Genomic DNA, 57,671 nt, shown 5'->3' with positions numbered 1-57,671 from the left:
TTTCCAGGAGGTCGATCGCTTCGCCGCTCCAGCCGAAGCTGCCGAAGACACCAACGGGCTTGCTGCGGTCTCCCTCAGCCAGCAGGGTGCCGAGGGCCGACACGATTGGCGTGGGGGCATGACCTCCCAGTGTGGGCGAGCCGATCAGTAAGCCATCGGCCATTTGAATCGTGCGCACCAGCTCATCGGCTGGCGTGAATTCGCAGTTCAGGCTTGTGACGCGCACGCCTGTGCGGCTCACTCCCTGGGCGAGGGCATCGGCGATCGCTGCCGTGTTGCCGTAAGCGCTGGCAAACAGAAGGGCGACCGAGAGGGACGCCTGCTGCTGGCTTTCACCCCAGCGCCGGTAGTCGTTGAACAGGCTGCGCCAGCTGGTGTCGATCGCTGGCCCATGGCCGGGGGCCACGGTGCGGATGTCCAGTTCCTCCAGCCGTTCCACCAGGGCATCCACCTGGCTGGCCATCGGTGCCATCAGGCAGTCGTAGAAATGGCGGCGCTCCTCCTCGGTCTCACTGCGGTTCGACTCGGCCCAAGCCGATGTGCAGATGTGGGCGCTGAAGAGCTTGTCGCTCATCAGCAATCCGAGGGTCTCCTCGAACGCCAGCAGTCCACCTGGCCAACGAGGGGTGGGTGCTGGAAGCACCTGCAGCTGATGACCGTGACTCACCGGGAGCGTCTGCTCCTGACGAATCACGTGGATCTCCGGGAGATCGGGCAGTGGCGGCTGGGGGGTGTCATCGCCCGGGGCCGGTGGGCGGCGCAGGCTCCACAACTCCCGCAGCAGTTTTGCTCCTGCATTGGAGGCCACCAGTTCCAGGCCGGAATAAGCGCAAGCCAGATCCCTGAGCAGGGCCACGCGGTTGGGATTCACATGACCCACCACCACCACCAGCTTGGCCGCGGGGTCTGGAAGGGCCTGGTGAAGCACCGGCAAAAAAACAGACGCGTAGGCCGCTCCCGGTGGGTGCACCAAAACAGCGGCTTGCCTGACGCCGGACGGGTCAGGGCCGGCTGCGAAGAGGAAGCTGTTGGCCGTGCTTCCCCGTTCCAGGGCGTATTCCAGTTCGAATCGCGAGCGCTGGGGGCTCAGGCCGCGAAAACAGCACAGGCCCTCGGCAATTGGCAGTGTGATCATCTGCCGTTCCGTGCTGGTCGCTGCAGGAGACACGGACGTCGCCATCAGTAGTGATTCCCCACTTTGCGGTGATGCACCGCTGTGATGGCATCCGCGTCGGCCACATTGCCTTGCTCCACCTCGGCATAGATGATCCAGTGGTCGGGTCCTTCGAGCCGCTGCTCAACTCGGCAGCCCAGATAAGCCAGTGCATCACCGAGCACCGGGCCGCCCTGGGCCTCGTTCTCAAGAACATTCACCCCTGCAAACCGATCGGCCCCGGGCGGGAAGCGCTTGAGGAAATGGCGCATCAGCTGCTGGTGGTTGTCGTCGCGCAGGATGTTGAGAACAAAGCGGTCACCGACCTGCAGGAGCGCTTCGATCGCCCGGTCTTTGGCCACCGCCACGGTGATCCCCGGTGGCGTGAAGCTGGCCTGGCTCACCCAGCTGGCCACCATGGCGCTGCGCCGCAGGCTTTCCCCCTCGCCCTGACTGGCGGTCACCACATACAAACCGCCGCTGAGACGGCCCAGGGCCTTGTCCAGGTCACCGTCGAGGCTTTTCATGGCCGCGATGGTTTTCTCCCGGGTGAGCAGTTGTCCGAGATCGGTTCCTGCTTCTTCGCAGCGTTGGTAATCCGCACCTGAGGGAAGCTGGCGAATGCGCAGGGGGGCAAAGGCCGTTTTTTGGCCTTGAGCCCGCAGCTGATCGGCCACGGCATCGATGGGCTCGTCATTGCCGCCAAAGGCGTCGTACACCCCCACCAGCTGTTTGCTGTGCAGTGCCGCCAGCAGGGTGCCGATGCTGCTCTGCAGCTCCGCATCCGGTTCGGCTGGCCAGGTGGGAACGACCACCGCCTTGGCCTCACCCACCAGTGCCGACAGTTCCTGGGCATCGGTTGCGCGCAGGTCAACGAGCTGAACCTGGGCCTCGGCCTTGCCGATGCCATGGGCGATGGCCTGACTGAGGCGATCACTGAACCCGTATTGGCTCAGATAAAGCACGGCCGCGTAGCTGTCGCCCTTGCTGCGCTGGCTGCTCCATTCCCGGTAGTCATTGAGCCAATGGCTGAGGTGTTGGCGCAGAAGCGGTCCGTGACCCACCGCGATGGTGTTGATCGCCGGCAGCCCATCCATGCGTTTCATGGCTTGAAGCACGCTGCGGGCATTCGGACCCATCAGGCACTCGTAGTAGAAGCGAAAGTCGGGTGCGATGGCCCCGGGGTCGCTGTCGAACAGCTCCTCCGAGCAGTAGTGCAATCCGAAAGCGTCGCAGGTGTAAAGGATGCCGCTGCCGTGATCGAAGGAAAAGATCGTGTCGGGCCAATGCAGGTTGGGAGCGCTGAGAAATTCGAAGCGATGCTCCACTCCGCTCTCGGGGTTTGCTCCGAGATCCAGGCTGTCGCCACTTTTCACGGCGCGGGAGCGGAACGGACGGTGCACCTGATCCTTCAGAAACTGGAGGGCCACCTTTGAGCCCACAATTTCGATCTCGGGATTGAGATCGAGAAGATCAGCGATCAAGCCGGAGTGGTCGGGCTCCGTATGGCTCACGATCAGGTGATCGATGGCCTGCGGGTCGATCTGCTCCTGCAGCAGGGGAATCCAGCTGTCGCGGAATTTGGCGTGACTGGTGTCGATCAGCGCTGTTCGCTCGCCCCGCACCAAAAAGGCGTTGTAGGTGGTGCCGTTGCGGAGGCCGAACTCGATGTCGAAGCGGCTGCGATCCCAGTCAAGGGAACGGATGGCTGTGCTGTCGGATGCGATGGCCTGGCACTGAAGGCTCAAACGTCCGGCGACGGCCTGGGTGGAGGCGGCCATGGCTGCAATCTCGACGGTTCTCGACTGTAAGAACTCCGGGTTGGAAGATGGCACGCAGTGCGATTTGCTGTCATGACCTCCAGCGCCGCTGCCGCGATCTCCGGATTGCGGCGCAGCATCGGTCCCGGGATCCTGCTTGCGGGGGCCTGCATCGGCGGGTCCCACCTGATGTCGTCCACCACGGCAGGGGCCCGTTTCGGCTTCGCTCTTTTGGGCCTGATCCTGCTCACCAACCTGATCAAGTACCCCTTCCTCAGAGTGGGCAGTCGCTTCACTGCCGTGACCGGGCTGTCGCTGCTGGAGGGATTTCAGCAGCGCAACAGGACTTATCTGCCGGTGTATCTGCTGGTGAGTCTGTTCACCGGCACATTCACGATCGCTGCGGTGAGTTTTGTTGCTGGTCTGTTGCTCACCAATGTGCCGGTTCTGGCCCAGTTCGACCCTTTTGCCCTGGCGATTGCCGTGCTGGCGAGCTGTGGGTTGATTCTGTTCATGGGCAAGTACAGGGCTCTCGATCGGCTCTCCAAGTTGCTGGTGGCTCTGCTCACCCTGCTCACGGGAGTGGCGGCGTTGTCGCTGTTGCTGCGAGGGCCTGCAGGAGATGTGGCGTCCAGTTGGCTGGCGGCCGATCCCTCGCCCTGGCAGATGGCCGACCTCGGTTTTCTCATCCCTCTGATGGGCTGGATGCCAGGACCGGTGGAAATGTGCGTGTGGCCGTCGCTCTGGATGTTTTCCCGCGCTCGTGACAGCCAGCACACCGCTTCGCTGCAGGAAGCGGAAACGGATTTCAATCTCGGTTACGGCATCACGGTGCTCACGGCAGTGTTTTTCGTGATCCTGGGTGCTTACACCATGTATGGAAGCGGTGATGGCCTCTTCCAGGGCAGTGGCGTTGCGTTTGCTCAGAACCTCATCCGTCTGTACACCGAGGCGATGGGGTCCTGGGCCGCCTGGATCATCATTCCAGCGGCCTTCGCCGCCATGTTCAGCACCACGCTCACCTGCCTGGATGCCTACCCCCGCAGCATTTCAGCGATTCAGGGGCTCTTGCAGGGCGTGGATCGGGGCGATGCCGCTCCGGGCCCCCAGAGCCGACGGATTGGACTCTGGATTGGTCTGCATCTGCTGGCGGCCCTGGCGGCGCTGCTCTGGGCCTACAGCGGTGGCATCACGGTGAAGGACTTCGTGTTCGGTGCAATGACGGGCAGCTTCCTGGCGGCTCCGGTGTTCGCCTGGATGGCCATGGACACGATGAACTGCGAGCTGGTGGCCAGTGAGCATCGCGATGGCCCCTTGATGCGCGGCCTCAGTTGGTTTGGCCTGGTGTTTCTGATCGGTTTCAGCCTGCTGTTTCTCGGTTGGTCCCTCACGCGCTGAGCTCAAAAAAAACCCCCATCCATGGATGGGGGGTTGGATCTCTCGTTCTCCAGGCATTCACCTCAGGCCCCTGGCTCAGGGGTCCATCGTTCAGGCGTCGACGGCCACCGTCACACTGGTGTGGCTCTGGGCCTTCGCGGCGGTGATCTCCAGCACGCCATCCCGGTAACTGGCCTGAACAGCATCGCGGTTCAACCCCTGGCCGAAACGGAAGCTGCGGCTCCAGGTGCCGTAGCGGAACTCGCTCAGCCGGGCTGTTTCGTCGTTTGCGTTCTCATCTGCAATGTTCGTGCTGGCAGGACGGCGACGTTCGGCACTGACGCTGAGGGTGCGATCGGTGGCTTTGACGTCGATCGAGTCGCGGCTCACGCCAGGCAACTCCAAGCGCACGGTGTAGTGATCGGCCGTTTCGTGGATCTCTGCTGCTGGAACACGTTCAGCCTGCGACAGCTGCTGATCCAGTCGTTCAAAGAGATCGAATGGTGATTGACGAAGGGTGATCATGAGTAACTCCTCAGGAACGTGATGTGGTGGGTGTTTGCATCACCCGCAACGACAATCTGCGTGTTGTTGATCAATCTGATCAGGGTGAGAACCGTCCTTTTTTGTACGGTCTGAACCACTCAGTTCGGTTGTTACAACTTGGATGTCGTGTGAACCGAACAGTGGATGTGCTGATTACAGCCACCACCAACTGGAGAACGCTGCCGCCTGCCCGCAACGCCGTCCTTCCTCATCCCAGAGCGTCCAGATCCGGGCGTTGCGAATCATGAATTGCCGCCCGCAGCGATCCACGCGAATGCCGCTGTAGGTGTTGATCGCGTCGCGCGCGAGGGCCTGCCTGAGAGAGGCCGCCCGTTCCTTCCGTTCCGACTGCGCAGCGGTGAGACGCGATGGCATGCCGACCATCTCGTTCCAGGGCCGCTTCCAAAGCCTGAGGGCGGTGGCGTTGGCGTAAGTCAGGGCTGGGTCGCCTGCGTTGTTGTGGGCCAGCACGGCCATGCTGCTGTTGAACAGCTCCTGCGCAGTCAGGCGTCGGGATGTCCCTGGACGGTCGCTGGCCAGCAGAGGGCAGTCGAAGGCGCGCCGATGGGAGAGCAGAAGAATCGAAACCAGGCCCTGCATCTCCAGGGCCTGCCAGGGGGCGGTTTCAGGCACCTGCTGTCATGGCTTCCACCATGGCCTGTTGCGCAAGCGCTTGCCCCTGTTCCCTGAGATGGGAGAGGAAGCGCGGCCGCGCCTCAGGAAAGCGCGGTTCTTCGGCCAGGGGGAGATCCCCGGCCGCATCCAGGCCGGTGTCGCCCTCCATCGCCGGTGTGATCACCACAAGATCACCGTCCAGGCTCGCGTCGTAGCGCCACCAGAGCGTGGGATCGAGAACAGCCGGGTGGGGAGGCGGCGGTGTGTCGTCCGTTGCCGTGACGGCATCCGTGGTGGCGCCCTCGCTGTCTGGCTCAGCGCTGGTCGCCTTGGCTTCCAGGGCCTTCAAGCGATGGTCAGCCAGGTCTTCCAAAAGCTTGGCTCGCGTGCGTCCCCGCAACTGGAACAGCACGAATGGATCCTCGCTGAACCGCTCTCCCATCAGGAAGTACACCGCACTGATGTGCTTGCAGGGATTGGCTTTGTCGGGGCAACTGCACTCGCTGCGCACCTCCTGAAGCTTGAAGGGGAACAGCCGCCGGCCGCTGGCGGCGAAGGCACGTTCGATATCGGACGGCATGATGCCGGCCAGTAATTGGGCGGACCAGCGCGCCTTCTGTGTCAGAGCCTCCAGCACGTAGCCCCAGTCCTCATCGCTGAGCACGTCGAGCCAGAGCTTCACCTTGTAGGGGTCTTCGCCGGTGCCCTGCACCCTGGCGTGCACCCGTCGTCCCTCGAAGCGAATCGAGGTCACGTGCCCTTCGCGGGCATAGGCCCAGGCGCGCTCCAGGCGCTTTTTAAAGCGGTAGGAGTTGATCAACTCCATCCACTGCTCCACCCACCAAGGCTGCTGACCGAGGCCGTCGTCCCCGAGGGAGGTGTTGATGCCGGTTCCGTTGGGTGTGATCGTCATGGGTTGCGCGTCTCGTTGGTTTCCAGGCTCACCAGCTCCTTGAGTTGGCCCATGTCGAGGCCACCGAGCCACTCCTCGCCCGAACCCACGATGTCTTCCGCCAGTCTGGACTTCTCCCGGATCATCCGGTCGATCTTCTCTTCCACCGAACCACTGGTGATGAATTTGTGCACCATCACCCGGTTGGTCTGGCCGATGCGATAGGCACGGTCCGTGGCCTGGTTCTCGACTGCTGGATTCCACCAGCGGTCGATATGGAACACGTGGCTGGCCCGGGTGAGGTTCAGTCCCACTCCGCCGGCCTTCAGGGACAGCAAGAAGAGCTGGGGGCCACGTGGGTCCTCCTGGAAGCGATCCACCATGGCCTGACGTTCTCCCTTGCTGGTGCTGCCGCTCAGGAACGGCACCTCGCTGCGCCAGCGGCGTTGCAGGTAGCCCTGCAGCAGGTGCCCCCATTCCGCGAACTGGGTGAACAGCAGGGCTCGATCCCCCGCTTCAATCACTTCATCAAGGATTTCTTCGAGCCGCTGCAACTTCACCGATCGCTGCAGGAAGTCGTCGCTTGCCACCTCTTCCTTCAAGGCCAGAGCCGGGTGATTGCAGATCTGTTTGAGGCGCGTCAGCAGTCCCAGCACCTGGCCGTGGCGTTTGCCACGCGGCGCGCGGGCGATGGCATCGAGGGTGTCTTCCACGGTTTTCGCATACAGGGATTTCTGTTCCTTGCTCAGGCCCACCCATTCACTCAACTCCACTTTTTCGGGCAGGTCGGAGATGATCGCCTTGTCGGTTTTCAAACGCCGCAGGATGAACGGCCCCACCCGCGATTTGAGATCGCGCAACGACGACATATCGCCATAACGCTCGATCGGCATGCGGTAGCGCTGCCGGAAAAACTCCTCTTCCCCGAGCACGCTCGGATTGAGGAAATCCATCAGGGCCCAGAGCTCGCTCACCCTGTTCTCAACCGGCGTGCCGGTGAGAGCGATGCGAAATCTTGATCCCTTACGAGTTCTCGCCAGATCACGGGCGGCCTGGCTCTGCTTGGCCGAAGGGTTTTTGATCGCCTGGGCTTCATCGATCACGGTGCCCAGCCAGTCGAAACTCTCCAGAAGCTCGCTGTCCCTCTGCAGCAGCCCGTAGCTGGTGAGCACCAGGTCAACGTCTTTCAGGGCTTTTTTGAGAGCTGCTGGGGTGGAGGGGCGCTTGGGGCCGTAGTGCTCAAGAACCGTGAGCTCGGGGGTGAAGGCCGCGGCTTCCCGCTTCCAATTGGTGAGCACGGAGGTGGGCGCCACCAGCAGCACTGGCCGTTTCAGTTCCTTTTCCATCTTCAGGTGCTGGAGGAAGGCCAGCAGCTGGATTGTTTTGCCCAGGCCCATGTCGTCGGCGAGGCAGGCTCCCTGATCGAAGCGGTGCAGGAAGGCCAGCCAACCCAAACCGCGCTCCTGATAGGGCCGAAGCTGACCGCAGAAGCCCTCGGGTGCAGGCAGCGGATCCGGCGCTTTCTGCTGGTGGTATTGCTCCAAGACCCCTTGCAGGCGTGGGCCTGCGTCGAAGGCATGCACCGGCAGGCGCATCAAGGTGTCCCCTTCACTGGCGGTGAGGCGAAGGGCGTCGTCCAGGCTCAGATCTGGGTTGGCGGCACAGAAGCGTTCGGCGTTCTTGAGATCGTTGGGCCTGAGCTCGATCCAGGCTCCCTTGTGGCGCACGAGGGGACTGCGCTTGCCGGCCAGCCGCTCCAGCTCCCGCAGCGTCAGGGTGACGCCGCCGATCATGAGCTCCCAGCTCCAATCGAGATTTTCCCCGAGCGTGAACCCGCGCGAGCGTTCCGGTAGCTCAGCCTTAATCGCCAGGCCAAGACGGCTGGCCAGGCCTCCCGAGAGGCTGGGGGGGAGGTCCACACCCACGCCCACGTCCCGCAGTTGACGAGCGGCGGTGCGCACCAGCACGAAGGCTTCCGCCGGGGTGAGCTGCATGGCTTCCGGCGTGGCGCTCTCCAGGCCCCGTTCGATCGGGGCGAACACCGTGAGAGCGCGGCCCATGCCCTCGAGCAGCACCTCACCGGGATGCTCCACAGGAATTTCCCCGAGTTGCAGGCCTCCAGGCCCAGCCGCCCAAGCTGCTCCTGCTGGCACTTTCAGCGTTGGATCGGCTTCGGCCTGCAGGTAGAAGCGCAGATCCCAGAGCTCTTCACCCTCGTTGGGGGTGGCCAGTTCAAGGCAGGCCCTGGCGGCCGCCACGTTGCCCGCCACTCCCTCGCGCCAGTGATGGCTGGCGGTGGCCAGGCGTTCGGCATCTTCGTCGTTCAGATCGATTACCCCGGTGTCTGAACTCAGGGCGTTTTCCCAGGCGCAGAGCAGGGGGTCGAGCCCCTCGTCATCGGGATGGAAGCCCTTGCGCAGCTGGGCATCCACCAGGTCCTCCAGCAATGTCGCCACCCGCAAGCGGCCGCTGCGGGGACGACAGCAGGCCACGGGATTGGCAGCGCGCATGGCTTCGGGCCGCAGCCTGGTGATGCGATTGCTGCGTTTGCCTGTGGGCTCTCTCCAGGGCAAAGCACAGGTGGCCACCAGGGGCAGACGGGCGGCCAGGTCCTCGAGCCGGCGCCGATCGTCTTCCCGGTTGAGCAGTGGGACCCAGCGGGCGCGGTGGGGATACCCTTCCCCACGGCTCAATTCCACCTGGGGCAGCCAGCGCCCCCGAGCCACCAGGCTGAGGGCCCATCGCTGCATGTGGCTCCACCAGCGCAGTTCGTCGGCCAGATCAGGGTGATGGCCTGAGAGGGGAAGTTTGGCCAGCCATGCCGTGGCCGCCATCGGTTCGATCGCCAGCCCCTGCACCTGCCAAGGCCACCACTCGGTGGTTTTCGGAATCGGTTCGCCGGCTTGCAGCGGCAGCCCGCACCAGGGGGGCTGCTCCTCTATTTGGGGGGTGGCGGCAGCCGAGCCCCGGGGCCGTCGTGGTTTCACACTGCGGCTCGGCAGGGTGAGGCATGCGGTGGCGTCGATGATGCCGTCTGGGAGCAGATCGCGCTCCGTGAGCCAGGCGCGCAGATCCTCCGCACTCAGGGTGAAGGGATGAAGGGCCGGGGTGGCTCCGGGGCCGAGCGGCTCGGCCACACGCCAGGTGTCAGCCCACACCAGCAGGGCAGCCCGACCGGAGCTGCTGGGGGTGCGGATGGCGGGTAGCCAGGTGGCGTGCAGCAGGCTCATGGCCGCGACGCAGACAACATGCGTTGGGTTCCGTGGAGCAGGAGCGCACTGCCGATCAGTGGCAGCCACCCCACGAGGAGATCCACTCCCAATGATGCCAGGGCGCCGGAACCCCCCCAGGGAATCGCAAGGGGCATGCCGAGGCTGCGCACTCCGCAGATCGCGCCCACCAATCCCGCCTGCAGGTGGGAATCCTCTGGATCAACCCGTTCGAGATGAAAGGCGAGCAGCCCATAGAAGAGCCCGCAGCCCGTGGATCGCACCGCTTGCTCCACGCCGAAGGCAAGACTGATCAGCCCTGCGCTGAGTCCAGCCAGCAGGGCCCAGCACACTGAGCGCCAGCGCAGGTCTGCACGGCTCAGGGGCTTGCTGCTTTCCGCGCTGCTGTCGGCCAACGTGATCGGCGGCTGAAAGGCGATCATGGCTGCTGGACCCGCTTTTCGAGCCCGAACCCGCCATGGCTGTTGCACGATCGTCGCGAACCGATGCAGCGCGTCCCCGCACGGGTGCGGAGATCCGAGACGCCTTTCTGGCCTTTTTTGAGGAGCGCGGCCACAAGCGCATGCCCAGCGCGTCGTTGGTGCCGGAAGACCCCACGGTGTTGCTCACGATCGCGGGGATGCTGCCGTTCAAACCGATCTTCCTCGGCCAGCAGGAGCGTCCAGCCCCCTGTGCCACCAGCTCCCAGAAGTGCATTCGCACCAACGACATCGAGAACGTGGGGCGCACGGCCCGGCACCACACCTTCTTCGAGATGCTGGGCAACTTCTCGTTTGGTGATTACTTCAAGCAACAGGCGATCGAGTGGGCCTGGGAACTGAGCACAGGTGTGTTCGGGCTCGACCCCAAGAATCTGGTGGTGAGCGTCTTCCGCGACGACGACGAAGCGGAGCAGATCTGGCGTGAGGTGGTGGGGGTGAACCCCAAGCGGATCATCCGCATGGATGAGGAAGACAACTTCTGGGCCTCCGGTCCCACCGGACCGTGTGGGCCCTGTTCGGAGATCTACTACGACTTCAAACCCGAACTGGGTGATGACGGCATCGATCTGGAAGACGACGACCGCTTCATCGAGTTCTACAACCTGGTGTTCATGCAGTCGAACCGCGATGCGGAGGGCACGCTCACCCCACTGGCGAACCGCAACATCGACACCGGCATGGGTCTGGAACGCATGGCCCAGATCCTGCAGAAGGTTCCCAACAATTACGAAACCGATCTGATCTTCCCGCTGATTCAGGCGGCGGCTGAGCGGGCCGGCGTGGACTATCACCAGCTCGATGAGAAGGGCAAAACGTCGCTCAAGGTGATCGGTGATCACAGCCGAGCGGTCACCCAGCTGATCAGCGATGGCGTCACCGCCAGCAACCTGGGCCGCGGCTACATCCTGCGCCGCCTACTGCGCCGGGTGGTGCGCCATGGCCGCCTCCTGGGTATCGACAAGCCGTTTCTTCAGGCCATGGGTGAGGCCTCCATCGCCCTGATGCAATCCGCCCACCCACAGCTGAGTGAGCGTCGTGAGGTGATCCTTGCCGAACTGCAACGGGAAGAAGCCCGTTTCCTGGAAACGCTGGAACGTGGCGAGAAGTTGCTCGCGGATGTGCTGGCTGCCAAGCCGAAGCAGATCAGTGGTGAGCAGGCCTTTGAGCTTTACGACACCTATGGCTTCCCCCTGGAGCTCACCCAGGAAATCGCTGAAGAGCACGGCCTTGCGGTGGACCTTGCCGGCTTTGAGACGGCGATGGAGCAACAGCGCCAGCGTGCGAAAGCGGCCGCAGTGAGCATTGATCTCACCCTTCAAGACGCGATCGATCAGGTGGCTGCAGGTCTGCAAGACACCGAATTCCGGGGCTATGAGCAGCTGGAACAGAGCAGCAGCATTCAGGCCCTGGTGGTGAACGGTGAGCCGGCGCAGAGCGCTGTTGCTGGTGATGCCGTTCAGGTGGTGCTCGATGTCACGCCGTTCTATGGCGAAGGCGGTGGCCAGATCGGTGATCGCGGCACCCTGGTGGCGGATGGCCAGGCCGGTGATGGCCTGATCGTGATGGTCGAGTCGGTGAGCCGCAATCGCAGTGTGTTTGTGCACAGCGGGCGTGTGCAGCGTGGTGCGCTGGCGGTGGGCGATGTGGTGCATGGCCGGGTGGATCGTGCCTGCCGCCGCCGGGCCCAGGCCAACCACACCGCCACCCACCTGTTGCAGGCAGCGCTCAAACAGGAGGTGGACCCCGGCATCGGTCAGGCCGGTTCTCTGGTGAGTTTTGATCGCCTGCGCTTTGATTTCCACTGCCCGCGCGCTGTCACTGCCGAAGAGCTGGAGCGCATTGAGAGCTTGATCAACGGCTGGATCGCCGATGCTCATGCGCTTGAGGTTCAGGAGATGGCGATCGAGAAGGCCAAGGCCGCCGGCGCGGTGGCGATGTTTGGTGAGAAATATGCCGATGTGGTGCGTGTGGTGGATGTGCCGGGTGTGTCGATGGAGCTCTGCGGCGGCACCCATGTGGCCAACACCGCGGAAATCGGCCTGTTCAAGATCGTGAGTGAAAGCGGTGTGGCTGCCGGCATTCGCCGCATCGAGGCCGTGGCTGGTGCTGCGGTGCTGCCCTATCTCAATGAGCGTGATGCGGTGGTGAAGCAGCTGGGTGAGCGCTTCAAGGCCCAACCCGGCGAGATCATCGAACGGGTGACGGCCTTGCAGGACGAGCTCAAGGCCACGGGCAAGGCGCTGGCCGCGGCGCAGGCTGAGCTGGCGGTGGCCAAGTCAGCAGCTTTGGCCACGAAGGCGGTGGCTGTGGGTGACTTCCAGCTGCTGGTGGAGCGGCTTGATGGTGTGGATGGCACTGGGCTGCAGGGGGCTGCGCAGAGCCTTGCTGATCAGCTCGGTGATGGTGCTGCAGTGGTGCTAGGTGGTCTGCCGGATCCTGCCGATCAGGGCAAGGTGATCCTGGTGGCGGCCTTCGGCAAGGCGGTGATTGCCCAAGGCCAGCAGGCCGGCAAGTTCATCGGTGGCATCGCCAAGCTCTGTGGCGGCGGCGGCGGCGGTCGGCCCAACCTGGCGCAGGCTGGGGGCCGTGATGGGGCTGCTCTGGCTAGCGCGTTAGAGGCGGCATCGCATCAATTGAGGGAGTCTCTTTGATCCCTATGAGTCACGATGTTGAAACGTGGCTCTCTTTCTGAATGCTCGAGATCTCCCTGCCTTCAGATCAACCCTTTCAGTTGCTGATCTTGCTGATTCTTGGTCATTTTCTGGCTGACTTTCCGCTCCAAGGAGATCGGATGGCCGTTGAAAAGTGTCCAGGAAACGATGTTGTTCTCGATTGGCGTTGGTGGCTTTCGGCCCATGCGGCGACCCACGGATTCGTCGTGGCATTGCTCACAGGCGTTCCCGTTCTTGGCTTGGCTGAAACTTTTTTTCATGCCGCAATTGATTATGGCAAATGTCGTTTCCGATACACGCTCATTGTTGATCAGCTCATGCACTGGGGGTGCAAGTTGGTTTGGGTCATGCTTCTGACAAACTGGTCTTAGGCCCTAGCTGTGGTTCAAAGCACCGTGATGCTGTTGTTTTTGCTGGTTTTGCTATGGCTGCTCACCTTTGTGCTGGGTCGTGCCCGTCGTTCGGAGAGGTTTAAGTTTGCTCAGTGGATTCCGGGAATGTTGTTTTTCCGGATTGCCTTAACGGCAGCTGTGTTGAGCCGCCTGCTGTTGATGTTTGAACAGCAGGGAGAGGTGCTCGTCTGGCTGCGATTGGTCGAGAGTGCTGCTCTCTATGTGGCTTTTGTGGAGTTCTCGCTCGACCTGCTCTGGATCGTTTTGGCCAGGGTGAGCTCGCGAAAAGTGGCACCGCCAAGACTTTTGAAAGATCTACTGCTTGTTGTGGCAGTGCTCTTGGCTGTTGCCGTCCAGCTTCAGAGCCGAGGTTTGTTGACCACGTTGGGCTCTGCTGCTGTTTTGGGTGGTCTGGCGTTCGTTGTGGGTCCAGGAACTGCCTCTCAAATTAGTAATATTTCTTCTGCGCTCACCTTTCAGGCTGAGCGACAATTTTCAGTGGGTGATTGGGTGGATATCGATGGTTCTGTTGGGCGTGTTGAAACCGTCACTTGGAACAGTACATATTTGTACGATAATATCCAAGATCGAATTATTATTCTGCCGAATTCGCTGATTGATTCCAGTAAGGTCGTTAATTTCTCTAAGCCGGCGTCAAATCGATACCGTGTCGATGTTGAGATGGGATTGCCTTACGAGGCTCCTCCCCAGAAAATTATTTCTATTTTGCTCGATGTTTTGGAGAATCAGCCTGGCGTCGTTCGCTCCGCGCCATGTCATGTGTTAGTTGAGTCGTTTGCAGACTCATCAATCAATTATAAGTTAAAGTTTTTTATTTCTAATTACGCTGAGCGACATGCTGTTAAATCGGATATTTTTTCAAATGCATGGTATGCGGTTCATCGAGCTGGATATTCGTTCCCATTTCCTGTTGAAGATGTGAGGACGTTTGCTGAGACCGAACGTAGAGATGCAGATCTATTGCAACAGGTGCAAAAGGAGAGTTTTGCGGTTTTGCGCCGTGAGCCGCTCTTCGCCTCGCTCACGGATGCTCAGATCAGAGACATTGTTGTGCACGATGCTGCTTTGGCGTTTGGCGATTCTGAGGTGATTGTTCGAGAAGGGGATGTTGGAGATTCGATGTACGTTGTTCTCGAAGGAACCTGCTCTGTGCAGGTGAAGGCCAGTGGTGGGCCACAAGAGCAGATTCTGCTTGCTGAGTTGCGTCAGGGAGCTGTGTTTGGTGAAATGGCTGCGCTCACCGATGAGCCCCGCAAGGCATCGGTCTTGGCCAAGGGGCATGTGACGGTGCAGACAATCAGTCAGCGCATGATCAATGATCAGTTCCTGAAAAACGGTGATGCCATGGAAGCCTTTGCAGCGGTTATGGCGAAACGAGAAGCACGCCGACGCGAGTTCTCGGTCGACCAAACTCAGACTTACGAGCTTGATCTGATCGAGCGGATGCGCAAGACCTTTGCGCGACTGTTTGCTGCCAGTTGACACGACACAGATGCATTGGTGCCTCGGCTTGTGTTTTGGACAGTCGACTGGATTGTTGCCAAAGTGATAAATGGTGGACACTCCTCGGCATATGGGTCGCTTTTCAGTTCGATCAACGTTGCTTTCCGCTGCCGTTGGCCTGGTCACGTGCAGTGGCTTCGCGGTGATGGTCGAAGCTCAGGCCAATCCACGCAGCACCTTCCCTGGTCGTCGTGTGGGAGGAGGAACCCGGGGTGAATGCAGTGCGCGTTCGCTGATTCACCTGGTTCCTGAAAGCAGTGTCTATGCCCCTGGCTCCTCAGGGCTGATAGGCCTCTTACAGGGTCCGTCGTCCAGCCCCGTGAGCTTAACGGTGAGTTTTAAGCCTGAAAATGGCTCCGAAGAGTCAACACGCACCCTGCCAGCCACACCTGCCAACATCGTTTTAATGGCAGCGAAGCTTCAAAGCTCGACTGTTTGGGAGTCGAGTTTCAATTGCAACTCGGGCGAGAGAGGAAACAATTCGGATCCCATGGCATTTGTTCAAGCCATAGCACCTCCAGCACTGAGTTTGTTGGTGTTGGATGTTGAGCCCAGCGATCAGCCCATTCAGAAGTCTCTGAATTCGCTGCAAACTCAATGTGGAAAAACTGTGTCCACGTCTCAGGCCATGGCCCAATTCGGGCTTTCTGATCTCATCACTGAGGAATGGCCAAAGCAGCTGCCAGTTCGTTGTCTTTCCTAAATGTTAGAAGATAATTGCTAATCGCTAAAGTCGGTAATCGTTACTATTGCAAGTAATAATTAATAGCGTGAGTTGTTGATTATTGGCCTGCGTTTTTAAAGCTGTCTTTTGTATATTTTTTCTCATTCATTGTTGAATTTCAATTCACTCACGTCCAAAGGTTCGTCTCGGCCTTTCACTTGAACGGGGCCCCAATAGTCGAGGTGCAACGATTCGCGGAATTCTGTGGGCAGGAGTTCCAAGGTGGTGCTGGAGAGCAGCACCCGCAGCACACCCTCATGGCGATTTTTGTCATAGCTCTCCAGCCGTGATGCGCAGTTCACGGCATCGCCGATCACCGCATATTCGATGCGCTCTGCACTACCCATCGACCCCACCAGAGCCTCGCCCGAGTGAATGCCCATGCGCACGCGCATGCTCGGCGCTCCCTCGGCTTTGAGCGCTTCGTTGAGCTTTTCCAGCCCGTCTTTGATTTGGAATGCGGCCTCGATCGCCGCTTGGGCTTCTGCCGATGGATTTCCTGGTAAAGGCACCCCGAACACAGCGAGCATTCCATCGCCGGTGAACTTGTTCACCATGCCGTCCCTTTCGGTGACGGCGGGCACGCAGATCTCCATGCCGCGGTTTAGCCAGTCCATCAATTCCCGTGGGCTCATGCCTTCCGACACGCTGGTGAAGGAAGCCGTGTCCGTAAACAGTGTGGTGATCGGCAGCTGCTGCCCTTGGAATCGCCCATCACTCAGCAGGGAGTCCCGTTGTTCCCACAGTTGTTGGGCCACCGCCGGTGAGGTGGTTTGCCCGAGCAGCTGTTGAATCTGTTGGGAGTGCTGTTGGCTTTCCACGCCACGGCGCAGCCAGGCTGCTCCGCTGAAACTGAGCAGACCTGTCAGCGGCATGGCCATACCGATCCAGATGTGATTCCAGAGCAGTGCTCCAAGTCCTGCAGCAGCTCCGCCGGCCACGAGGCCCACAACAAGAATGCTGATGCGTTGTTTGGGGATACGCTCCCCGAGCAGCAGTCCTGTGCCGGCGAAGCCGATCACCAGCAGCAGATTCCCCCAGCCAGGTATCAGCCAACCCTGTTGAAAGCTGCCATTGCGCTCGTCGATCAGGGTGGCGAGGCGGTTGGCATGCACTTCCACGCCCGAAATCGTGAACAGGCTGTCACCCCTTGCAAATCGCGTGTGCGGCACTTCGAACAGATCGCGCAGGGAGGGCGCTGTACTGCCGATCAACACGATGCGATCGCGAAGCATGGTGTTGGGCACCGTACCGTCGATGACCTCGGCCAGGGTGTAGGTCGCGTAACTGCGCGGCTCGCGAAAGCGAAGCAGGCGTTGGAGCCCAAGTCCTGCGTCAATTTCGTTGTGGTATCCGCCTGCATCAGCCGACAACCATGGGCCAGCGTTCGTTCCTGCATCCAGGGCGTCCCGCAGGGATCGATCGCCGGTGGCGACTTCCAGCACGCGCAAGGGGAACGCCACGGTGGCTTCGTCCTGTCCGGTGACATGCACCAGGTCACGACGCACCACACCATCACCATCCAGGCTCAGGTCGTTGTACGACTGGCGCTCGATCGGTGTTCCGGGGACAGCTCCAATCCCAGCGGCCACGTTGAAGATTGAGACCAGTGTGGGTTCCTCACGGAAGCGATCACGCAGGCATTGCTGCTCGGCTCCCACGCCTTGATCTCTGTAGATGTCGAAGCCGATGGCGGTCACGCCGCTGGCATTGAGTGCATCGAAGGCATCGCAGAAGATGCCATCGTCAATCGGCCAGCCAAAGCGCTGGATGTCGCTTTCTTCGATGCCCACCAGGGTGATCGGCTGGTCTTGGCCTGAACCCTCTGAGCGTTGACTGGTGATCAGGTCGTAGATCACCAGATCAAGGGTTTGGGCGAGGTCAGTGCTGCGCAGCAGCACCAAAACGACGATGGCAGCGAGATAGGGGCCGGTGGATTGCAGCAGATTGCGGAAGCGTTTCATCGCCGTTTCAACGTTGGATGCGCCTGATTGGCTCCAGCCTGGCTGCATGCGTGTGGGTGATGGGCTTCTTGTTGGTGATCTGCAACGGTGGGAACCTTCGCCCTGTTACTGATCTCAAAAGCAACGGGCCCTAAGCATGAAGCCTGGATGAATGTCATTCGCTCTCCTGCAGCAAAAGCGCATAGGGACTGCCTGATTCCTGAATCATCGAGTGGTGTTGCCCTCGTTCGCGACCAGAGCGCCAACTGAATCGCAACACTCAGAATTTTCTCATGGTCTTCTTAGTAAATTTTCATATTGGTGTACAATAGGCATTTGTGCCCTTGTAGGGCTTGCTTTTTGCTGGCAATTACATGTATTGGTTTTCTTTGAAGCAGATAATTTTGTCTTTCGGACTTCCTTTTGCTGTGTTCGCCTCGGCTGCCCAGCCAGCACGATCGCAAATTGAATCCTCAGGTGAGCTTGGCACCATCATCAACGGCGGTTCTGAGGCACAGATTTGTCGTTCCGGTGTTTGTGCCATTAGTGGCGGAACGGATGCAGGCTCTAATAAATTTCATCAGTTTACCCGTTTTGATGCAAATCGTACCGGGTCAGCTATTACTGGAGTGACGATTGAAACGGATTCTCAGAGCAATGTCATCCTTGGTATTGCATCGTCATCCAATGGCTTCAATCTCAATGTTCCTTTGAGTCTTGATTCTGGTGCCAATTTGTTCATTGTTTCTCCAGATGGCATCACTTTGTCGTCCGGCGCTTCTTTCTCCAACGTAACGAACTTAACCCTTACGAATCGTTCTTCACTGCCTATCGGTCAAAGCCAATTTTCGGTTAATTCAAGCCTCAGCGAAACCCAGTTGCTGACTGGCACGCCGTCGCTTAACCGGCAAGTCAATACTCTTTCAAATACAGCATCTTCCATTACGATTGGCGGGCTCACTTTGTCAATTGATGGTTCACTTTACGTGCATGCAAATTCGGATTTAACGCTTTCAAATTCAACACTAGATGTACCAACGTCTTTGGATGTTGGGGGTGATTTAGCACTCTCAGATGTATCACTTTTAAATGCATCGTTCGATGTAAACTCTGAACTTTCTCTCTATTCCGTAGGTAACCTCAAAATAGAAGACTCCTCGTTGGATAATCATTCGATAGTCAAGATTGACTCGGGTGGTACATTGACTATTTCAGACCCCAATAACTCCGCCGAAACTGGAGTTGCCATTGATAATAATTCTTCAGTGGTTATTGACACAGTAAGTGATTTCAGCATTTATAACGCATCCATAGCTAATAATGATTCAGTAGCCATTGACGTTGGTGGTAATTTCTTAGCAGATAGCAATCCGTCTGTTAGTAATTCTGGAGTGTCCTTTGACCAGAACACGACTCTGTCTTTGACAGCAGATGGAAGTATTAGTCTCTACGATTCAAGCATTAGTGACAATCAGTCTGCCACGATTACATCGGGTGGGGATTTGAACGCAGGTTCTATTGATCAGTCTGGTGCCTATGCGTTCGGAGTTTCGTTTGATCGCAATTCCTCACTTACGCTCACATCTGTTGGCAATGCTAATATCTATAACTCAAGTATTAATGATAACACCACGATTACGATCACTTCTGGTGGTGATTTTGGTTTCTATGGTTCTGATCTTCTTAGCAATTTACCTTACACAACTGATCAGTATCTTTCGGATTTTGATACCGTTTTTGCATTGCCAGCTTTCTCGATCGATGCTGTGGGCTTGATCACTATTCTTGATTCGAGCCTTGATTTCAATGGTCCATTTGCGCTGATATCTTCAACTTCTGACGTTAATATCAACAATTCAGACATTCTAGACAATCTTTATCCTTATATTGAATCACTTGCTGGGGATATCTTTATCTCTAGCTCCTTGCTTTCGCGTAATGCTTATATCGATGCCTATTCCTTAGGTAATGCCTATGTTTTCGACACATCTGTTGTTGGTAACGACTTGGTGATTGGCGCTGAACAGGGAGACTCGGTAATTGCAAGTACTGAACTTGTTGACAATGCCCTTGATTTCACAAGCGATGGTGATGCAGCGGTGGTCGATTCAATTGCAGTTGGTAATGATTTAAGCGTTGAATCAGAAAGCGGCGATGCAGTGATTGTTGATTCTGATGTGGTTGATAACGATGTGACGGTTTCTTCAGACGATGGTGACGCGGTGATTGTTGATTCAACTGTTGAGGGCAATGATCTGAGTGTTGAATCAGAAAGCGGCGATGCAGTGATTGCTGATTCTGATGTGGTTGATAACGATGTGACGGTTTCTTCAGACGATGGTGATGTAATGATCTTGTCTTCTAGTTTTGATGAGAATGTTTTTGAAGCTGTGGCTCTTGTTGGTAATGTTGATGTCCCGAGTTCGGATTTTGCTGACAATCAGCAGTTAGCATTTTCCACTGGATTAGATGTTTCTGTTTCTGGCTCCGATGTGAGCGGGAACAACTCTTTGGTGGTTAATACTGGTTATAGTGCAGTTCTTGACTCGTCAAGTATTAGTGATTCTTCGCTGTATGTTGTTGATGGTAATGAATCATCGATTTCATATGTCAATGATTCTAAAGATACATCCTTCGATGTGTCACGTTCTAATGACACCACTTCGAACGTTGCTTCTGACTCTCAAGTTGCTGTTGCGTCGGATGAGCAGTCATCAAGTCAAGAGAATTCGTCAACGCAAAGCTCTTCTGTTTCTGTTTCTGTTTCAGATAGTGATGGTGCTGATGAATCCTCCGCTAGTTCTGAATCAGAATCAGCTACTGACAGTCAACCTGATTCGGAGTCTGATGGCGAGTCAGACGGTGATTCTTCATCAGAACGTGCCAGCTCCTCAAGCTCACAAGACGAGTCGTCTGCATCGCAATCCGGTGAGTCTGAGTCTGCAGAGTCCGCGACACCGAGTGTTCAAGTCAGTACACTTGACAACACTGTCGTTGAGTCCAATTTAGAAGATTCGCTTGCTGTCAATGCTAACCAAGTTTTGTCAGCTCTTGGTTTGGATGATTTGAGCCCAACACCATCGAGCGAGCTCACACCAGCGAAAATCTCACAAAGCCTCAGTGAAGCACGCCAGGCATATCAGTCAGTGTCGAGTTCTTTGTCCATGTTGCCAAGAGCTTCACTCGCTTCATCAACAATACAAGTGCTGACTAATGCCTCCTCAAACCAAGCTCGCTTTAATCCCGCATACCTCAATATTGCCTTTACAAAGAATGCTGATCTAGGAGTTGGTAATGCTGATAACGGTTTTATTGATCTGACACTGATAACGTCAAATGGAACGGTGGTCGGCCGTCGTTCGGAGCTATCACTCAAGGAGTTTTCAAAGTTACTTCGAGGTTTTTATGGCAAAATCACGAGCCAGCGTCCTTTAGAATCGTCGAAAGCTTCGTCAGAGACCTCGAGATTATATTCTTTGTTTCTTCAGCCTATTGATGAGATCTTAGTTCGTGAACAGATCACATCTGTATTGGTGTCCGCTGATCGTGGTCTTCAAGCAATTCCCTTTACAGCTCTTGCGCGTCAAGGTGAATATGCCGTCAGAAAGACCTCTTTCTCTTTCACACCGTCTTTGGCACTGACCGATCTATCTGTCCCATTGGCGGACGCGAAATCAGATGGCATTTTGATTATGGGCTCTTCTGAGTTTACTGACTTGGCACCTCTCCCTTTTGTTGGCCAGGAGGTTGAAAATATTCAACAGGTTTATGGCGGCTCGGCTGTTGTTGAAGATCAATTTACTTCACAACGTGTTATGGCCGACTTGAAAAGCTCAACGCAACCGCTGATTCATCTTGCAACGCATGCTGACTTCAAGGGTGGCAAACCGGATCAATCGATGATTCATACTCGAGATGGCTTCATTTCTTTTGAAGCATTTAAGTCTATTCGTCGGGAGAGAAAGTCTGATCCAATTGATCTTTTCGTGCTCAGTGCTTGTCGTAGTGCACTAGGCGATAGTGATAGTGAAATGGGGCTTGCTGGTATGGCTCTACAAGCTGGTGCAAAGAGTGCGATTGGTTCACTTTGGTACGTTGATGATGTTGCCACGTCAGCATTCTTTTCTCAGTTCTACCGTTACCTTAGTCGCGGTATCACGAAGTCAAGCGCTCTGAGCATGACACAGCGCGATTTTGCTTCAGGATCAATCAAAATTACTGGATCAGATGTTGTTGCTCCTTCTGGTGATGTCTTGTTGTCTAATCTGTCTGCAGCGCAAAAATTTAATTATCCAAGAGGTTTCCGCCATCCTTTTTTCTGGTCTGGCTTCGTACTCCTCGGCACCCCTTGGTAAGTCGTTTTTTCTTAGAACCGATAACTAACTTTGGTGTAAAGCCCATTTCCTAACGTCCATTCGTTCCAAAGGCCTGCATTGTTTTCAACGTTAATTTGTTTTGCCCAGCCTAAGTCAACACTGAGCTGATTTTTGTGGAGCCACCTTACTAAAACTCCATAGGAACCGACAGTGTCGTTCAAGGTAATTCCTAAGCGTGTTGTTTGAATACCACCAGCACCACCAAAAGGAACCAGTTTGAATTCGTTGTTTTTGGTTTTCTTCAAAGACCACTCGAGCTCTAAGTTTCCAATCCATCCGTTGTCTCCACTAATCAATGTTCCCGGTAAGCCTCTTAATCCATTATCACTGCCAACGCTAAATCCCATACTGCTCGTTAATGGATGAAAGGCATACTGGCCTCCAGCAATTGCTTTTGCGATGAGTTTTTGATTGATCGCCCATAGACCAGTTGCATAGGCACCAATGGCCCGGGCATTGCTGGGTTGGATCCCAACCACATTTAAAGCATTGAGTTCATCCGCACTACTGAATGAACTGATTCCTTGCAGTCCGTAAATTTGTCCTGTCCATAACATCGAATTTTTGACTCCTTGATGGCCGATTCCTATCCGAACGTATCCAGTTGTGAGATCCCCATCTAAGCCACCTCCGACAATGATCGGGAATGATTCGTTTTTGTAGTAGCTGTTGTTGTGATTTGCACTGATCCCAGCAAATGCATACGTATTGGATGAGCCTGTTTGTTGTAAGGTCCAATTGGTTTGAATTAACCCCTGGTATTGTCTAAAACTTAAGTCTCTGAAAGGTTCTGGGAATTCAACTAGGTAACGACGATTTGCTCCAAAGGATGCTGTGACATCGACTGTTTGGCTGAGCGGGTATGTATAACTCAGCGAGCCTATGCCTGCACCGAGTTCTGGGTCGCTGTCTGCATTGAGTTCACCATAAAATTGAAATTGATCTCCTCTTGTTAGCAGATCCTTTTTCTGCAGGATCGCGACGCCCCTCCATTCTCCACTTCCTGTATTGCCATCATTGCGTATTGATGTTTCTCCTCTCCAAAGGCTTGGTACTGATTCTACGGTGATATTAAGTGTTGCTTTTGTTGGATTGCTTCCCAGTTTTCCAATGCTACCTGTGATCTTGCTGGCGATTCCACTGCGTTCAAGACTCAACAGGCTATTTTTAATCGTGATGATGTTAAATGTCTCATCAAGCAGTGGCTTGAGTTTGTTTTCAATTTCCTTTCCGAGGCTTTTATCTTTTGCGTTGACGTTGATTTCAACAAGCCTTCCTGGGATGATGATGAGGTTGGTTGTGCCATTTTTCGTTTCCGCTACGACTCGTGTGTTGATATAGCCATCTTTCTGTAATCGAGAGTTGAATTTGGTGACGCAGCTGTCTGCGCTGCTTGAGTCGAATGATTGATCGCAGTTTTCGAGAATTTCTTTTGTTTGATCATCGCTGTAGGGAGATTTGCCCTCAATGTTGATATTGTCTTCATTGTTATTCTTTGTTCCCTTTCCGCCTTTCCTCCCGTCATTGGCTTCATTGTCAATATCGAGTTGAATTGTCGCGGGCTGGCTTGTTGGGATCTCACGTTCTGGAACCCTTGCTGGTCCTGGCTGTATTGGTGGTGCTACGAGTTGGGCAAGGAGGATGATCACTTGGTTTTGTTGTAAGTTTGATGGGTTCGCTTTGTTGGCTCCTAGCCTCCAAACTTCGCTCAAAGGTCACATGCGACCCCTCAACTCTATGGTGTTGATTCGTGGTCTTGTGCGCGCATGTGTCAGTTTTGTTGATGTGTCAGCGTCACCCCTCAATTTGGACTGTTCTCTCCAGCCTTGTTTTGTCTACTCCCAGGCTCCTGATTTTTTGTGTTTCGTGAGTCGGTTCCTGCCTTCTCGAAGTCAATTCTCTGATGATGTCTTTCTTTGTTGATTAGGTGCGTTGAGTTGCGTTCGTTTGGTGTAGGCGTTGTAATTGGCGACTTGCCTTGGTAATGCAGAAATGGATCCCACCCAGCTCTCTTGTTGCTTGCTCGAGCCGCTCTGTTTCGTGGTCATGCACTGCTTCGATGCCGCTGAGTAGCAATCCGATCACCCGGTTGCCCCTTCGGCAGCGTTCACTCACCAAGGCCAGCATCTCGACGGCCAGGTCGCTGTCGAACAGCATCGCCTGCAGGAGGTCTTCCCCTGGCAGGGCGAGGAGTTCGGCCGCACCATCCACAACGCGAAAGTCGGCATAGTGCTGGCCATTGGCGAAGAAGCCCACCTCCCCAAGTAACTCCACAGCTTCCACTACAGCCAGGGTGTGGCGTTCGCTGCCTTGATGCACATCCACAGCCACCTTGCCACTGGTGAGCAGCATCAGGGTTTCCACCGGGTCCCCCTGGCGAAACAGCACATCGCCTTCTTTGGCAGTGATTGGTTTGGGATTGAGTTCCTGTTGATGAGCTTCCAGGAGCAGTTTCAAGCGTTCGCGAAACGCTTGCAGCTGCGGTTCATCACCCCACATGAATGGATCACGGCTTCTTTCTTGATACTCCTTGGGAGCTGGCCATGCACCTCCGCTTCAAGTGCTGGTTTGCGTAGGAAGTTTGAGCTCCTGGCGCCAATCGGCCAGCGGCCGATCCCAGCCATCTTCCAGTTTCCGCGCAATCACCAGGTCTGCATCCAGGCCCATCTGAAAGCCATGGGCCAACGCCCGCAGCATGGGTGCCAGTGGCTCGTCGTTTTGCAGGGCTGAGAGCATCCCCCCGAAGATCAGCATCACGGCCAGCGGTGAGCGGTTCTGCGCGAGGTTGAATCCCTGGAGCCCCAGTTCACTGGCGCCGTCAATGCCAAAACCGGTCAGCACATGCACGATGTCGTGGGTTTCCTTGAGTCGGTGAACGACGAAGTCCTGGGAGTTACTGACTGGTGAGGGATCGATCAAGCTGTCAGGGGTGATGCCCTGGCTGATCAGTTGATCGGCATACACCCGACCCAAGCTGCCCTCGGGCAGTTTCTGCAACTGGTCGAGGTTGATCGGTGCAGGCCGCCAGCCTTCGTCGACCAGTGATCGGAATTGGTGGTCCTCCAGCAGGTGCTCCACCATTTGCTTGCCGAGTGCGCTGTCCTTGAGGCTGGCACCCACAGCAAAAACGCTTTCCAGCGAACCGGGATTTTTCAGAAAGGCAGCAAGTCCTGCAAGCAGTTTCAGGCTCTGGAGACGTTCCTGCAGTTTGATGCGCACGGGTCAGCCCTGGAGATAGGTGGCCTGCTGAAGACTGCTGGCCACGTGACTGATCAACAGTCTGGCGTCGTTGACCGACAGCCGCTGTTCGCGGATGGCCTCCTCACTGGCCAGGCGGAGGCGTTCGAGCATCAGATCAGGGTCGTGCTCCATCGCTTCGAGCACATCGGAATTGGTGTCGCCGCGCACCACGTGGTCGAGCAGATAGCCACCGCCTGGGGCCAGGCGGATGTGCACGGCATTGGTGCTTCCGAACAGGTTGTGCAGGTTGCCCATCACCTCCTGGTAAGCACCGGCCAGAAACAGTCCAATCAGGTAGGGCTGATCCGGCTTGGGGCTGTGCAGTTCCAGCAGGGGTTTGCTTTGACCGCCCTGAATAAAGCGAGCCAGCTTGCCATCGGAGTCACAGGTGAGATCAGCAATGCTTCCGAGCTGGTTGGGCTGTTCATCGAGGCGATGAATCGGCATCACGGGAAACAGCTGATCGATCGCCCAGGTGTCGGGTGCCGATCGAAACACTGAAAAATTGCCGTAGTAGGTGCTGGCCAGGCTGGCGCGCAGGTTGCGCAGCTCCTCGGGGCTGCTGTCATCCGCTGGCAACAGGCGACTGATGCGCCGCGCACAGGCCCAGGCCAGTTGCTCGGCCCGCGCCCGCTCCGGAAGGCTCAGGTATCCCAGGCGGAACGCGCTCAGTGCATCGCCCTTGAATTTGAGAACGTCGTTCCAGGCTTCCTGCAGGTTCGCGGTGGTGATGCCATCAAAGGTTTCATGCAGGTTGCGCAGGATCAGCGGATCGTCGTCCATCGGTTCCGGCCGCTCGTCCGGCGCGGCACCGGTGCCGAGGATGTCGAACACCAGCACGCTGAAATGGCTGGCCAGGGCGCGACCGCTTTCGCTCACGAGCGTGGGCACGGGAACACCGCTGGGTTCACAGCATTCCTTCACGGTGGCCACCACGTCGTTGGCGTAGTTCTGGAGCGAGTAATTGGTGGAGGCGGCGGTGGCGCTGCGGCTGCCGTCGTAGTCGACCCCCAGGCCACCACCCACGTCGAGGAAGCCCATGGGAGCACCCAGCCGGTGCAGTTCGCCGTAAATCTGTCCCGCCTCCTGCAGGGCATCTTTCAGCACGGCGATGTCATTGATCTGGCTGCCGATGTGGAAGTGCAGCAAGCGCAGTTCCTTCAGAAGCCCCGCGTTGCGTAGTGCCTCGGTGGTGTCGAGCAGTTCGGGGATGGAGAGCCCAAATTTGGCGCGGTCTCCCACAGAGCTGCCCCAGCGGCCCGTACTACGGGTGGAGAGGCGTGCCCGAATTCCAATCATCGGTGCTGCACCCAGGTGATCGCTCGCCCGGATGATCCGCTCCACCTCGTCGGGTTGTTCGATCACCACCACGGGCTGACGCCCGAGTTTGCGCGCCAGGATGGCCGTTTCCAGGTACCGCTGATCCTTGTAGCCATTGCAGATCAGCAGAGCGTCCGGATCGTTCAGCAGTGAGAGGGCAATGAGCAGTTCCGCCTTGCTCCCTGCCTCCAGACCGAAGTGCCAGCGCTGGCCGCTTTCCACGATGCGTTCCACCACGTGGCGCTGCTGGTTGCACTTCACAGGGAACACGCCCTGATAGCGGCCCGCATAGCCGTAGTGCGCGATCGCACGGTCGAAGGCCGCATGCAACCGCTCGAGGCGATCTTCAAGGATGTCGTCGAAGCGGATCAGCAGTGGAAGGCCGAGATCCCTGGCCTGCAGGCCCTCAACGAGTTCGATCAGGTCGATGCTGCCGCCCCGCTCGCCCTGGGGTTGCACGGTGATATGACCGCGGGAGTTGGTCGAGAAGTAAGGATCGCCCCAGCGATCCAGTCCGTAGAGATCGGCACCGTCCTGCACGGTCCATGGTCCAGCGGTGCTGGTGTGGGCCATCAGCGTCAAACGGTGCTCTCCAGGCTCTGTGCCGCGAATCTAGGCAGGGTTCATCGCTTCAACAGCTCGGCGCAGTCCGCTTGCTTGCCAAGCGGGCCGGCTGCCACGGACGATGGCGACGGTTTTTTGTTTTTCCATGGCCTCGGAACGCACCTTCATCGCCATCAAGCCCGACGGGGTTCAGCGCGGTCTCATCGGCGAGATCCTTGGGCGTTTCGAGCGCAAGGGCTTCAAGCTTGTGGGCCTCAAGCAGCTCACCCCCAGCCGTGAACTGGCGGAGCAGCACTACGGCGTTCATAAGGAGCGTCCGTTCTTCGCTGGACTGGTCGACTTCATCACCTCAGGTCCTGTGGTGGCGATGGTGTGGGAAGGCGACGGTGTGATCGCCAGCGCTCGCAAGCTCATCGGCGCCACCAAACCTCTGGAGGCAGAACCAGGCACCATTCGCGGCGATCTGGCCATCAACATCGGCCGCAATGTGATTCACGGCTCTGATGCGCCTGAAACCGCGCAGTTCGAGATCGGTCTCTGGTTCCAAGCGTCCGAGCTGAGCGATTGGACCCCTTCTGATCAGGGATGGCGCACCGAAGGCTGATTCATCAGCTCGGGCCGGGTCCTCTGCCCTCGTGCGGCGCATCATGAGAGGACTCGGCTAATCGGTTTTGTGAGCGATCACGGTTCCCATGCTCTGCAGCCCTGGCTGAAGCGCGTGGCGATCACCTGGGTAAATCATGCCGGCGCTTCCTTGGTGAAGGTGGTGCCCCGCCGCCATCTCGACACGGCCGCCGATCTGGGTGTGGGGTTTTCGCCGGTAGCCGATGCCTTCCGGGTGGATGGATGCATCGCTGCTGCGCACCGTTGCGCCCGACCGGATGAAGACCTGCGTCTCCATGCTGTGGCGGAGGCGCTGGTTCCGCTCGAGCCCGATCGCGGCTGGGCCTGGGCCCCTGGAGAGCGGCGTTGGCGTGATGGACGGGCCTACGAGGCCGATCAGCGCAGTTTCTGCCGGCTGCAGCAGGATCGTTTGCAGCAGCAAGGGCTGACGCTGCAAGCGGGCTTCGAGCTCGAATGGATGGTGCTGTCAGCGGAGGGGGGAGCCCCGGGGTCTCCCGCATTTCCCGGCGGGCCCTATGGGGCTGATCGCTTGGTGGAAGGTCTCGACTATGCCTCTGAGATCTGTGACGCTCTGGATGCCGCTGGGCTGGACTGGTTGCAGTTTCACCCCGAATACGGCGCGTCCCAGTTCGAGTTGTCTTTGGCCCATGGGTCGGCTGTGGAAGCCGCCGATCGCCTGGTTTTGGCTCGCCTGGTGATTCAGCGCGTGAGCCGGCGACTGGGGTTGCGTTGCAGCTTCACGCCCAAGCTCACCACGGATCAGGTCGGCAACGGCGGTCATGTGCACTTCAGCCTTCTCCGGCATGGTCAGCCCGTGCTGCAGGGGGGCGATGGCCCAGGTGGCGTGTCGCCGGAGGGTGCGGCGCTGATTGCCGGTGTGCTGCATCATCTGCCGGCGTTGCTGCCGATCGCCTGTCCGCTTTCGGCCTCCTACGCCCGTCTGGCCCCCAGCTCCTGGTCGGCGCCCTATCAGGTGTGGGGGATTGAAAATCGCGAGGCGGCCTTGCGTTTGGTTCCCACCTCGCTGGATCAAGTGCCCGCCCATCTCGAGCTGAAAGTTGCCGATCTGGGGGCCAATCCCTACCTGTTGCTTGGCGCTCTGCAGGTGTTGGCGCTGGCCGCTCTCAGCGACGTTGTTCCCCTGCCGGCGCCGGTGCGCGGTGATCCGGCGCGCGCGGACGGCAGCACAGCGGCCCATGCCCGTCTGCCCCAGTCCTTGGCGGAAGGGCGCGCAGCCTTGGCATCCAGTGCAGTGCTGTCGGCGGCGATGGGGGAGCTGCTGCATGGGAGCGTGCTCGACAGCATCGATGCCGAGATTGAGCGTTGTGCGGGTTGGCCCGCGGAACAGGTGATCGCCAGCACCCGTTGGTGGCCGCTGGTGGGAGACCTCAGCTGACGCCGGCGTCAAACCGCTGCCATTGGAAACAGGGCAGCAAGCGCTCGAGGTCATCGCGGGCATGGCCCTGGCTCACGCAGTCCGCAATGGCCTCGGCTGTGGCTGCAGCCATCAGCACTCCGTTGCGGTGATGGCCGCAGGCCAGCCAAAGGCCAGAGAGGGGGCCTCGGCCCAGCAGGGGCCCCTCGTCCGGCGTGCAGGGCCGGAATCCCCACCAGCGTTCCATCGGGGGCCAGCCCGAGGCTTCCGGAAGCAGCGAGGCAATGCCCTGTTTGAGAGTGCTTTGCCCTTGAGGGGTGAGGCCCTCGGCAAACCCCGCGTCCCGCTCCGATGTGGCGCCCACCACCACCAGGCCGTCTTCTCTGGGCACCAGGTAAGTGCCTGGTCCGAAGATCACGCGTTTAAGAGCGCCCCGAGGAGCCTGGAGGGAGAGCATCTGCCCTTTCACGGGGAAAATCGGCAGCTGAGGCAGGAGCTGGCTGCTCCAGGCTCCGGAGCAAAGCACGGCGATGGCACTGTTTCGTTCCGTTACTGTTCCTTCGGCGTCACGGATGCGTGCTGTGATGCGTTGGTTACCGCTTTGCAGCAGGTCCAGCACTTCCACGCCTTCAAGAAATTGCACCCCCCGTTCCACGCAGGCGCTTTCCAGGGAGCGCATCAACTGGCGGCGGTTGTCGATCTGGCCGTCCTGCTCGAACAGCAGGCCGGCCTGCCACGTCGGGGCGATGCCCGGGACTTCCCGCTCCAGCTGCTGGCGGTTCAGGGCTGTTCCGAAGGCTGCCGTGGGGTAGCGATCCCGCTGATCACTGCTGCTGAAGGGCACCACAATGCCTGTGGATCGCAGTCCGCAGGGCAGGCCGCTGTCGGCCTCGATCTGGGCGACCCAGCTCGGAACCCGCTCCAGGCTCAGTTGACCGAAGCGCAGCTGGTCACTGCTCAGGCCTTCAGCGTGGGGAGCCAGCATGCCTGCCGCCACGAACCCTGCGGCCTCACCGCGCCGCCGGCTGATCACGCACACAGGATGGTCACGCCGGGCCAGCTGATGGGCGATGGCCAGGCCCATCAATCCACCGCCAAGGATCAACGCGGCGTCAGTGGCGGGTGGGCGCAAGGCGGTCATGGCTGTTGGGGGCTGCGGTTCGCGGTCTTTCCATAGGATTGCCCTGCTCTGAACGTTCCACACAGCGGATGGCGGCACCTGCAGCAACAGATCAGGCCTGGGAAGCGGTGATCGGTCTCGAGACCCACGTTCAGCTGGGCACCAACAGCAAGATTTTCACGGCTGCATCCACGGCGTTCGGGGATGACCCCAACACCCACATCGACCCGGTGGTGTGCGGGCTGCCGGGAACGCTTCCCGTTCTTAATCAGAAGGTGCTGGAGTACGCCGTCAAAGCGGCGATGGCACTCAATCTGAACATTGCCGAGCACAGCAAGTTCGATCGCAAACAATATTTCTACCCCGACCTGCCCAAGAACTATCAGATCTCCCAGTACGACGAACCGATCGCAGAGGACGGCTGGATCGAAGTGGAGGTGGCCGAGAAGGGCAAAGACACCTATCTGAAAACCATCGGCATCGAGCGCCTTCACATGGAGGAGGATGCCGGCAAGTTGGTGCATGCCGGCAGCGATCGTTTGGCTGGCTCCACCCATTCGTTGGTGGATTACAACCGCGCCGGCGTTGCTCTTGCGGAGATTGTGAGCAAGCCGGATCTGCGCACGGGCCGGGAAGCGGCGGAATACGCCTCGGAAATCCGTCGCATCATGCGCTACCTGGGCGTGAGCGACGGAAACATGCAGGAGGGTTCACTCCGCTGTGACGTGAACATCTCCGTGCGCCGAGGGCCGGAGGCGCCGTTCGGCACCAAGGTGGAGATCAAGAACATGAACTCGTTCTCGGCCATTCAGAAGGCTTGTGAGTACGAGATCCAACGGCAGATCAAGGCCTACGAGGCCGGTGAGCCCATCGTTCAGGAAACGCGGCTCTGGGATGAGAGCAAGCAGCTCACCAAGAGCATGCGCAGCAAGGAGGGGGCCAGTGATTACCGCTATTTCCCAGATCCGGATCTTGGGCCGATCGAGGTGAGTGCTGACCAGCGCGACTCCTGGCGGGCGGAGCTGCCGGAGCTGCCGGCAGCCAAGCGCCACCGCTACGCCGACACCCTGGGGCTGTCCCAGTACGACGCCCGGGTGCTCACCGACGAGAAGCCGATGGCCGACTACTTCGAGGCCGTGGTGGTCGCAGGTGCCGACGCCAAGCTTGCGGCCAACTGGATCACCGGCGATATCGCCGCCTATGTGAACAGCAACCGGCTCAGTTACGCCAACCTGCCCTTCCGCCCCGAACAGCTGGCTGAGATGGTGCAGTTGATCGACGGCGGCAAGATCAGCGGCAAGATCGCCAAAGAGATCCTGCCCGAACTGCTGGAGAACGGTGGTTCACCCAAGGCGATCGTTGATGAACGCGGCCTCGGCATGATCAGTGACCCGGCTGCGATTGAGGCCATCGTTGATGAGCTTCTGGGGGCCCATCCCGATGAGGTGGAGGCGTTCCGCGGCGGTAAGACCAAACTGCAGGGCTTCTTCGTTGGCCAGCTGATGAAGAAAACCGGCGGCAAGGCCGACCCCAAGCTCGCCAATCAGATTCTCAGCAAGAAGCTCAAAGGCTGAGCTTGCTTCAGCAGCTTCCCTGTTCCAGCAGAGAGGCCACGGTTGCTGTCCACGCACCCGGTTCGCCGCTGTTGTCGATGATCTGATCCGCCAGCAGGCATTTGCGTGCCAGCGGCCATTGCGCCTCGATGCGTTGATCGGCCTGCTGAGCCGAGAGCCTGTTGCGCTGAATCAGCCGTTGCTGTTGTTGCTCCTTGCTGCAGCGCACAACCCACACTTCCGTGCACAGGCTCTCCAGGCCGGATTCATAGAGCAGAGGAACCATCAGCACGACCGCTGGTGTGAGCTCAAGCTCGCCGAGAGCGGTGTCAAAGGCCTGCCGGACGAGGGGGTGGATCAGCTGTTCGAGCCATTGGCGCTCCACCGCATCGGCGAACACGATGTCGGCCAGGGCCGATCGATTCAGCTCCCCCACGTCGGCTCGTGCCCCACGGGCAGCCACAGCGGGTCCGTACCGCTCCAGCACGGCTTGGCAGCTTGCACTGCCAGGGGCGAGGGCGTCCCTGGCGTAGCGATCGGCATCCAGAACCGGGAGTCCGTGGTCGCTCAACCAGCGCCCCACGCTGCTTTTGCCCGATGCGATGCCGCCGGTGAGACCGATCCGGCGTTGGCTTGGCATGGTGCGGCGGCAGGATGCTTTCAGTGTCTCGCGTACAGCCGTGGTTGACGCCGCTCGCAGGGTTTCGTCCGACTGGTTGCCGGTGGCGGGGGGGGTGACCGCGCCGACAGGATTTCAGGCCTCAGGGATCACCGCTGGCCTGAAGGCTTCTGCCAAGCCTGATCTGGCCTTGGTGCTGGCCCCCGAGGGTGCGGTGTGCGCAGGGGCATTCACCCGGTCGGTAGTGCGTGCCGCCTGTGTTGATCTCTGCGCTGAACGACTGCAGGACGGGGGTGGTCAGGCGCGGGCGGTGCTGATCAATTCCGGTCAGGCCAACGCCTGCACAGGCGATCGCGGTTTGATCGACAGCCAGCGCGCCACCCAGGCGCTGGCGGATCGCCTGGGTGTGGATGGGGAGGCGGTGTTGATCTGTTCCACGGGGGTGATCGGTGTGCCGATCCCGATGGAGGTGCTGTTGGCAGGCCTGGATCCTCTGGTGGACGGGCTGAGCCCGGAGGGGGGATCCGCCGCAGCGCAGGCGATCCTCACCACGGATCTGGTGGAGAAGCAGATCGCCTTTGAGGCCGAACTCGCTGGCCGCACTGTGCGCATCGGTGGCATGGCCAAAGGATCAGGAATGATCCACCCCGATATGGCCACCATGCTCGGCACCATCAGTTGCGATGTGGCCGTCCCCCCTCTGACGTGGAAAGCCATGGTGCAGCGGGCGGTGGAACGCTCTTTTAATGCCATCACCGTCGATGGCGACACCAGCACGAACGACACCGTGCTGGCCTTCTGCGCCGGTGAGTCCCTGCCGGAGTTTTGTGAGGACAAGCTGGAGGAAGGACTCACCCTGGTGGCACAACATCTCGCTCGGGCGATCGCCCGCGATGGGGAAGGAGCCACCTGTCTGATCGAGGTTCAGGTGGAGGGAGCCTCCACGGAGGCCGGAGCCCTGCAGATGGCGCGCACGATCTGTGGCTCCTCGCTGGTGAAGACGGCCGTGCATGGTCGTGACCCCAACTGGGGCCGCATCGTGGCGGCGGCCGGTCGTTCCGGAGTGGCCTTTGAGGCTGACGCCGTTGCCCTCTGGATCGGGCCCCACCAACTGATGGCAGCGGGCCAACCCCTGGTGTTTGATCGCTCAGCTGCTTCGGCGTATCTCAGTGAGCGCGCCTATGGCCGCTACTTAGTGGACGACTCGGTGCAGATTCGTCTTGTCGTTGGTTCCGGCTCTGGAGAGGGCCGGGCCTGGGGGTGTGACTTGTCGGATCAATACGTGCGCATCAACGCCGACTACACCACCTGATTGCAGCCTTGGATGCGCTCCTGGCGTTCAGGGGCGAGGATGGGGCCCACCGTCAGGTGTGTTGTTGACCCTGTGAGTTCCAGTGATGGCCCCCTCCGCATCTGAGCAGCAACGCCCCAAACGCCCAAAGTTCTGGGTTGGTCCCTTGGTGGCCGGTGCTTGTTTTGCGATGGGATACGGCATCACCCAGCGGGTTGTGTTGATGCGAGCCGCCTGGCAGCAGCCTCAGCAGGAAGCGTTCCGTCCGCAGGATTTCCCCGGCGAGACCCTCGGGGACTTGAGACGTCGCCACGGCGAGGACAAAGCGTTGATGGGCGATGTGGCGGCGCTTGAAGCTGTGGAAGCAGAACAACGCAAGCTCGAGCAGGCCAAGGAGCAGGCTGCGGCGATCGCTGCCGAGGCTGAACGTCGTCAGGCTGAGCAGCAGGCTGCTCTGGTGGAGCCCGTTTGGACGGAGCCTGCGTGGACGGCCACGCCCGTGGCCGCCCCTGCTGTTGAGCTTCCTGCAGTCGAGCTGGAGCCTGAGACGCCTGCGGAAACCGCCGTTGCACCGCTTCCTGATTCAGTGATTGATGCGCAGGATCCAGGTCTGTTCGAAAGCCCCGCCAGGCCGGTCAATCCTCAACCGTTCGAGGATCCCCAGGCCTTTTCAACTCCGCCCACGGCACCACCCAATCCGGAGAGCAGCCTCACCAGATGAGGGAGGGATCTGCCACAGTTTGCGCATCGGCAGATCGCAATGACGCCTCCAGATGCTTTGCTGCGCGCGACCATCAATCGCCTGGTTGCCCGCGTTGGTGAGGGGTTAGCGGATGCCGCCGCTGGCATGGCGGTTGCGGTTCAGGATGCCCCCGAACGGATCCGCCAGGAGTGGGATCTCTTCCAGGAAGAGGTGAGAGCAGAGGCCGAGCGACTTCATCAAGAGGGCGATCCGTCTGAGTCCCGCAGCACCCAACCGCCAACGGATGCTTCGGATGCATCGCTGCAAGAACGCATTGATCGCTTGAGGGCCCAGGTCGCAGACCTCGACAACCGCTTGGAGGATCACACTTGAGTCGCGTGGTGTCGATGCTGGCGCCCTGGCGTCGCGCCGTCCGTGCCTTGCGCATCTGGCGTGCTGTGGTGGTGCTGCTGGCCTTCCTCTGGTGGGATGGACAGGCCTGGACCTACGCCGGTGGGCCTACGCCGGAGCGCAGGGAACAGCGCCAGCAGCAACGGGCCCGTTGGCTCACTCGTGAACTTCTGGAGCTGGGTTCTGCCTTCATCAAGCTGGGGCAATTGCTCTCGGCACGTCCGGATGTGCTCCCAGCCGGTTGGGTGGCCGAGCTGGCTGATCTTCAAGACAAGGTGCCGGCCTTCCCCTTCGATCAAGCCCAGGCCTTGCTCGAGGAGGAACTGGGCGCCCGCTGCGCCGAGATCATCGATCTCGATGTGGAGCCGCTTGGAGCGGCCTCGTTGGCCCAGGTGCATCGCGCCAGCTTGCGCAGCGGCCGCCAGGTGGTGCTCAAGATTCAGCGCCCCGGCCTGGAGTCCGTGTTCCGCCTCGACCTGGAGGTGATGCAACAGGTGGCGGCTGTTCTGCAGCGTCACCCCCAATGGGGGAGAGGTCGTGATTGGGTAGCGATAGCCCAGGAGTGCCGGCGTGTGCTGCTCAGGGAGCTGGATTTCCGCCTTGAAGCGCAGCATGCGGCACGGTTCCGCCAGCAGTTTCTCGATGAGTCCCGGATCCGCGTCCCTGGTGTGATCTGGGAATTGAGCACCCGGCGGGTGCTCTGCCTTGATTACCTACCAGGCATCAAGATCAACGATCGCTCGGCGTTGATTCAGGCGGGAATTGACCCTGGTGAGGTCGCTGAGATCGGAGCCGCCAGCTATCTCCAGCAACTGGTGCGGTACGGCTTTTTTCACGCCGATCCCCACCCCGGCAATCTCGCCGTTGCAGCCGATGGGGCACTGATCTACTACGACTTCGGAATGATGGGGCAGCTGTCCGAGCGTCTGCGCCGGCGGCTTGGAGCGATGGTTCGTGCCGCGGCATCGAGGGATGCGGCCGCTTTGGTCGAGGAGATGCAGGCTGCGGGGGTGATCGCCGGTGATGTGGATGTGGGACCGGTGCGCCGTCTGGTGCGTTTGATGCTCCGTGATGCCCTCACGCCTCCATTCAGCGCCAATGTGATCGACAAGCTCTCCGGTGATCTCTACGAACTGGTGTACGGCCAACCCTTCCGCCTGCCGGTGGAGATGATCTTCGTGATGCGGGCACTCTCCACCTTTGAGGGTGTAGGCCGCAGCCTTGATCCTGGCTTTAGTTTGGTGGGGATTGCCAAGCCCTATCTGCTGCCTCTGATGACATCCAGTGGATCCGGTTCCAATGATCTGTTCAATGAGCTCGGCCGTCAGGTGGGGGCCCTTAGTTCCCGTGCTGTAGGGATCCCCCGGCGCCTTGATGAAAGCCTGGAGCGCCTGGAGCAGGGCGATCTGCAACTGCAGATCCGCATGGGCGAGTCCGACAGACAGTTCCGTCGCATGGTGACGGCTCAACACTCCATCGGTCAGTCGGTTCTGCTCGGGGGATTGGCCGTGGCCGCGGCATTGATGGGTGCGAGCGCTCGGCCGCTGTGGGCGCTGTTGCCTCTGGGTGCAGCTGTTCCTGTTGGGATGGGCTGGCTCAAACTCCAGGTGAAGTTGCGCAAGGATGCCCGGCTGGAAAGTCTGTCCTCAACGCAACACTGAGGACAGACTTCGTCTGGGAATCAGGCGTTCCCGCGTGGACCCTGACCGACTGCACCGGCATAAACGGCCTGGCTGCCCAGTTCGTCTTCGATGCGCAGCAGCTGGTTGTATTTGGCCACGCGCTCGCTACGGCTCAGGGAGCCAGTCTTGATCTGACCGGCGCGGGTGGCAACAGACAGATCAGCGATGGTGGTGTCTTCTGTTTCACCACTTCGGTGACTGATCACACTCGTGTAACCCGAGCGGCCGGCCAGATCGATCGCTTGCAGGGTTTCGGTGAGTGATCCGATCTGATTCACCTTGATCAGAATCGAATTGGCGGTGCTGCTGTCGATGCCCTGCTGCAGTCGCTTGGTGTTGGTCACGAACAGATCGTCGCCCACCAGCTGAACCTTGCTGCCCAGGCGTTCGGTGAGCAGCTTCCAGCCCTCCCAGTCGTCCTCAGCCAGGCCATCCTCGATCGAAACGATCGGGAACTGCTCGACCAGTTTCTCGAGCTGACCGACCATCTCGGCGCTGTCGTAGCTGCCGCCGTCAAAGGCATAGCGGCCATCAGCGAAGAACTCGGTGCTGGCCACATCCAGAGCCAGGGAGATTTGCTCTCCAGGTTTATACCCGGCTTTTTCAATCGCCTCCACCAGGATTTCACCGGCTTCCACGTTGCCCAGGTCGGGAGCAAAGCCGCCTTCATCGCCCACTGCGGTGCTCATGCCCTTGGCGCTGAGCAGCTTCTTCAAGGTGTGGAACACTTCGGTGCCCATGCGCAGGGCTTCCCGGAAGCTCGGGGCACCGTGGGGAACCAGCATGAATTCCTGGAAGTCCAGGCTGTTGGCTGCGTGAGCACCCCCATTGATCACATTCATCAGGGGGACGGGCAGCAGGGTGGCCATCGGGCCACCCAGGTAGCGGTACAGCGGCAATCCCAGGCCATTAGCTGCAGCCCGAGCATTGGCCATGCTCACCGCCAGGATGGCGTTGGCACCCAGGGACGACTTGTTGTCGCTGCCGTCGAGCTCCAGCATGGCGGCATCCACGGCGGCCTGATCCAGTGCTGAAAGCCCGCAGAGGGCGGGGGCGATCCGCTCTTCGATGTGGTTCACAGCCTGGATGACGCCCTTGCCCATGTAGCGATCGCCGCCATCGCGCAGCTCATGGGCTTCGTGGGCCCCTGTGCTCGCACCGCTGGGCACGATCGCCCGGCCGCTGGCGCCACCCTCCAGGAGCACTTCGGCCTCCACGGTTGGGTTTCCGCGGGAGTCGAGCACCTCACGGGCCACGATGGTGTCGATGACGAGGTCGAGGGAATCGAACACGTGGGGTGAATCGAAGACTGGGGGATCCTATGGGTCGCCCTGCTCACTGCAGCTGTGCCCTCCGGCACGAATGGCAAGCGTCCACGCACGCACTTCCCCGAGCCCAGGGAATGCACCATGCTGGGAAGGAGCTGCTGATCCTGTCGATGCGCATGCTGCACACCATGCTTCGGGTGGGCGATCTCGAGCGTTCTCTGGCCTTCTACACCAACGTTCTGGGCATGCGCTTGCTGCGGCGCAAGGACTATCCAAGCGGACGCTTCACCCTCGCCTTTGTCGGTTACGGGGATGAGGCGGAGTCCACCGTTCTTGAACTCACCCACAACTGGGATACCGCTGAGTACGACCTCGGAAGTGGCTATGGACACATCGCCTTGGGCGTGGACGATATCCAGGCAACCTGCGCAGGAATTGCTGGCCAGGGAGGTCGGGTTGTTCGCGAACCAGGTCCGATGAAGCACGGCAGCACCGTGATCGCCTTCGTGGAAGACCCCGATGGATACAAAATCGAGCTGATTGAACTGGCGTCCCGTTCCCTGTCTGCCTGAACCACCCCTTAATGACGTCTGCCTACGAAGGGAGCTTCCAGCCTCCAGCCAGCCTCACTGCCGAACCTGAGCGTTTCAGCGATCAGGCCTGGGATCTGTTGCTGAGTTCCCAGGACGTTGCCAGGCGTTGGCGTCATGGAGATCTCGATGTGGAGCACCTGCTCCAGGTGCTGTTCGCCGATCCTCGTTACCAGGCGGAGGTGGCTGTGCTTTCAGTCCCCCGCGACCGTCTCCTTGATCAGCTCGAAGCGTTTCTTGCCGAGCAACCCACCGCCCGCGGTCAGGATCTGTTCATTGGGGAAGACCTCGAACGCTTGCTGGAGTCGGCCGATGCTGTGCGCGGGCTGTGGGGCTCTCGTCTGATCGATCTGTCCCACTTGATCATTGCGATCGGCCGTGATCCGCGCATTGGCGAAGATCTGCTCTCCCGCTTCGGGCTGACGCCGGACCGTTTGGAGGCGGAGCTGCGCCGGGCTCCGGATCCTGGCCCTGGCGCGACGATCCAAGTCCCCGCACAAGGGGCTTCATCACAGGCTCCGTCCTTCCCGGTCCCGCCGTCTGCTCCGGCACCGCCGCCCGCTCCCGCAGCGCCACCGGCGCCTGCCCAAACGACCGACGCCTTGCCTGAGCCGGCCCCTGCGGCTGAGGCAACAGCCCTTGAGCGCTTTGGTCGGGATCTCACGGCGGAAGCTGCTGATGGCCAGCTGGATCCAGTGGTGGGAAGGGATGTTGAGATTCGCAGCCTGATCAAAGTGCTGTCCCGCCGCGGCAAGAACAACCCAGTGCTGATCGGTGCTCCGGGTGTGGGAAAAACGGCGATTGCTGAACTGCTCGCCCAGCGGATGGTGGCTGGTGAAGTGCCTGAATCGCTTCAAGGCCTGCGGCTTGTGGCGTTGGATGCCGGAGCGCTGATTGCCGGTGCCAAGTTCCGTGGACAATTCGAGGAGCGCCTGCGCGAGGTGTTGCAGGAGGTGAGTGATCCGGAAGCGGGTGTGGTGCTGTTCATCGATGAACTGCACACGGTGGTGAACAGTGATCGCAGCAGTGCCGATGCCGGAAGCCTGCTCAAGCCTGCGCTGGCGCGGGGCGATCTGCGCTGCATCGCCGCCACCACACCCGAGGATTACCGGCGCACTGTTGAAAAAGACCCTGCACTGAACAGGCGTTTTCAGCAGGTGCCCATCGCGGAGCCTTCCATCGATCACAGCATCGAGATCCTTCGTGGGGTGAAGGAGCGCTATGAGCTGCACCATGGGGTCACGATCACGGACGCCGCGGTCACCGCAGCCGCCCGGCTCGCCGATCGCTACATCAGCGACCGCTGCCTGCCCGATAAGGCGATCGATCTGATCGACGAGGCGGCCGCTCAGCTCAAGATGGATGTGACCTCCAAACCCCAGGTGGTGGAAGACGCCGAGATGGCCTTGCGCCGGGTGGAGTTGTCGGTGCTTGCGGCGGAACAGGCGCCTGAAGCGGAACGTGTTCAGCTGCAGCGTCAAAGACTGGAGGCCACCACGCACTTGTCCCGGTTGCGGGAGCGTTGGCAGGCCGAACGCGCCCAGCTCGAGGAGCTGCGCCAGCTGCTGCAGGAGGACGAAGATCTCCGCCATGCCATGGCCGAGGCGGAACGCGAGGGAGACCTCGAGGAGGCTGCGCGCCTGCAATACGACCAGCTCCATCGACTCCAGCAGCGCCGCGACGCTCTCGAGCAGTCCCTCAGTGATGCCCAAGCTGCTGGAACCGCGCTGCTGCGCGAACAGGTGGAGGCCGCGGATATTGCCGACGTGGTGGCGCGCTGGACTGGGATCCCGGTCCAGCGGCTGCTGGCAGGGGAACGCCAGAAACTGCTGGAGCTGGATCAACGGTTGCAAGAGCGGGTGATCGGGCAACCGGAGGCCGTGCAGGCCGTGGCGGCTGCGATCCGCAGGGCGCGTGCCGGCATGAAGGATCCGCGCCGGCCAGTGGGGTCCTTCCTCTTCTTGGGGCCGACCGGTGTGGGCAAGACCGAGCTGGCCAAGGCCCTCTCGGGTCAACTCTTTGATGAAGAGGAGGCGATGGTGCGTCTCGACATGAGCGAGTTCATGGAGCGCAATGCCGTGGCCCGCTTGTTGGGTGCTCCTCCGGGCTATGTCGGCTACGAGGAAGGCGGTCAGCTCACCGAGGCCGTGCGTCGTCGTCCCTATGCCCTGCTCCTGCTTGATGAGGTGGAGAAGGCCCATCCAGACGTCTTCAATGTGCTGCTGCAGGTGCTCGACGACGGCCGGCTCAGTGATTCCCAGGGGCGCACCGTTGATTTCCGTCACACGGTGGTTGTGATGACCAGCAATCTCGCCAGTCGGGCCATCCTTGAGGCAGCGCGATCAGGCCAGGAGTCGGACCCTCAAGCCGCATCTCCGTCATTGGATGCGGCGGTGGATGAAGCGCTTAACAGCCATTTTCGGCCTGAATTTCTCAACCGCATCGATGAGGTGATTCGGTTTCGACCGCTCGATCAGCAGGATTTGAGCCGGATTGTGCGCTTGCAACTGGCTGATCTGTCCAGGCTTCTGCGGGAGCAGGGACTCTCCCTCGAGGTTGACGCCGCCGTGATCGATGCCCTCGTGAGCCTGGGGTATGAACCTGAGTACGGCGCCAGACCCCTGCGCCGTGTGTTGCGCCGCCGCCTGGAAAACCCCCTGGCGACGGAATTGCTCGAAGATCGCTTCCACGGTGCCCAAACCGTGCTGGTCCACGCTGGCGCTTCGCCCGCTGAACCCTTCAGGTTTGAACCTGCTTGAGCGCAGAAGGCGTCCGGTAGGATCTTTGTTTGCTGTCACGTGCCATCTGAGCCTGCGTCAGCACCGGCCCAATGACTCCGTGCCCAGCGATTCGTGACAACGCCAACCTCCGAGGACACTGCAGCAGCCAAGTCACCGGCTCCTACCGGCTCTGACCAGCCGGGAAAGAAAGGTGGGTTCTTCGCTGCGACCTACGAGGAGCTCAAGCTGGTTGTCTGGCCCAGTCGGCAGCAGCTGTTCAGTGAATCGATCGCAGTGATTCTGATGGTGAGCCTGTCAGCTGCTGCCATCGCTGCTCTGAGTCGTTTTTACGGCTGGGCTGCGTCCCAGGTGTTCCGTTGATCGGCTGGTCCGCCTCCCACGGCGTCGAGTCGCATCGATGCTCTGTTCTTCTCATCCTGCCCCGTGTCTGATCTCGATCTCAGCCAGTCGGATTCCAGTGAAGTGCTGGATCTTCCGGCCCCGAACGACGGCGAGGAAGGAACGCTCGAAGTCCCTGAAGTGCGAACGGGGATTGCCCGCTGGTACGCGGTGCAGGTGGCTTCAAGCTGCGAGAAGAAGGTGAAGGCCACCCTGGAACAACGGGCGGTCACCCTGGGCGTGAGCAACAGGATTCTTGAAATCGAGATTCCGGAAACGCCCGCTGTGAAGATCAAGAAAGACGGCAGCCGCCAGTCCACGGAGGAGAAGGTCTTCCCTGGCTATGTGCTCGTGCGCATGGTGCTCGACGAAGACACGATGATGGCTGTGCGCAGCACCCCGAACGTCATCAACTTCGTGGGAGCAGAGGATCGCCGCGCGACAGGTAAAGCCCGCGGTCACATCAAGCCGCGCCCGCTGAGCCGTTCCGAGGTGGATCGCATCTTCAAGCGGGCTGCTGAGAAGAAGACTGTCGTCAAGGTTGATCTCACCGAAGGGGATCAGATCCTGGTGACGGCTGGGCCGTTCAAGGATTTCCAGGGCGAAGTGATTGAAGTGTCGGGTGAGCGCAGCAAGCTCAAGGCCCTTCTTTCAATCTTCGGCCGGGAAACGCCTGTGGAGCTCGAGTTCTCCCAGGTGAGCAAGCAAAACTGAGCTGTTGTGGCGGCCGTCTCCCTGCGGAGGGCGGCCTCAGGAGTGGTTTCCGCTCCGCCGCACCTGCCTCAAGGGGCAGGTGATCCGCAGATGTACAACTCCGTCCGCCGATGGCCAAGAAAGTCACAGCCGTTATCAAGCTGGCCCTTCAGGCCGGCAAAGCCAACCCCGCACCGCCCGTGGGCCCTGCTCTCGGTCAGCACGGGGTCAACATCATGGCGTTCTGCAAGGAGTACAACGCCCGTACCCAGGACAAGGCCGGTTTTGTGATCCCGGTGGAGATCTCGGTCTTTGAAGACCGCAGCTTCACCTTCATCACCAAGACGCCTCCGGCGTCTGTGCTGATCACCAAAGCCGCCGGAATCGAGAAGGGCTCCGGCGAGTCCGCCAAGGGAAGTGTTGGCTCCATCAAGCGTTCCCAGCTTGAGGAGATTGCCAAGACCAAGCTGCCCGATCTCAATTGCACCAGCATTGAATCGGCCATGCGCATCATCGAAGGCACCGCTCGCAACATGGGCGTCGCCATCACCGACTGACGCGTCAGGCGCCAGTTCTCACTGCTTCAACTGTCCTTTTACGGGGGAGACCCAGCGGTCGCCTGCACCCCATTCCTGCCATGCCCAAAACATCCAAACGCCTGGCCAGCCTCGTCAACAAAATCGAGGAACGGGCCTACGAACCCCTTGAAGCCATCAAGCTCGTCAAGGAGAACGCCACTGCCAAGTTCGACGAAACCGTGGAAGCCCACGCCCGTCTTGGCATTGACCCCAAATACACCGACCAGCAGCTGCGCACCACGGTGGCCCTGCCCCATGGCACCGGTCAGACGGTGCGGATTGCGGTCATCACCCGCGGCGAAAAGGTTGCTGAGGCCAAAGCAGCCGGCGCTGAACTCGCTGGTGATGAGGATCTGGTGGAAACCATCAGCAAGGGAGAAATGGATTTCGACCTGCTGATCGCCACCCCCGACATGATGCCCAAGGTCGCCAAGTTGGGTCGGGTGCTTGGTCCTCGCGGTTTGATGCCGAACCCCAAGGCGGGAACGGTGACGACGGATCTGGCGGCAGCCATCAATGAATTCAAGGCCGGCAAACTGGAATTCCGTGCTGACCGCACGGGAATCGTGCACGTGCGTTTCGGCAAGGCCAGCTTCTCGGAAGGCAACCTGCTGGACAACCTCAAGACGCTCCAGGAGACCATCGACCGCAACAAGCCCAGCGGCGCGAAGGGGCGCTACTGGAAAAGCCTGTACGTGACCTCCACCATGGGACCCTCCGTGGAAGTTGACATCGCTGCGCTGCAGGACATCAACAAAGACGGCTGATGACGCTGTGATGTAGGTTGAGTGGCTGGCGAAAGCCAGTCCACGGGCACGCGCCCGGCCTGAGACAGCAGGTTGCATCAGCCAGTTCCTTCGAACCGGCCCGATTGCATAAGCCCTGCCGAGGCAAACGCGACGATTTTGCTCCCTCCAGGGATTGGATCGACACGCGGCCTCGTCTTCTCGTTTGAGAAGCACTGATCGGCCGCGTGTCCAGCTTGTTCCCCCGACCGATCCAATTCCTATGGGCCGCACTCTGGAGAGCAAGCAACAGATCGTCGAAGAGCTCAAGCAGCTCCTCGGTGAGGCCGAAATGGCACTGGTCCTGGATTATCAGGGTCTCTCCATCAAGGAAATGTCTGATCTGCGGACCCGTCTGCAGGCAGCCAACGGTGTGTGCAAGGTGACCAAAAACACCTTGATGCGCCGTGCCATTGATGGTGACAGTGCTTGGTCAAACCTTGATTCCCTTCTCACCGGCACCAACGCTTTCGTCCTTGTCAAAGGGGATGTGGGCGGTGCAGTGAAAGCCGTTCAGGCTTTCCAGAAGGACACCAAAAAGTCTGAAACCAAGGGCGGCCTTTTCGAAGGCAAGCTTCTGTCTCAGGACGAGATCAAGGCCATTGGTGATCTTCCTTCCAAGGAAGCACTCATGGCACAGATCGCCGGTGCCATCAATGCCGTTGCCACCAAGGTGGCTGTCGGCATCAACGAGGTTCCCTCCGGCCTTGCTCGGGCGCTCAAGCAGCACGCCGAATCCGGCGAAGGCTGATCGTCTTCGACTCGACTGTTTCTCTGATCTGTTGCTGATTCCCAACCATGTCTGCAAAAACCGACGAAATTCTCGAATCACTGAAAACTCTCTCGCTGCTTGAGGCTTCCGAGCTCGTCAAGCAGATCGAGGAAGCTTTCGGTGTGTCCGCTGCCGCATCTGCTGGTGTGGTGATGGCTGCTCCTGGCGCTGCTGGCGCTGGTGGTGGCGAGGCTGCTGAAGAGAAGACCGAATTTGATGTTGTGCTGGAGAGCTTTGACGCTTCGGCCAAGATCAAGGTCCTCAAGGCTGTGCGTGAGGCCACCGGCCTGGGTCTTGGTGATGCCAAGGCCATGGTCGAGGCTGCACCCAAGGCCATCAAGGAAGGCGTGTCCAAGGACGAAGCCGAAGCCCTCAAGAAGGCCATCGAAGAAGTGGGCGGCAAGGTCACCCTCAAGTGATCGTGTTGGGTCGGTGTCCTGCGGGATCGCGACCCTTCCCCCCATTTCAATTCCACCAACCGACCCCAGGGTCGGTTTTTTTGTGAGCAAAAAAAAGAGCTCTGCCGAAGGCAGAGCTCAGAAGTGAAGCGCGTTGCAGGAGTCTGTCCTTGTTTCGACCCTGAAGAGGCGCTTAGCACTCCTCACACGAATGCAACTTAAGAAGTGATCCTGGGTCTGTCCCGCCTGCGCAGGGCGCTCCTTCAACTGTCCTCGCCTCAGGGGCGGAAAGGAATCACCTGCAATCGGATCGGTCCGCGTGTTCCCTGCCCCCTGCGTCCTGCCTGCGGCAATCCTGGAGCACTGGGCAGACTTGCTGAGAAGCTGCGGGTTTGAGCGGTGCTGCCCCGACTCGACGCCATGAGTGTGGGCATCGGCTTGGAATTGGCGAAATACACGTGGCTCAGCGTTCGCCCCTTGTAAGCCCGACGCTCCAGCGCCCACCCCGGCTCCAGGGTCAGTTTCACAAAAGCATCCTTGTCGCGCCGCACCTGGGTGGCTCGGGCCACAACCGTGCTGTCTCCTCTCACCGGATCCATGGCCTGCAGCAGCAGTCCATCGCGGTTCTGTTCCAGCTTCAGGCGAAAGCGTTTGTCGGAATCCGTGCCTCCTGTCCGCAGGGAATAGCCGTTGCTGTCGAGATAGCGGCTGCAGATCCCGCTGAAGTCGAAGTCATTCAAGGATGGCTTCATCAAGCCGTCCCTGCGCTCTTCCCAACAAAGGGGACGGGCCTTGATCTGCTCCAGCACCAGCAGTTTCCAGCGGCTGTTCCCCACCGCCTGAGCCAGGATCGCAAAGCGTTCCTGTTGCAGCGGCCGGCTGTCGAACAAAGCCCGGCTCAAGCCAGGAACTGCCGCACCCAAACCGGCAAGCCCCAGGGCCGTGGCGGCCATGGCAGTCCTGCGCAAGTAGGTTCGGCCCATCGCCCAGTCCTCCTGGGTGTTCAAGAACCGTGTTGTACCGAACACAGGGTGGGCTGACAAATGGCGGAGAGCGATCGCAGAGGACGGGTTGTGGCGGCGGCCACCGATGGTGCCTGCAGCGGTAATCCAGGCCCGGGGGGCTGGGGTGCGTTGATCCGTTTTGAAGACGGCAGTGTGGAGGAGTTCGGTGGATCCGACCCGGCCACAACCAACAACCGCATGGAGCTTCAGGCGGCCCTCTCCCTGCTGGAGCGTTTGGCCGAACTGCCCCGTCATCCCGATCTCACCCTGCGAACCGACAGCAAATACCTGATCGATGGGCTTGGCTCCTGGATGGCCGGATGGAAACGCAAAGGCTGGAAAACGGCTGCCGGTAAGCCCGTGCTCAATCAGGATCTCTGGCAGGCTCTCGATGCGGCACGCCTGCCCGATGTGCCGCTCACCTATGTGAAAGGCCACAGCGGTGATCCCGACAACGACCGGGTGGATGCCATTGCTGTGGCCTATTCCAAGGGGGGCACACCACCCCTGCGTGCTGTGCCAACGCAACCCGCGGATCCAGCCCCGGAGCCGCTGCGCACGTTGCTCACGCGCTTGGAGTTGGCGGATCGCTTGGCCAGCGGTGGTTTCACGCTCACCGCCGTCGAGCTTGCTCAGTTGGTGGAACAACCCCTCACCAACGTGCTCGAGCGCCAGCAGCCATGGCGGTGGCGTGACTGGATGGTGGAACCGATCGAGGCTGATCGCTGGCGTCTGCGGCGTGCCGAGGCAGGATCGAGATAGAAGCAGGAAACCAGATGGCCCAGTCGTCATCATCCGGGGTGTTGTCCACCGCAGGTTTCTATCGCCGCTGGCTGGGCCCCGTACTGGCCAACGATGAAGGCGTCGATGCCGAACAGCTCAGTCGTGCAGCTCTGCAGGCTCTCGCTCAGCTCAGCCTCAGGCGTCGATGGCCCGGAGTCTCCGGGGTCCTTGAGGGGATCAGTGCTGAGTTGCAACGACGGGATGTGCGCCTCGAACAGGTGCTCTTCGGCTGCCGTTTCAGCAATCCCGTCGGCCTGGCTGCTGGCTTCGACAAGAACGGTGTCGCCGCCGGCGTTTGGGATCGCTTCGGGTTTGGCTTTTCGGAGGTGGGAACCGTCACCTGGCATGGGCAACCAGGCAATCCGCGGCCGCGGCTGTTCCGGCTGGCCCAGGAGCGGGCCGCCTTGAATCGCATGGGATTCAACAACGGTGGTGCCGAGATGTTGCGCCGCACCCTGTTGCGGCAGGCGTTGCCGGCCCGTGGTCAGCGCCCGGCGGTGCTGGGGATCAACTTCGGGAAGTCCAAAATCACCCCCCTCGACCAGGCGGCCGATGACTATGCCTCCTCGCTCGAACTGCTGGCGCCCCAGGCGGATTACGCCGTGATCAATGTCAGCTCTCCGAACACCCCGGGCCTGAGGGATCTGCAGGACGCGTCGCAACTGCGGCGCCTAGTGGAGCGTCTGCGCCGTCTGCCCGGCTGCCCGCCCCTGCTCGTGAAGATCGCCCCCGATCTGGAGGATGACGCCATCGATGGGTTGGCCCGCCTTGCCTATGAGGAGGGTCTTGCGGGGGTGATCGCCGTGAACACGAGCCTGGACCGTCTGGGCCTGGAGCAGCGTGTGATTGCCCAGACCGGGCGCACCCTGGCGGAAGAGGCGGGTGGCCTCAGTGGTGATCCCCTGCGCCGCCGGGCCCTGGAAGTGTTGCGGCGCCTGCGCGCCACCGCCGGACCTGCGCTTCCCCTTGTGGGTGTGGGCGGAATCAGCACACCGGAAGCGGCCTGGGAGCGGATCACGGCTGGTGCGTCCCTGATTCAGCTGTATACGGGTTGGATTTATGAAGGCCCCGATCTGGTGCCCCGGGTGTTGGAGGGACTGCAGCTGCAGCTCGATCGCCATGGATTCCGCCATATCAGTGAGGCGGTGGGGAGCGGCGCCCCTTGGCGCTAGCCGATACCCTTCCGGCAGACCGTTGATGACGCCAGTGGGGGGGATGTGGTGCTGGCCGGACTGAACGAGCGCTTCCCCGCGGTTGAGGGCTGGATCCGTCAGGCCCAGGCACTGCTGGATCCCGTGCCGGTTGTGCTGGCTCCTTCCGACGACGCCCTCACACTCAGCTGGAGCCTGCAAGGAGAGCCGCAGCTCATCAGCGTTCCGCTTCCCCAGGATCTCGTCCGCGCCGGCGTTCCCTTGCAGCGCGATGTGCTGGGCGACACCCTGGCGGATCTGTTGCTGGATCAGGGGTTGGTGGCAGCCCAGGTTGCGGTGGACGTGCTGTTGCCCCTGCCGTGCTGCCAGTGGCGGCGGCTTCAGGGAGCGGCGGCGGCCACGCTCGGCAACGGTGATGACCTGCGGGCGCTTGCTCCAGACCTGGGCTGGTCTCTCTCGCTGCAGGAGAGCTACCTCGACCTGGTGCCGGACGCCAGCACGGAGACGGTGATGGTGGTGGGCGCCGAGCGCATGGTGCTGCAGGCCTGGCTGGACACCCTGGCCGCGGCCGACTTCAGCGTGCGCCGGGCTGAGTGGCTGCTTTGTGCTGCCTGGAGAGGACTGGTCTGCTTGCACGAGCAGGACCTGCAGCAGCCTCTGATCTGGTTGGTGGAGCAGGGGGGGCGCTGGCGTCTCCTGCTGCTGGAGCATGGATGGCCTGAGTTGGACGTTGCCCTGGACGCCAGGGATCTGGCGGCCTTGCGCGTGGAAGTGCTGGGGTTGGTCGGGGCCTGGATGGAGCACAACAGCGAACCAGGATCCGCGGCTCTGCCCCTGCCGGGCTGGTACGTGACGGCTGATGCTGCGTGGCGAGGCCGCTGGGGGGAGAGCCATGACGCGCTCAAGCTGGGGCCATTGCTTGGGGATGCCGAAATGTCCCTGGTGGAGCTGGCATTGATGGCGCCCGCGGAGGTACCGGGATGAGCCGACAGCAGCAGCGATTGCCGGATCTGTTGCGCGAACGGCGCTTGGAGCTTGGTCTCCCCCAGCAGGCGCCACCGCTGATGCCCAAGGAGCCCTTGCTGTTGCGGGGGGCGTTGCTGGGTGGGGCGGCTGTGGGTGTTGCCTTGGCCTTTGTGGTTGGCCTGGGCTGGATTGAGGCTGCTCAGCGCCGAGAGCTGGAGACGTTGTTGCCGTTTGAACGTCAGGTCCGTTCGCTTGAAGGACAGATCAAGGCGAACAGAGGCAAGCTGTCTTCCATCAAGAAGGACACACTTCAGATCGCCGAGCAACTCGTGGCCGTCCCCGCAGGATCGCCCTTGCTGGAGCAGTTGCGGCGCGTCACTCCCGCCGGCATCCAGCTCGAGGACGTGTCGGTTCAAAACGACCGGATCAAGGTGTCTGGCAAAGCTGCCATGGGAACCACGCCGGGGCCTCTCGAGCGCATCAATGCTCTGGCGATCACCTTGGCGCGCCTACCCATCTCCAAGGCCGACGGTGTGAAGGTGCTCAAGCTCACCCGCGAGGACGGTGACAGCCCGGTGGTGAACTTCAGTCTCGACTGGGAGCTTGATCCCAAAGCGGGACCGTCGATCCAGCAGTTGAAGGCTTTGGGGGCTGAGGGGCTGGCCGAGCGCTATCGGTTGCTCGAGCAGCAGGGGGTGCCGCTGTGACCAACCTCAGTCCGGATCAATCGGTCTGGCGCCGCCGGTTCAGCCGGGGGCGGATCCTGGTGGGTGCGCCTGCGGCCATTGGGGTGGTGCTGGCAGGGGCGCTGTTGGCTGGGCTGGCTTGGCCGCGGCTGGGGGTGATCGAAGAACAACGCCAGCGCATGGACGACTTGAAGGCCAAAGAGGCATCCCTGCCCCAGTTGAAACTGCAGCGCACCAAAACCCAGGTGGAGTTGCAGAAAGCGCAGCAGCAGCAGAACCTGCTCATTGAACTGGTGGCTGGCCAGGGGGAGATCGCTACGTTTCTGGCTCAGCTCAGCCGCGAGTCGGCTGCCACCGGAGTGGAGATCACGCTGTATGAGCCTGTGCCTGCGGCTCCTGCGGATGCCTCATCGCAGGCACCGAACCAGGCATCCAAATCCAGAAACACCCAGGGGAAAGGCAACAAGCAGACAGCACCAAAGGACCCCTTGGCCAAGCTCGGCTACCAGAAAACGGCGGTTCTGCTCCAGGCGGAGGGCCCCTATCCCGGCTTGCTCGCTTTTCTCAGGCGGATGGAGGCGTTGGAATTGCTGGTTCAGCCCAGCGATCTGGAACTGGTGGCTATTGACGCTGCTTCCCAGGCGTCTGACGAAGACGATCAACAACCCGCCGGGCCACCACGCACCCAGCTGAAGCTGCGGCTCACGTTCTACGACAAAACCGCAGAACCGCTTGAGCCGAAGCCGCAATCAGCGCCTTCCTGAACCCCTGGTGAGTTCTTGTGATTGAGGGCTGGTTGGGATGAGATGCGATCGATACCATCCGCCCATGGTTTGCGGCCGTTCGGCCCGGGTATGCGCTTTTCTCCTTCCCGGTTCACGGCCCTTGTGTTGATAGCTGGCCTCTCGGCTGCCGACGTGGGGGCACTCGACGGGCTGATGAATAACGTCTCCCGTCAGGTGCAGGCGCAAGGTGCCCTGGCGTTGCGCATTCGCCGTGGCCCGAGCGGTGTGGAGGTGGTGGTGGAAGGTGTGGGGGCCCAGCCGGTGCTGCAGCAGCGCATCAATGGTGGGGTCTGGGAAGGGCGTTTGCAAACCCAGGGGCAGCCGGGGGTGCGCAATGGCAGTCAGCAACTGTCGGATCCCGGAGCGAGCCTGGCCAAGGTGGCGATCAGTGGATCGGGGCAGACCTACCAATTGGAAGTGGTGCCGGTGCCGGGGCAGACCCTGCAGGAACCGGTGGTGAGCGCGGATGGCAGAAATCTGATCCTTCAGTTCAACGGATTGGCCACAGCTCCCACCCTGCAGACGGGCCGCCTGGATCTGAACACCCCGGGCAGTGTGCCCCAGGCGCGTTACGCCCCACCTCTGCGTCCCCGCGCCGTCGCCCCACCGCTGGGCGACATGGCCGTGGGCACGATGGTGCTGCAGAACCGCAGCTTCGTGAATGTGAGCGGTCCGCCGGTGACGCTCACCTTGAACAACGCCCCTGCGAAGGATGCCTTGATGGCTCTGGCGCGCTTGGGCGGGTATGGGTTTGTGTTTGTTGGCGAAGATTCGGCAGCCAGTGGTTCAGCGGAGCCGTCCTCGGTGGCCACGGTGTCGATGGCATTCCAAAACGAAAGCTATGCCCGTGCCCTGAATGGGGTGCTGCTGGCTTCAGGCCTGCAAGGCAAGTTGGATGGCCGCACCTTGCTTGTGGGCAAGGGCGCTGCAACCAAAACCTTCGGGCCGCAGATGTCCAAGGTGATTCGCTTGAATCAAGTGAGTGCACGCTCAGCGGCTGAGTACCTGGGAAACCTTGGTGCCACATTCAATCTGACGAATACGATTACAACCACAACTGGAGAGCCTGCATCCGCAGGGACATCGCAACTCAGCAACCAGACATCACAGATTAATTCGACAATATTGGAAAGTGAAAGTTTTGGGGCCTCCACTGGTCCTCTGAGAGGACTTGTTGTGACAACAGATTCACGACTTTCAACGGTGACTTTGGTTGGTGATTCTCAGCTCGTTGCCATTGCTGAAGGCTATTTGAAGCAGATCGATTTGCGTCAGAGACAGGTGGCTCTAAATGTCAAGATACTGGATATTGCATTGTCCAACGATTCCCAAATCAACAATAGCTTTGCTTTTCGCTCTGGTAATGCGTTCATTGTCAGCGAAAACGGCCAGTTGCTGGCCAATTTCGGAGCCTACAAGCCGCCTGGTAGTGAGCAGGGCGGGTTGCCGGGTCGATACAACGCTGACCAAGGAACAACTCCTATTCCGGGAACGGGCGCTTTGGACGGTGGCGAAGGATTTGTTGATAGTCCAACATCGCCATTTCCCCTTCCTGGCTCAGTGACACGTATTGGGCCTGATGGTGTAACAGAGCGAGGGCCTTTTAGGCCGGATTTTGGAACATTTGATAATCCTTTGCAGCCTGGAATTGACGAAATTGATGAGGATGGCCGAGTCACCTATAGGTCGCCCACGCGTTTTCAGTATCCGGTCAATCAATTCTTTGACTTTCTGGCGGCCCAGATTCAGTCGTCTTCAACCAAAATTCTGGCGAGTCCTACGTTGATTATTCAGGAGGGATCTGAGTCCACGCAAGGCTCCGATGCGTCGAAGATTTCTGCTGATGGCAAGGTTGGCCGCGAGCGCACTAACGAAGCCTTGGTTTCTGTTGGAACGAAGCTTGTGACCTCTTTTGAGGTGAAGCAGGATGAGAATGGCAATAATTTTTGTCAACCAGTTTTTAGCAATGCAGGTTTAACTTTTGGGGCCAGGGTTGAGAAAATTGATGACAATGGATTCGTTACTTTTTCTCTGTCTCCCGAGATTTCTGCGGCAGTTGGTGTTCCTGAAACGATTGGCAATTGTGGAAACATCAACATTATCAACAGTCGAACACTCGACACGGGAAAGATTCGGGTTCGGGATGGGCAGACACTCATTCTCACGGGCGTGATTTCTGATACTGATGTTCAGGCTGTCACGAAATGGCCGATTCTTGGGGATATCCCATTCATTGGCCAGTTCTTCAGGAGTTCCAGTGGCGATCGCACAAAAAATGAACTTGTCATTCTTGTGACGCCACGCATTATCGATGACACTCAGGGAGGAAGTTATGGCTATGGCTACCGTCCCAGCCTCCCGGCCGCGCGGCAGATCATGAGCGGCTCTTAAGCGGCGTTCTTAGAACCCCAGCCCCAGTGGAACCAGGGCTTTGGCTGCAATCGGCGCCAGCATGCGCAGCCCTGCCATGGCGCCTTGAAGGAACTGGCTGCCCATCCCTTTCCCTTCATTTGCCGAGTCACTCTCGAAGCGCCGCTTGGTCACGGAGTCGGCAGCAGCCGTTAGCTGGTTCGCCCACTCCTGGGATCCTCTCGCTTGATACAGCGATGCCGCATAACGGAAATCGGCGGCGGCCAGGTCGTCTTTGGCCTGTTCGCTGCGGCTGATGCCGCGGGCCACCCAGCTGAGGGGTTCATTGGGAGCGCTGCGGATCGCATCGCTGAACAACTGCTCGGCTTCAGGCCAACGTCCTGCTTGAAAGGCTGCAACGCCGGCGTTGTGCAGTGCCGCGTGGCTGCGCGACCCTGTAACGATCCCCTGCGCTCCCTGCCAGTGCGCTTCTTCCAGGGCTTGGGGGCTGAGGCGGGCACCACTGAGATCCGCGTCTCGCAGGTCGGTGCCGTACAGCTTGCTGCCGGTGAGGTCGGCGCCGCGCAGGGAGGCACCGCGCAGGCTGGTGAAACTCAGGTCTGCATGGCTGAGGTCGGCCCCATCGAGCTGGGCCTGGCCCAGGTTGGCGCGCATCAATTGGGCGTCGCGCAGGTTGGCGTCGCGCAAATCGGCGTGCACGAGATCGGCATCGGCGAGGCGGCAGCCCTCACAACTGCGCTCATGCAGCACTTTGATCAGGGACTCATTGGCGTGTGCTCCTGTATTCACCAACAGCGCGGTGCCCAGCATCAGGGCCCATGGTGCCCAGCGAAGTTGGCAGGAGGATCGAGTCATCACGCGGGCTCAGCGAGCAACCGGGTTGTATCGGTGTCTGCACCCGTCGTCGAGTCTCGCTGGGCAGGATGGAGTGGTGTCGCCGGCAGTCGCTTTGGGCCACAGACCACCTCCCCATGGCGGCAACCTGATCCAGGAGGCGCAGCGGTTTGGCCTGAATCCAGGGCGGGTTCTAGATGCCAGCGCCTCACTGGTGCCGTTTTCTCCACCCCGCCGCTTGCAGCAGGCCCTTGCTGAGGCCATGCGCAGCAGTGCCCTGCGTGACTATCCCGATCGCCGCCAAGCCGCGCTTCGTGAAGCGATCGCTGCCTGGCATGGCGTTCCGCCCGAGCAGGTGTTGCCCGGCAACGGTGCTGCCGAGCTCTTCACATGGGTGGCCCGTGATGCGGCCGCGCTCGGGGTCAGTGCTCTGCCCCAGCCGGGATTCGCTGATTACGCCCGGGCCCTGCGCTGCTGGGACGCCGCCAGTGAATCTGTGCCGCTATCGCTCGCCTGGCCTGATCAGAGCGATCCCCATCCCTGGCCGCTCGCACCGGACTCGCTGGCGAATGCATCCGTTGTTTGGATCACCAATCCCCACAACCCCACCGGCCAGCTCTGGAGCCGCGCGTCCCTGGAGCCGCTTTTGGCGCGTCATCGCCTGGTGATCTGCGATGAAGCCTTTCTGCCATTGGTGCCGAATGGTGAGCAGCAGTCGTTGATTCCCCTCGTCGCCGATCACCCCAACCTGGTGGTGATCCGCAGCCTCACCAAGCTGTTCGCGGTGGCGGGGTTGCGACTGGGTTACGCCATCGCTGCGCCTGAGCGGCTTCAGCAGTGGAGTCAGTGGCGCGATCCCTGGCCGGTGAATGGTTTGGCGCTCGCCGCTGGCACCGCTGTGCTGGCCGACCAACAAGGCTTCGAGCGCTGGCAGCAACGCGTGCAGCATTGGGTGCGCCACGAGGGGGCCTGGTTGCAGCACCAGGTGGGGCAGCTCCCTGGGCTCCACCCACGCCCTTCAAGCGCCAACTATCTGCTCGTGGAGGGGCAAGCGTCGTTGCTGGTGTTGCGCGAACAGGTGGCCCAGCGCGGGGTGTTGCTGCGCGATTGCCGTTCTTTCGAGGGCCTGGGGGAGCGTTGGCTGCGGATTGGTCTTCAGGATCGCCGCGGCAATCGCCGCATCCTGCAGGCGCTGCGCAGGGCCCTTCGCCATCAGCCCCTGGGGTGAGTCACCGCACCAGCCCCTGCAGCAACGCGGCCAACTGCTGATCCGCATCTGCTTCGGCAAGGGTGCCCATCGCTTGCGCCATCGACACCAGCGGGTCAGCGGCTGAATCACAACTCCGCAGCCTCGGGCCAAGCAAGCGCCAGAGGGTCTGGCGCAGAGTCGGTTCGCTGGGCCCGTGTTGATGCACGATCACTGCAGCACCGAGCGCTGCGGCGCAGGCGGCATTCGCATCCTGATGGCGATCGGCGGCCTGGGGAAACGGCACCAGCACGGTGGGGGTGCCGCTCACGGCGAGTTCACTCAGGCTGCCTGCGCCGGCGCGGCTGATGGCCAGATCGGCATGCTGCAACAGCGCTGGAATGGCATCGCTGAAGGGGCGTTCGGCGAAGCCGGGATGCTTGATGCTGTTCACATCGGGATCGTTGCTGCCGGTGAGATGCACCACCCGGCAGCCTTCGCTCAGCAGCATGGGCAGCAGGGGGCGCACCATGCGGTTCAGTCCAAGAGCACCTTGGCTGCCGCCCATCACCACCAGGAGTGGGCCGGGCCCTTGCGGCACCCAGTCAGGCAGGGTCTGGGTCTGGAGAAAGCTGTTGCGCACCGGCGTCCCCGTCACGATCGCCTTGCAGCCGGGGATGCGCCTGGCGGCGGCTGGTAAACCGATCGCCACCTGGGTGCAGGCGCGTCCCAGCAGCCGGGTCACCCGGCCAGGGATGGCATTGGATTCATGCAGCACCACCGGAACGCCGCTCCAGCGGGCCCCAAGGATGGCCGGGGCGGCGATGTAGCCCCCCGTTGTGAACACCACATCGATGCCGTTGCGTCGAATCAGCCGGCGAACGTCGCGACTGGCCGCCAGCAGGCGGAGCAGTTGCACAACCTTCTTGAGGCCTCGCCCCTGCAGTCCACCGGCGTTCACCGTGGTGAGTGGGTAGCGCTCAGGAACCAATGTGGTTTCAAGTCGGTCCGGCACGCCCAGCCAGTGCGCGCTCCACCCGGCCGGAAGTGCATCCGCAACCGACAACGCCGGAAAGAGATGTCCGCCGGTGCCGCTGGCGGCGATCAGGAGCCGGGGCATGGAGGGCGGATCTTAAAAACGGGGCTTAACTTAAATCGATTCAAGAGGCAGTTTCATGGTCCCGTTCCTGCGTGTCGCAATGGCGTCATGGATGTGCGGGACGGCGCTGTTCAGCGCACTGCCGCTGCGAGCGCAACCGGGCGCTGATCTCAGCAGCCGTCTGCAGCAGGCGCTCAATGCCGACGACAGCAGCAAGCAACTGGAAGCGTTGATGGTTCCAGAGCAAACAAGCGCCTTCGCTGATCGTTTCCGCCGCTTCACCGAACGCTTCCCGGAAACCCGTTGGGCCGTCAGAGCCGGTCAGCCCCTCAACGATGGCCGCCAGACCGTGGAATTCGCCGTGAGCGGCACGCGCCAGCAGGACGGGCTCAGTTATTCCTTTCAGGCCCAACAGACGGTTGCCCTGTCTGTGGAGAACGGGCTGATCGCTGATCAGGAGATCCTCAGCGATCAATCCGTGCTCACCAGTGCCAGCAAGCCCCTGCCGATCTCATTGCTGATCCCAGACACCGTGCTCACCGGCAGCCGCTACGACGTGGATGTGGTGGTGGATCAACCCCTCGGCAAGGCGTTGCTGGCCGGAGGGTTGATCTCCGTGACGCCGCAGCAAGTGCTGCAGCAGAAAAGCCCCGACATCCAGTTGGAACCTCTCGGTGGCGGTGGACTCTTCAAATCTGTTCAGGCTCCCTTTCAACCGGGATCGCAGGTCTGGGCTGCTCTGCTGGTGCATCCCGATGGCATCGTCACGGTGAGCAAGCGGGTGCAGGTGGTTGACGAGAGCAGCAAGCTCAAGCCCTGACCTCACACCCTGGGCAGATGTCTGCGCAGGGCGGACACATCGGCGTCACCCAGGCCTGCGTTCATCAGCGTCTGTTCCTGAGCCTGCACAGCCTGGGTGATCGGTAGGTCCAGGCCGGCCTCGGCTGCGGCTTGGAGAGCGATGCCGAGATCTTTGTGATGGAGCGCCAGCTTGAAGCCGAGGGGATAGTGATCGCTGAGCATGGCGCTGGAGCGGTGCTCCAAGGCCCAGGATCCGGCGGCGCCGTGCCGGAGAGCATTCACCACCTGCTGCATTGGCAGCTGCAGGTGCTGCCCGAGGGCGATGGCTTCGGCCACAGCGGCATAGCTGCCGGCCACCAGCACCTGGTTCACCGCTTTCACCTGTTGGCCGCTGCCAACAGCGCCGAAGTGGTGAATCGAGCCACCGATCGTCTCCAGTACTGGCATGGCGCGATCCAGATCGGCGTCGCTGCCGCCACAGAGCACGGTGAGCGTGCCGGCTTTGGCTCCTTCCGTTCCTCCGGTCACGGGGGCGTCGAGATAGCGCACGCCACGGTGCGCCAGGCGTCGTGCCATGCGCTGGGATGTGGATGGGCTGATGGTGGAGCAGTCGATCACCAGGCTCCCTTCCGCGAGTGCAGGCCCAGCCCCGTTGTCTCCCCAGAGCACAGCCTCCACGGCGGCGTCATCACTGACGCAGAGCACGAGGGCCTGACAGCCCTGAACAGCATCAGCGGGTGATGCGCAGCAAAGGGTCGCTGCGGCTGGGTCGCCTTGATGCAGGCTCGGATCGTTCTCGGCGCTGCGGCTGCGGGTGTGCACCTGCAATGAATAGCCGGCACGGTGCAGGTTGGCGGCTATCGGCAGGCCAAGGGCACCGAGGCCGACGAACGCGAGTCGACTGGGTGCTTTGAGATCAGATCCGGTCATGGTTCACGCCCATCTCAGTCAGATCCTGGCGAACCGGCCAACCCAGATTTCAGCGGTCCATGCCTAACCCTGAACAGATGCGTGTTTCGTCACTTCGAAGCAACCGCAGGCTTCTGTTGCTTCCCTGCTCCCTGCTGGTTGCGTTGAGTCTTCAGGTCGGTCACGTGCAGGCCGAGCTCAGCCAGCACCCGCCGGGTTGGGAACGGCTTCAACCAGCCCAGCAACGGGAGCTTGCCCAGGTGCGACGACGGTGGGAGCTGGACAGCCACAGCCGCCGGGTGTTCATCCTGCAGATGTCGGAGCGCTGCATCCGTTCTGCGTTCACGGCTGAGGCCTATCGCGCCTGTAAACGCAAGGAACGGCAAGCGACATTCGCGCTGCGCCTGGAAGGCCTGAAGCGCATCAACGCCCTGCGCACGCACTACGGCCTGGCTCCCCTGCTGGATCCGCAACTGGACCTCAGGTCGCCCCAGTTCACAGTGCAACCCATCAAAAAAGCCGCCCCGTCAGGGGCGGCCACAGCATGAGCTTGTGCGCGAATCAGGCGGCGTCGTTGAGGGCGGCTACACCGGGCAGCACCTTGCCTTCCAGCAGTTCGAGGCTGGCGCCGCCACCGGTGGAGATGTGGGACATCTTCTCGGCCAGACCGGCCTTCTCCACAGCAGCCACGGAGTCACCGCCGCCGATGATCGTGCAGCAGCCCTTG

General features: G+C 60.3%; 49 protein-coding genes (1 of these 49 running past the window's edge). 29 read left to right on the top strand and 20 right to left on the bottom strand.

From position 1 onward, the window contains the following. Positions 1 to 1,135 carry the 5' portion of a flavin reductase gene (locus KQ296_RS06200; RefSeq protein ID WP_399240586.1) on the bottom strand. The gene continues 650 nt to the left of window position 1, outside the view, so only the first 1,135 of its 1,785 coding nucleotides appear in the window; it begins with the start codon at positions 1,133 to 1,135; the stop codon falls past the left edge of the window. 44 nt (positions 1,136 to 1,179) lie between these two features. Then, a complete protein-coding gene (locus tag KQ296_RS06195; protein WP_011934291.1) occupies positions 1,180 to 2,934 on the bottom strand; it encodes a diflavin flavoprotein in 1,755 nt (584 codons plus the stop codon). Between the two features lie 72 nt (positions 2,935 to 3,006). On the opposite strand from KQ296_RS06195, the gene KQ296_RS06190 reads away from it, so the two are divergent. After that, a complete protein-coding gene (locus KQ296_RS06190) occupies positions 3,007 to 4,311 on the top strand; it encodes an NRAMP family divalent metal transporter (RefSeq protein WP_011934290.1) in 1,305 nt (434 codons plus the stop codon). A 90-nt stretch (positions 4,312 to 4,401) separates the two neighbouring features. Here the strand turns inward: KQ296_RS06190 and KQ296_RS06185 are convergent, their stop codons facing one another. The 5 genes from KQ296_RS06185 to KQ296_RS06165 form a co-directional block, all read right to left on the bottom strand. Next, complete coding sequence (locus KQ296_RS06185; RefSeq protein ID WP_011934289.1) at positions 4,402 to 4,815, bottom strand: Hsp20/alpha crystallin family protein; 414 nt, start codon at positions 4,813 to 4,815, stop codon at positions 4,402 to 4,404. Between the two features lie 174 nt (positions 4,816 to 4,989). Further along, entirely contained in the window at positions 4,990 to 5,469 is a 480-nt protein-coding gene (locus tag KQ296_RS06180) for an MEKHLA domain-containing protein (protein WP_011934288.1), read from the bottom strand. After that, entirely contained in the window at positions 5,462 to 6,364 is a 903-nt protein-coding gene (locus tag KQ296_RS06175; protein ID WP_011934287.1) for an SWIM zinc finger family protein, read from the bottom strand. The genes KQ296_RS06180 and KQ296_RS06175 overlap by 8 nt, the downstream gene beginning before the upstream one ends. Continuing rightward, the gene (locus KQ296_RS06170; RefSeq protein ID WP_011934286.1) at positions 6,361 to 9,573 is read right to left on the bottom strand and encodes a DEAD/DEAH box helicase; all 3,213 of its coding nucleotides are present in this window, start codon (positions 9,571 to 9,573) and stop codon (positions 6,361 to 6,363) included. The genes KQ296_RS06175 and KQ296_RS06170 overlap by 4 nt, the downstream gene beginning before the upstream one ends. Continuing rightward, the gene (locus KQ296_RS06165) at positions 9,570 to 9,995 is read right to left on the bottom strand and encodes a hypothetical protein (protein ID WP_011934285.1); all 426 of its coding nucleotides are present in this window, start codon (positions 9,993 to 9,995) and stop codon (positions 9,570 to 9,572) included. The genes KQ296_RS06170 and KQ296_RS06165 overlap by 4 nt, the downstream gene beginning before the upstream one ends. A 35-nt stretch (positions 9,996 to 10,030) precedes the next feature. Between KQ296_RS06165 and alaS the strand changes: the two genes are divergently transcribed. The 3 genes from alaS to KQ296_RS06150 are packed head-to-tail and all read left to right on the top strand — an operon-like array spanning position 10,031 to position 14,622. After that, positions 10,031 to 12,706 (top strand): alanine--tRNA ligase, encoded by a 2,676-nt coding sequence (gene alaS / locus KQ296_RS06160; RefSeq protein ID WP_011934284.1) that lies wholly within the window; start codon positions 10,031 to 10,033, stop codon positions 12,704 to 12,706. Positions 12,707 to 12,747: 41 nt separating this feature from the next. Next, a complete protein-coding gene (locus KQ296_RS06155; RefSeq protein ID WP_011934283.1) occupies positions 12,748 to 13,098 on the top strand; it encodes a DUF3307 domain-containing protein in 351 nt (116 codons plus the stop codon). Between the two features lie 9 nt (positions 13,099 to 13,107). Then, positions 13,108 to 14,622, top strand: coding sequence for a mechanosensitive ion channel family protein (locus KQ296_RS06150; RefSeq protein WP_083833664.1), 1,515 nt, complete (start codon positions 13,108 to 13,110; stop codon positions 14,620 to 14,622). An 846-nt stretch (positions 14,623 to 15,468) separates the two neighbouring features. Here KQ296_RS06150 and KQ296_RS06145 read toward each other — a convergent pair. Next, entirely contained in the window at positions 15,469 to 17,331 is a 1,863-nt protein-coding gene (locus tag KQ296_RS06145; protein ID WP_011934280.1) for a CHASE2 domain-containing protein, read from the bottom strand. A 383-nt stretch (positions 17,332 to 17,714) separates the two neighbouring features. On the opposite strand from KQ296_RS06145, the gene KQ296_RS06140 reads away from it, so the two are divergent. Then, on the top strand, positions 17,715 to 21,665 hold the full coding sequence (locus tag KQ296_RS06140) for a CHAT domain-containing protein (RefSeq protein WP_259726410.1): 3,951 nt from the start codon (positions 17,715 to 17,717) through the stop codon (positions 21,663 to 21,665). Between the two features lie 11 nt (positions 21,666 to 21,676). Here the strand turns inward: KQ296_RS06140 and KQ296_RS06135 are convergent, their stop codons facing one another. The 4 genes from KQ296_RS06135 to speA all read right to left on the bottom strand — a co-directional run bounded on the left by KQ296_RS06135 (position 21,677) and on the right by speA (position 26,819). Then, a complete protein-coding gene (locus tag KQ296_RS06135) occupies positions 21,677 to 23,398 on the bottom strand; it encodes a ShlB/FhaC/HecB family hemolysin secretion/activation protein (protein ID WP_011934278.1) in 1,722 nt (573 codons plus the stop codon). A 211-nt stretch (positions 23,399 to 23,609) separates the two neighbouring features. Further along, entirely contained in the window at positions 23,610 to 24,185 is a 576-nt protein-coding gene (locus KQ296_RS06130; protein WP_011934277.1) for a cyclic nucleotide-binding domain-containing protein, read from the bottom strand. Between the two features lie 57 nt (positions 24,186 to 24,242). Continuing rightward, the gene (locus tag KQ296_RS06125) at positions 24,243 to 24,905 is read right to left on the bottom strand and encodes a Coq4 family protein (protein ID WP_011934276.1); all 663 of its coding nucleotides are present in this window, start codon (positions 24,903 to 24,905) and stop codon (positions 24,243 to 24,245) included. Between the two features lie 3 nt (positions 24,906 to 24,908). Then, positions 24,909 to 26,819, bottom strand: a complete 1,911-nt coding sequence (gene speA / locus KQ296_RS06120; RefSeq protein ID WP_011934275.1) for a biosynthetic arginine decarboxylase — start codon at positions 26,817 to 26,819, stop codon at positions 24,909 to 24,911. Positions 26,820 to 26,955: 136 nt separating this feature from the next. Between speA and ndk the strand changes: the two genes are divergently transcribed. After that, positions 26,956 to 27,414 carry a nucleoside-diphosphate kinase gene (ndk, locus tag KQ296_RS06115; protein ID WP_006042870.1) on the top strand — a complete coding sequence of 153 codons (459 nt, stop codon included), beginning with the start codon at positions 26,956 to 26,958 and terminating at the stop codon, positions 27,412 to 27,414. A 69-nt stretch (positions 27,415 to 27,483) separates the two neighbouring features. Further along, positions 27,484 to 28,830 carry a glutamine synthetase gene (locus KQ296_RS06110; protein ID WP_011934274.1) on the top strand — a complete coding sequence of 449 codons (1,347 nt, stop codon included), beginning with the start codon at positions 27,484 to 27,486 and terminating at the stop codon, positions 28,828 to 28,830. Here the strand turns inward: KQ296_RS06110 and KQ296_RS06105 are convergent. After that, positions 28,823 to 29,950 carry an FAD-dependent oxidoreductase gene (locus KQ296_RS06105; protein ID WP_011934273.1) on the bottom strand — a complete coding sequence of 376 codons (1,128 nt, stop codon included), beginning with the start codon at positions 29,948 to 29,950 and terminating at the stop codon, positions 28,823 to 28,825. The genes KQ296_RS06110 and KQ296_RS06105 overlap by 8 nt on opposite strands. Before the next feature lie 68 nt (positions 29,951 to 30,018). On the opposite strand from KQ296_RS06105, the gene gatB reads away from it, so the two are divergent. Then, on the top strand, positions 30,019 to 31,503 hold the full coding sequence (gene gatB, locus KQ296_RS06100; RefSeq protein ID WP_011934272.1) for an Asp-tRNA(Asn)/Glu-tRNA(Gln) amidotransferase subunit GatB: 1,485 nt from the start codon (positions 30,019 to 30,021) through the stop codon (positions 31,501 to 31,503). Positions 31,504 to 31,510: 7 nt separating this feature from the next. Here the strand turns inward: gatB and coaE are convergent, their stop codons facing one another. After that, positions 31,511 to 32,122 carry a dephospho-CoA kinase gene (coaE, locus tag KQ296_RS06095; RefSeq protein ID WP_011934271.1) on the bottom strand — a complete coding sequence of 204 codons (612 nt, stop codon included), beginning with the start codon at positions 32,120 to 32,122 and terminating at the stop codon, positions 31,511 to 31,513. On the opposite strand from coaE, the gene argJ reads away from it, so the two are divergent. The 4 genes from argJ (at position 32,121) to KQ296_RS06075 (ending at position 36,146) form a co-directional block, all read left to right on the top strand. Next, the gene (gene argJ, locus KQ296_RS06090) at positions 32,121 to 33,413 is read left to right on the top strand and encodes a bifunctional glutamate N-acetyltransferase/amino-acid acetyltransferase ArgJ (RefSeq protein WP_011934270.1); all 1,293 of its coding nucleotides are present in this window, start codon (positions 32,121 to 32,123) and stop codon (positions 33,411 to 33,413) included. The two genes, coaE and argJ, sit on opposite strands and share 2 nt — an antisense overlap. A gap of 85 nt (positions 33,414 to 33,498) precedes the next feature. Continuing rightward, entirely contained in the window at positions 33,499 to 34,113 is a 615-nt protein-coding gene (locus tag KQ296_RS06085) for a hypothetical protein (RefSeq protein WP_011934269.1), read from the top strand. A gap of 39 nt (positions 34,114 to 34,152) precedes the next feature. After that, positions 34,153 to 34,467, top strand: a complete 315-nt coding sequence (locus KQ296_RS06080) for a hypothetical protein (RefSeq protein WP_011934268.1) — start codon at positions 34,153 to 34,155, stop codon at positions 34,465 to 34,467. 14 nt (positions 34,468 to 34,481) lie between these two features. Further along, on the top strand, positions 34,482 to 36,146 hold the full coding sequence (locus tag KQ296_RS06075; RefSeq protein ID WP_041428702.1) for an AarF/ABC1/UbiB kinase family protein: 1,665 nt from the start codon (positions 34,482 to 34,484) through the stop codon (positions 36,144 to 36,146). Between the two features lie 20 nt (positions 36,147 to 36,166). Here KQ296_RS06075 and eno read toward each other — a convergent pair whose 3' ends face one another. Then, entirely contained in the window at positions 36,167 to 37,459 is a 1,293-nt protein-coding gene (gene eno / locus KQ296_RS06070; RefSeq protein WP_011934266.1) for a phosphopyruvate hydratase, read from the bottom strand. A 146-nt stretch (positions 37,460 to 37,605) separates the two neighbouring features. On the opposite strand from eno, the gene gloA reads away from it, so the two are divergent. The 8 genes from gloA to rplL all read left to right on the top strand — a co-directional run bounded on the left by gloA (position 37,606) and on the right by rplL (position 44,391). Continuing rightward, on the top strand, positions 37,606 to 38,007 hold the full coding sequence (gene gloA / locus KQ296_RS06065) for a lactoylglutathione lyase (RefSeq protein ID WP_041428980.1): 402 nt from the start codon (positions 37,606 to 37,608) through the stop codon (positions 38,005 to 38,007). 11 nt (positions 38,008 to 38,018) lie between these two features. Next, positions 38,019 to 40,784, top strand: a complete 2,766-nt coding sequence (locus KQ296_RS06060; protein WP_011934264.1) for an ATP-dependent Clp protease ATP-binding subunit — start codon at positions 38,019 to 38,021, stop codon at positions 40,782 to 40,784. 93 nt (positions 40,785 to 40,877) lie between these two features. Next, positions 40,878 to 41,126: a preprotein translocase subunit SecE gene (gene secE / locus KQ296_RS06055; RefSeq protein WP_011934263.1), complete on the top strand. Its 249-nt coding sequence runs from the start codon at positions 40,878 to 40,880 to the stop codon at positions 41,124 to 41,126. Between the two features lie 63 nt (positions 41,127 to 41,189). Further along, a complete protein-coding gene (gene nusG / locus KQ296_RS06050) occupies positions 41,190 to 41,858 on the top strand; it encodes a transcription termination/antitermination protein NusG (RefSeq protein ID WP_011934262.1) in 669 nt (222 codons plus the stop codon). Positions 41,859 to 41,968: 110 nt separating this feature from the next. Beyond that, the gene (gene rplK / locus KQ296_RS06045; RefSeq protein ID WP_011934261.1) at positions 41,969 to 42,394 is read left to right on the top strand and encodes a 50S ribosomal protein L11; all 426 of its coding nucleotides are present in this window, start codon (positions 41,969 to 41,971) and stop codon (positions 42,392 to 42,394) included. A gap of 80 nt (positions 42,395 to 42,474) precedes the next feature. Further along, positions 42,475 to 43,182, top strand: coding sequence for a 50S ribosomal protein L1 (rplA, locus tag KQ296_RS06040; protein WP_011934260.1), 708 nt, complete (start codon positions 42,475 to 42,477; stop codon positions 43,180 to 43,182). 241 nt (positions 43,183 to 43,423) lie between these two features. Further along, the gene (rplJ, locus tag KQ296_RS06035; protein ID WP_011934259.1) at positions 43,424 to 43,951 is read left to right on the top strand and encodes a 50S ribosomal protein L10; all 528 of its coding nucleotides are present in this window, start codon (positions 43,424 to 43,426) and stop codon (positions 43,949 to 43,951) included. A gap of 47 nt (positions 43,952 to 43,998) precedes the next feature. Then, positions 43,999 to 44,391, top strand: coding sequence for a 50S ribosomal protein L7/L12 (rplL, locus tag KQ296_RS06030; protein ID WP_011934258.1), 393 nt, complete (start codon positions 43,999 to 44,001; stop codon positions 44,389 to 44,391). 257 nt (positions 44,392 to 44,648) lie between these two features. On the opposite strand, the gene KQ296_RS06025 is transcribed toward rplL, so the two are convergent. Further along, a complete protein-coding gene (locus tag KQ296_RS06025) occupies positions 44,649 to 45,353 on the bottom strand; it encodes a DUF3747 domain-containing protein (protein WP_041428978.1) in 705 nt (234 codons plus the stop codon). 60 nt (positions 45,354 to 45,413) lie between these two features. Here KQ296_RS06025 and KQ296_RS06020 point away from each other — a divergent pair, with 60 nt between their 5' ends. From KQ296_RS06020 to KQ296_RS05995, 6 genes are all read left to right on the top strand, one after another. Then, the gene (locus KQ296_RS06020) at positions 45,414 to 46,136 is read left to right on the top strand and encodes a ribonuclease H (protein ID WP_011934256.1); all 723 of its coding nucleotides are present in this window, start codon (positions 45,414 to 45,416) and stop codon (positions 46,134 to 46,136) included. A 14-nt stretch (positions 46,137 to 46,150) separates the two neighbouring features. Beyond that, entirely contained in the window at positions 46,151 to 47,329 is a 1,179-nt protein-coding gene (locus tag KQ296_RS06015) for a quinone-dependent dihydroorotate dehydrogenase (protein ID WP_011934255.1), read from the top strand. A 48-nt stretch (positions 47,330 to 47,377) separates the two neighbouring features. Continuing rightward, the gene (locus tag KQ296_RS06010; protein ID WP_259726408.1) at positions 47,378 to 48,292 is read left to right on the top strand and encodes a hypothetical protein; all 915 of its coding nucleotides are present in this window, start codon (positions 47,378 to 47,380) and stop codon (positions 48,290 to 48,292) included. Continuing rightward, on the top strand, positions 48,289 to 48,981 hold the full coding sequence (locus KQ296_RS06005; RefSeq protein ID WP_011934253.1) for a PilN domain-containing protein: 693 nt from the start codon (positions 48,289 to 48,291) through the stop codon (positions 48,979 to 48,981). The genes KQ296_RS06010 and KQ296_RS06005 overlap by 4 nt, the downstream gene beginning before the upstream one ends. Continuing rightward, positions 48,978 to 49,724 carry a hypothetical protein gene (locus KQ296_RS06000; RefSeq protein ID WP_011934252.1) on the top strand — a complete coding sequence of 249 codons (747 nt, stop codon included), beginning with the start codon at positions 48,978 to 48,980 and terminating at the stop codon, positions 49,722 to 49,724. The genes KQ296_RS06005 and KQ296_RS06000 overlap by 4 nt, the downstream gene beginning before the upstream one ends. A 90-nt stretch (positions 49,725 to 49,814) precedes the next feature. Further along, entirely contained in the window at positions 49,815 to 52,136 is a 2,322-nt protein-coding gene (locus KQ296_RS05995) for a type II secretion system protein GspD (protein WP_011934251.1), read from the top strand. Between the two features lie 9 nt (positions 52,137 to 52,145). Here KQ296_RS05995 and KQ296_RS05990 read toward each other — a convergent pair whose 3' ends face one another. Next, positions 52,146 to 52,970 carry a pentapeptide repeat-containing protein gene (locus KQ296_RS05990; protein ID WP_011934250.1) on the bottom strand — a complete coding sequence of 275 codons (825 nt, stop codon included), beginning with the start codon at positions 52,968 to 52,970 and terminating at the stop codon, positions 52,146 to 52,148. Between the two features lie 73 nt (positions 52,971 to 53,043). Between KQ296_RS05990 and cobD the strand changes: the two genes are divergently transcribed. After that, on the top strand, positions 53,044 to 54,177 hold the full coding sequence (gene cobD / locus KQ296_RS05985) for a threonine-phosphate decarboxylase CobD (protein ID WP_011934249.1): 1,134 nt from the start codon (positions 53,044 to 53,046) through the stop codon (positions 54,175 to 54,177). Position 54,178: 1 nt separating this feature from the next. Here cobD and KQ296_RS05980 read toward each other — a convergent pair whose 3' ends face one another. Next, entirely contained in the window at positions 54,179 to 55,255 is a 1,077-nt protein-coding gene (locus KQ296_RS05980) for a glycosyltransferase (protein ID WP_011934248.1), read from the bottom strand. 55 nt (positions 55,256 to 55,310) lie between these two features. On the opposite strand from KQ296_RS05980, the gene KQ296_RS05975 reads away from it, so the two are divergent. Then, complete coding sequence (locus KQ296_RS05975; protein ID WP_041428700.1) at positions 55,311 to 56,054, top strand: hypothetical protein; 744 nt, start codon at positions 55,311 to 55,313, stop codon at positions 56,052 to 56,054. A 2-nt stretch (positions 56,055 to 56,056) separates the two neighbouring features. On the opposite strand, the gene KQ296_RS05970 is transcribed toward KQ296_RS05975, so the two are convergent. Next, positions 56,057 to 56,965 carry an NAD(P)-dependent oxidoreductase gene (locus KQ296_RS05970; protein ID WP_011934246.1) on the bottom strand — a complete coding sequence of 303 codons (909 nt, stop codon included), beginning with the start codon at positions 56,963 to 56,965 and terminating at the stop codon, positions 56,057 to 56,059. Positions 56,966 to 57,042: 77 nt separating this feature from the next. On the opposite strand from KQ296_RS05970, the gene KQ296_RS05965 reads away from it, so the two are divergent. Then, a complete protein-coding gene (locus KQ296_RS05965; protein WP_011934245.1) occupies positions 57,043 to 57,492 on the top strand; it encodes a hypothetical protein in 450 nt (149 codons plus the stop codon). Positions 57,493 to 57,505: 13 nt separating this feature from the next. Here the strand turns inward: KQ296_RS05965 and pgk are convergent. Then, on the bottom strand, positions 57,506 to 57,671 hold a 166-nt coding region (gene pgk, locus KQ296_RS05960), incomplete at its 5' end, for a phosphoglycerate kinase (protein ID WP_259726312.1).

This window comes from Synechococcus sp. CS-197 (assembly GCF_025128215.1).
Classification (GTDB): domain Bacteria; phylum Cyanobacteriota; class Cyanobacteriia; order PCC-6307; family Cyanobiaceae; genus Synechococcus_C.
The sequence above is the reverse complement of the archived record's forward strand: the minus strand, read 5'-3'. Positions and strand labels throughout refer to the sequence as shown.

Bases quoted from the DNA above. Each gene is read 5' to 3' on its own strand.
- KQ296_RS06195 (WP_011934291.1), bottom strand. From the start codon at position 2,934: ATGGCCGCCTCCACCCAGGCCGTCGCCGGACGTTTGAGCCTTCAGTGC.
- KQ296_RS06190 (WP_011934290.1), top strand. From the start codon at position 3,007: ATGACCTCCAGCGCCGCTGCCGCGATCTCCGGATTGCGGCGCAGCATC.
- KQ296_RS06185 (WP_011934289.1), bottom strand. From the start codon at position 4,815: ATGATCACCCTTCGTCAATCACCATTCGATCTCTTTGAACGACTGGAT.
- KQ296_RS06175 (WP_011934287.1), bottom strand. From the start codon at position 6,364: ATGACGATCACACCCAACGGAACCGGCATCAACACCTCCCTCGGGGAC.
- KQ296_RS06170 (WP_011934286.1), bottom strand. From the start codon at position 9,573: ATGAGCCTGCTGCACGCCACCTGGCTACCCGCCATCCGCACCCCCAGC.
- KQ296_RS06165 (WP_011934285.1), bottom strand. From the start codon at position 9,995: ATGATCGCCTTTCAGCCGCCGATCACGTTGGCCGACAGCAGCGCGGAA.
- alaS (WP_011934284.1), top strand. From the start codon at position 10,031: ATGGCTGTTGCACGATCGTCGCGAACCGATGCAGCGCGTCCCCGCACG.
- KQ296_RS06155 (WP_011934283.1), top strand. From the start codon at position 12,748: ATGCTCGAGATCTCCCTGCCTTCAGATCAACCCTTTCAGTTGCTGATC.
- KQ296_RS06145 (WP_011934280.1), bottom strand. From the start codon at position 17,331: ATGAAACGCTTCCGCAATCTGCTGCAATCCACCGGCCCCTATCTCGCT.
- KQ296_RS06130 (WP_011934277.1), bottom strand. From the start codon at position 24,185: ATGTGGGGTGATGAACCGCAGCTGCAAGCGTTTCGCGAACGCTTGAAA.
- speA (WP_011934275.1), bottom strand. From the start codon at position 26,819: ATGGCCCACACCAGCACCGCTGGACCATGGACCGTGCAGGACGGTGCC.
- ndk (WP_006042870.1), top strand. From the start codon at position 26,956: ATGGCCTCGGAACGCACCTTCATCGCCATCAAGCCCGACGGGGTTCAG.
- KQ296_RS06105 (WP_011934273.1), bottom strand. From the start codon at position 29,950: ATGACCGCCTTGCGCCCACCCGCCACTGACGCCGCGTTGATCCTTGGC.
- gatB (WP_011934272.1), top strand. From the start codon at position 30,019: ATGGCGGCACCTGCAGCAACAGATCAGGCCTGGGAAGCGGTGATCGGT.
- argJ (WP_011934270.1), top strand. From the start codon at position 32,121: ATGGTGCGGCGGCAGGATGCTTTCAGTGTCTCGCGTACAGCCGTGGTT.
- coaE (WP_011934271.1), bottom strand. From the start codon at position 32,122: ATGCCAAGCCAACGCCGGATCGGTCTCACCGGCGGCATCGCATCGGGC.
- KQ296_RS06085 (WP_011934269.1), top strand. From the start codon at position 33,499: ATGGCCCCCTCCGCATCTGAGCAGCAACGCCCCAAACGCCCAAAGTTC.
- KQ296_RS06080 (WP_011934268.1), top strand. From the start codon at position 34,153: ATGACGCCTCCAGATGCTTTGCTGCGCGCGACCATCAATCGCCTGGTT.
- KQ296_RS06075 (WP_041428702.1), top strand. From the start codon at position 34,482: ATGCTGGCGCCCTGGCGTCGCGCCGTCCGTGCCTTGCGCATCTGGCGT.
- gloA (WP_041428980.1), top strand. From the start codon at position 37,606: ATGCGCATGCTGCACACCATGCTTCGGGTGGGCGATCTCGAGCGTTCT.
- KQ296_RS06060 (WP_011934264.1), top strand. From the start codon at position 38,019: ATGACGTCTGCCTACGAAGGGAGCTTCCAGCCTCCAGCCAGCCTCACT.
- rplK (WP_011934261.1), top strand. From the start codon at position 41,969: ATGGCCAAGAAAGTCACAGCCGTTATCAAGCTGGCCCTTCAGGCCGGC.
- rplA (WP_011934260.1), top strand. From the start codon at position 42,475: ATGCCCAAAACATCCAAACGCCTGGCCAGCCTCGTCAACAAAATCGAG.
- rplJ (WP_011934259.1), top strand. From the start codon at position 43,424: ATGGGCCGCACTCTGGAGAGCAAGCAACAGATCGTCGAAGAGCTCAAG.
- rplL (WP_011934258.1), top strand. From the start codon at position 43,999: ATGTCTGCAAAAACCGACGAAATTCTCGAATCACTGAAAACTCTCTCG.
- KQ296_RS06025 (WP_041428978.1), bottom strand. From the start codon at position 45,353: ATGGGCCGAACCTACTTGCGCAGGACTGCCATGGCCGCCACGGCCCTG.
- KQ296_RS06020 (WP_011934256.1), top strand. From the start codon at position 45,414: ATGGCGGAGAGCGATCGCAGAGGACGGGTTGTGGCGGCGGCCACCGAT.
- KQ296_RS06015 (WP_011934255.1), top strand. From the start codon at position 46,151: ATGGCCCAGTCGTCATCATCCGGGGTGTTGTCCACCGCAGGTTTCTAT.
- KQ296_RS06005 (WP_011934253.1), top strand. From the start codon at position 48,289: ATGAGCCGACAGCAGCAGCGATTGCCGGATCTGTTGCGCGAACGGCGC.
- KQ296_RS05995 (WP_011934251.1), top strand. From the start codon at position 49,815: ATGCGCTTTTCTCCTTCCCGGTTCACGGCCCTTGTGTTGATAGCTGGC.
- KQ296_RS05990 (WP_011934250.1), bottom strand. From the start codon at position 52,970: ATGACTCGATCCTCCTGCCAACTTCGCTGGGCACCATGGGCCCTGATG.
- KQ296_RS05980 (WP_011934248.1), bottom strand. From the start codon at position 55,255: ATGCCCCGGCTCCTGATCGCCGCCAGCGGCACCGGCGGACATCTCTTT.
- KQ296_RS05975 (WP_041428700.1), top strand. From the start codon at position 55,311: ATGGTCCCGTTCCTGCGTGTCGCAATGGCGTCATGGATGTGCGGGACG.
- KQ296_RS05970 (WP_011934246.1), bottom strand. From the start codon at position 56,965: ATGACCGGATCTGATCTCAAAGCACCCAGTCGACTCGCGTTCGTCGGC.
- KQ296_RS05965 (WP_011934245.1), top strand. From the start codon at position 57,043: ATGCGTGTTTCGTCACTTCGAAGCAACCGCAGGCTTCTGTTGCTTCCC.